The organism is Angustibacter peucedani (assembly GCF_054779595.1).
In genome coordinates, this window is record NZ_BAAGXY010000005.1 from 1 (window position 1) to 57,424 (window position 57,424).

The window sequence follows — 57,424 nt, forward strand, 5'->3', positions numbered from 1 at the left end:
CCCGGCCGCCGCCACGACCGCGGTGCAGGTGGCCGGGCGCGTCGTCGCGCGGGCCGGGCGGGCGCTCGGCCTCGCGACCGGGGTGCCGGCGGTCTTCACCGCTCCCCCGCTCGCGGCCTTCGCGGCCGACCCGGCGGCAGCGCTCGCGACGCGCTCGGCGGCGATCGTGTCCGAGGGCTTGGCGCTCGTGGTCGACGCCGTCGAGGCCGCGCTGGGCACGTCCCCCGACCGGCTGGTGGAGTCCTCCGGCGGCCGCGTCGCCCTGACCCTCGGACCGGTCGACCGCCGGGTGGTGCTGGGCTGGGCGCCCGGCACCGGCACGGTCGACGTCGCGGTGCAGGTGGCGTCGCTGCCCGGCGTGGGCAGCGCGGGAGCCACCGTGCGGGTGGGGTCGGGCGGGGTGGAGCTCGTCGACGTCCGGGTCGGGCCGGCCGAGGTGGCCCTCGAGGGCGTGACGCTGGCGCCGTTCGCGCGGGTGGCGGCAGGGTCGAGCCTGCCGTCGCCGACCGTGGACGTCGGGCTCGGCGCGGGTGGCGACCTGCGGCTGCTGGTGCGCTTCGCGGCCGACGGCGTGCACCTGCTGCAGGCCACCGGGCCGCTCGACGTCCCGACGACGTCCGACGCGGCCGAGGACGTCGCCCGGGCGGTGGTCGCGGTGCTGCTCGACGTCGCCGGCGGCGTGGTGCTCTCGGTGCAGGCCGTGCGCGACGCGCTCGCGCAGCCGGTGCTCGGCGCGCCCGTCAGCGACCTGCTGGACGGCGTGCTCGTCGCCACGGGCCCGCTGCGCCTGGCTCCCGGTCTGGCCTCCGACGTCACCGACCCGATGGCGCTGCTGCGCCGGCTGGCGGTGCTGGTCGGCAACGTCGCCGACGCGATGACCACGCCTCTGGTCATTGCGGGCACGCTGTCGGTGCGGGTCACCAAGGGCGGCAGCGGCGGTGACACGCTCGGCCTGACGCTCGCCGTCGTCGGCGACGAGTGGGTGCTGAACCCCGGCAGCGCCGACGTCCAGGTCGGGCTCGTCACCGACGCGTCGTGGATCAGCCCCGCCGTGCCCGCGGGCATCACGGTGGAGGCGGTGCGGCTGCCGGCGACCGGCCCGATCGCGTTCGCGCCCGGGCTCGTCGTGGGTGGCGTCGGCGTGAAGTTCTCGCGCGGCTCGGGCCCGCTGCTGGACTCCGTCGTGACGATCGACGCCGTGTCGCTGCTCGGCTTCGGCGTCGTCCGGGCTGGCACCTCGGGTGGCGTCGACCTCGGCGGCGGGGCACGGGTCGAGCTCGCCGGCCTGGCGATCCCGCTGGGCGGCGCGAGCGGCGGCGACAACGCCGTGGCGCAGGGCGTCATGCCGTCGGGCGGCAGCGGCAGCGACGGGCCCAAGCCGCGGTTCAGCCCGGCGCTGGCGGTGCAGAAACCGCCGGGCGGCGGCGTCAAGGTCAGCTTCAGCGCGGGCTCGGGCGGTGGCCCGTGGTGGCTGTCGATCCAGCGCGAGTTCGGACCGATCTACCTCGAGCAGGTGGGGCTGGCGGTCGCCCAGGACGGCAGCACGATCCAGAGCATCGGCGTCCTGGTCGACGGCAAGGTCTCGCTGTTCGGGCTGTCGGCCTCGGTCGACGACCTCTCGATCACCTACCGGGTCGAGGGCACCGGCTCGCCGTTCGACCCCTCGCGCTGGAGCGTGGACGTCGCGGGGTTCGCGATCACGGCCGACACCGGCGGGCTCACCCTGGCCGGCGGGCTGCGCAAGTTCACGCCCGCCGAGGGCGGCAGCGAGTACCTCGGCATGCTGCTGGCCCGGCTGGGCGTCTACGGCATCACCGTGTACGGCGGCTTCGGGCAGGTCGGCCCGCCCGGCGACCAGTACAGCGCGCTGTTCCTCTTCGGCGCGGTCAACGGGCCCATCGGCGGGCCGCCCGCGTTCTTCGTCACCGGCATCGGCGGTGGCTTCGGCGCCAACCGCGGGCTGGTCGTCCCGTCCGACCTCTCGCAGTTCGCGAGCTACCCGCTGATCAAGGCGCTGGACCCGGCGGCGCGCGCGGGCGACCCGTTCACCGAGCTGGCCCAGGCGCGCGGGTACTTCCCGGCGCGCCGCGGCGAGTTCTGGTTCGCGGCGGGCATCTCCTTCACCTCCTTCGCCCTGGTCGACGGCGTCGTCGTGGTGGCCGTCTCGTTCGGCGGTGGCTTCGAGCTGAACGTGCTGGGCCTGGCCCGCATGGCCCTGCCCCGACCGCAGCTGTGCCTGGTGAGCATCGAGCTGGCGCTCGTGGCCCGCGTGTCGACGCGCGAGGGCGTCGTCCTGGTGCAGGCGCAGCTCACCGACAACTCGTGGCTGATCGCGCCAGCGGTGCGGCTCACCGGCGGGTTCGCGTTCGCGGCGTGGTTCGCGGGGCCGAACCGCGGCCAGTTCGTCCTGACGCTGGGCGGCTACCACCCCGACTTCCACCGCGACGGCTACCCCGTCGTCCCGCGGCTCGGCCTGACCTGGTCGATCGGCGACCTCGTCACGGTCAGCGGCGGGTCGTACTTCGCGCTGACCTCCGAGGCCCTGATGGCGGGCATGAAGGTCGAGATCCACGCGCAGATCGGCCCGGCCTGGGCCCACCTGGTGTTCGGCGCCGACGGCATCGTCTTCTTCGACCCGTTCTGGCTGTCGGTCACGATCTACGCGTCGATCGACGCCGGCGTGACCATCGACCTGTGGTTCGCCACCATCACCATCTCGGTGCATCTCAGCGCCCGGCTGACCGTGACCGGCCCGCCGTTCCGCGCCGTCGCCCACTTCGAGGTCGGGCCGGTCGGGCTGACCTTCTCGATCGGACCGGACGACAACGAGCCGAAGCCGATCAGCTGGGCGGCGTTCGTCACCAAGTACCTCGAGGAGGCCGCAGCGGGGGTCGGTCGCGCGTTGACCACGGTCACCGGGGCCGGGGCGGTGCCGCCGAAGGGCGGCGCCACCAGCGGCGGCGAGGTGTCGCCCGACGGCCAGCCCGACCGCCCGTTCAAGGTCGTCGCCGAGTGGACCGCCACCGTCACCTCCACCGTGCCGGTGCGCGAGCTCGCGCACGCCGCGACGGTCGAGACCATCACCACCAGCCACAACCTGTGGGTCGCGCCGATGGGCCCGGACGGCGCGACGACGCCGCGCGTGACCCTGCGGGTGCGGCCGCGGCTCACCAGCGGGGCCGGCGCGGGCGGGCCGGACACCGCCGCCCTCGACCGGGTCGGCGGGCTGGGCGTCACCGCCCAGCGCGACGGCGCGTTCCCGGTCGGCGCCTGGGGCCCCGTGCAGGACAAGTCCAAGCCGGCCGTCCCCGCAGGCGAGGTCATCACCGCCGCCGACCGGGTCGAGCTCGTCGCGACCGCCCGCATCCCCGGCACGGGCCAGGGCGAGACGCCCCCGCCCGCGATCCCCTACCGCCAGGTCGAGACGGGTGCGCGCCGGGTGCTGCCGCTGCTGCCCGGCGGCCGCAGCGGCACGATCGACACGCTGGTCGACGGCTCGGCCGGCCTGCACGCCGCGCTCGTGGCGGCCCAGGACGCCAGCGCCCTGGACGACGCGCGGTTCGCCGAGCACCTGCTGACCTCCCGCGGCGGCCGCAGCGACCTGGACGTCTCGGCCTGGTCGGCGCAGCTGGCCGCACCGGTGCTGCTCGGCTCGCTCGGCGAGGGCCTCGGCGGACCCGCCCCGGCCGCCACCGTGCGCAGCACGAGCGTGCCACCCCGGCCCGACGTCGTCCTGATGGCCCCGCGCGTCCTCGCGGTGCTGGCGAGCGGCCAGGCGCGAGCGTCGGGAGCGCTCGCGGCCGGCCGCGCGGACGTCGTGGTGCGCGGCACGTCGGTGTCGGCCGACCTGCTGCGCGCGGTCGTCGACACCGTGGACGTCGCGCGCGTGCAGGCCCCGACCGCAGCCGCGACCGCCGACCGGCTCACCGCCGCGCTCCCGGCCCGGCTCGTCCACGCCACGTCCCAGGCCGTGGTCGGCAAGCGCACGGTCGTCGCGGCCGGCGCGCCGCCGGTGACGTCACCGCCCACGGTCGGCACGGCGGCGCTCGCGGCGCGGGCCGCCGGCCCGACCGCGCTCGACCGGCTCGAGCAGCGCACGAAGGAGCTGCTCGGCGGCAAGGGCCAGGTCGCGGACGGCGAGGTGCTGGTGCTCGAGCTGCCGGACGCCGACCGCGACACCTCGCCCGACGACCGGCCCCGGCTGCGCTGCCAGGACGGGCGCGTGCGCGTGGCGGTGCTCGCGGCGGCCGGGCAGACCGTCGCCGACGTCGAGCTCGGCGCGGGCGACGTGGTCGCGGCGCCGCCCGGTGCGCGGTCGGTCGTCGTGGTCGGCGGACCTCCGCCGGCGCCCGACGCCTCGCCGTGGACCGTCAGCGGCGGGTGGACGGCGACCCGTGCGCTGCCCAGCGCCACGGACGGCCTGCTGCTCGCCGACGGCTGCGTCGTCGACGTCCTCGACCGGGTGCCGGTGCGCGGCACCGACCCCGTCCGGGCAGCCTGGACGGCGCCGTCCGAGCTGATGGGGGCCGAGCGCGCGGTCGTGACGACGTTCGCGGTGCCCGGCCGCACCGACGACCGGCTGGCCGTGGCGGCGGTGGCGGTCGCCGTCACGGGCGCCGACGCCAGCGGCCTGGCCATCGGCCTCGGCGGGGCGCGGCAGAACGGCACGCCGCACGTCACGACGGACGCCTCCGGCGCCAGCGTGCTCGTCGTCCCGGTCGCTCCGACCGACGAGAACCGCGTCGTCACCGTGACGGTGGCGGCCGACCCCGAGGTGGCGACGCGCGACCTCGTCGGCCTGGTCGCGGTGGCCGGCAGCGCCGAGCAGCTGAAGGAGCACGGCGCCCAGGCCGCCGCGGACTGGCTCGCGCAGTCGGTGGCGCAGGGCGGCCTGGCGCACCTCGTCGACCCGCCCACCGTGCCCGGCCCGCACGTCTCGACCGTCGCCTGGGAGGTGCCCTGATGGCCGCCCTGCCCCCGCCGGGCACGTTCCGGCTCTACCCGTTCGCCCGCCCGCCCCTGCCGGCCGGGCCGTACACGCTGACGGGCGAGGTGAGCGGGCTGCCCGGCCCGGTCGAGACGATGCAGACGGCGTTCGACGTCACCGCCCCGCGGTACGCGCTGCCGCCCGACCAGGTGCTCTCGACCTTCCCGCCGGCCAGCGCGCGGGGGTCGTTCACCTCGCGCCTGCCGCAGGTCGTGCTGCGCCGTCGCACCCTGCCCTGGGAGCGGTCGACGAAGGCGGCGGACGGCACGCCGCTGGCCGGCCTCACGGACGCGCAGCTCGACGTGACGACGCCGCGTCCCTGGCTGGCGCTGGTGCTTGTGGCCGAGGGCGAGGGCAACCTGTTCGACGACGTCCCGGTGGCCTCGACCGTCACCAGCCCGCTGGTGCTCGGGGGCGACGCCGACGTCCCCAAGGGCACGTGCCTGGAGGTGCCCGAGAGCGTGGTGGCGAAGATCTTCCCCGCGCTCGAGGACCTGCCGATGCTCTGCCACGTGCGCGAGGTCGACCTGCGCGACACCGAGCTCGCGCTCGGCGACGACGACGGCTGGATGGCCGTCGTCCTGTGCAACCGGCTGCCGCAGGCCGGCACGAAGTACACCGCGTGCCTGGTCAACCTCGAGGGCCAGGACGGCGAGCTGCCCGTCGACCCGCCGGTCGCGCCCGAGTACGACGTCCGGGCGCAGGTCTTCGACGCGACGCTCGCCCAGTCGCTCCTGTCGTACGCGGGCGGCAGCACCGACGCCTCGGGGATGGGCCTGGTGCAGCACGCGAACCTGGTGCAGCAGAACGGTTTCGCGGCAGGAGCGCCCGCGACCGCGCCCGCGGCCTCGGCGGCGGACGCGCTCGACGCGACCCACGCGGTGCGCTTCCAGAGCGCGGCCTCCACCGGCGCCGGCTGGACGACGTCGCTGCAGTCGTCGAAGGCCAGCGCGGCGACGGAAGGCCTGCAGTACAAGGCGTTCGACGACCTGGCGGTCGTCGGCACCGGTGTCGGCTACGTCGTCCCGTGGCACCTGGTCGAGCGCACGGTGCGCTTCCCGGTACTGGTGAGCTGGTCGTTCACGTGCACCGACGCGGGTGACTTCCAGTCGCTCGCCATGGGCGTCAGCTCGCGGCTGCTGGGGCACGTGCCCCTCGGTCCCGAGACGCCGGACGGCGCGCCGCTGCCCGACGGCACGCCGCCGTACGGCGCGCCGACCGAGCCGCCCACAGCCCGGCCGCTGCCGCTGGTCGCGCCCACGGGTCACGTCGAGACCGCGCACGAGACCCGCCGCGGCGAGCAGACGACCGCGTGGTTCCGCGGGCCGCTCGTGCCCGACCCGGTGCAGCGGACGGCGAAGCGCGACGACGGCCGCTACCCGCTCGCCCACCACAGCGACCAGCTGCGCCGCGTCACGCCCGACGGCCGCGAGGACCTCACCTACGCCGCGGCCTACGAGATCGGACGGCTGCTCGCGCTGTCGCAGCCGAGCGTCGTCGCAGCGCTGGGCCGGTGGCGGCGCGAGCGCTTCTCGTCGGCGCTGACCGCGGCCGTGGCCGACCGGGTCGCGCAGGCCGCGCCGCCCGCGCTGGCCGCGCTGCTCGCGACCCCCGACCCCTACGTCGACAAGGTGACCGACCTCGACCTCGGCGACCTGCCCGGACCGCCCGTGCCCGACGACCCGCGCCGCGCGGCCGGTGCCGGACGACGGTTCGCCCGCGGCCTGCTCGCCGCCCTGGGCGACGCCCCCGAGGACGTCGCCCGGGCCGTGCCCGCGGCCCCGCCCGGGTTCGCGGTCGACGAGCCGGAGGCGCTCTTCGTCAAGGGTCGCGACCAGCGGCTGGCCCGCGGGTTCGCCCTCGACGTGGCGCTCGACGGCGACACGGCCCAGGTGGCACAACGGCTCTGGGCCGCTCCGGTCGCGACGGGCGAGCGCGACGTCGAGGTCGACCGCGCCACCGCTCGCACCGCGATGGAGGACCTCGCCGCCCAGCTGGTCGAGACCGCCACGGCCTTCGAGCGGCAGCGCGGCCGCTCGTTCCTGCGGAGGCAGCCATGAGCCAGTACGACCTGGTGGCGAGCAACCAGCTGCTGTCGACCGTGGTGTCGGTCGCCCTGGCGCAGATCTACGCCGAGACCACCCCGTCCGTCGTCGAGGACGCGCCCGACCCCGGCCCGCGTCGCGTGCCCCGCGACCTGCGGATCTGGCTGGCCCGGCTGCGGCTGCTCGAGGCCGTGCCGTTCAGCCACCTGGTGGCCGACACCAGCCTGCTGCCCGCCGAGTCGATCCGGTTCTTCCACGTCGACCGCGGCTGGACCGACGCGCTCGTCGAGGGCGCGCTGGGCGTGGGCACCGTGACGACGTCCGACCGCGCGGTGCTCGAGCAGATGTACCCCGTCGTGCGCGACGAGGTCGACGAGGCCGAGCGGCTGGTGCGGCTGCCGGGCTGGACCCGGGGCGCGGCGGTGCCGTCCGGCCCGGCCGGACCGGTCACCGGGTTCCTGCTGCGCTCGCGCATGGTGTCGGGCTGGCCCGGCCTCCACGTCCGCGCGTACGGCAAGGACAACCTGGCCGTGTCGCCGAAGGTGAAGGACAGGGACGTCGACGAGGGCGACGACGTGCGGCTGGCTCGCTTGCCGCTGCTGCGCATGGAGCGCCTCGCGCCGGCGGTGCTGCTCGTGCTGGTCGACGGCTTCCCCCAGGTCGTGCACCTCGAGGAGCCGCGCTCCGGCGTCCAGTACGGCATCGACCAGGAGCCGGTGCCCGGCGGTTACAAGGCCAAGGTGCCGCTGCGCGACGTCCGCACCGGCGACCGCGTCGAGCCCGAGAAGAGCGCCGACGTGCCGTTCCGCAAGGGCGCTCCCGGCGTCCTGCACCTCGCGACGCTCGCCCAGCGGTTCAAGGCCGGCGGCGACCCGACGCACGTCGGCACCGACGTCGACGCGGCCGAGTTCGGCATCCAGATGCTGCAGTTCCCGTGGCGCGCGGTGTTCGGCGACCAGACGCTGGCCGACCCGGACGCCGCGGTGATCGAGCTCGACGCGATGTTCCGGCCGAGCATCGCGTTCGCCGAGCTCGAGCAGCGCTTCGTGCAGGTGGACCCGTGAACGCCTACTCGCCGGAGGCGATGCAGAAGCTGCAGACCGCCGAGTCGTACAGCGTCGCGGGGCGGCTGGGCGTGGTCGAGGGCGTCCTGGAGACCTGGGACGGCGAGCTGCTGCGCGAGCCGCGCGTGTGCGTGCCGGTCGACGTCCAGGCGCTGGTGGTGCCCGAGGCCGACCCCGCGGGCAGCGAGGGCGTGCCGCTGGTCGGCGCCCTCTCCCCCGGCCGCGCCCCGCAGGACGGCGACGCCGCCCACGACACCGTCGCCGGGCCCGAGCCGTTCGCCGCCCCGACACCGCGCGAGCCGGGCGTGCACCTGCACTGGGCGCTGCCCGACTCGTTGCTGAGCGGCACGCTCGCCGACCCGACCGCCAGCGCGGTGGCCGGTGCGCCGTCGTCCGGACCCCGCCCGGACGGCGGCGGCTTGTCGCTCCCCCCGCTGCCCGACCGGTGGCTCGTGCTGCGCCTGGCCGCCGCGGCCCAAGGCCCGGTGGCGGTGCAGACCGGCTGGGTGCTGGACGCCGGCACCGGCCGCGCGTGGCCGCTGCCCGCGTGGACCGGGGACGTCACCGCGGCCGGCTTCGACGAGGTGGCCGGGACGGCCGTCGTGCCGCCGGAGGGCCTGACAGGCACCGCCGGCGGCACCCTCACCTGGACCGCCGGGTACGACGCCGCGTCGCGCCGGTTCGCGTTCCACGACCCGCTCACCGACCTCGCGCAGGACCCCACCCTCGGCGGGTCTCTGCCCGGCGGCCCCGAGGGCGGCCGCGCCACCTACGTGGTCGTGGGCTGGTGGTCGCGGGGCGACCTCGACCCGCTGGACGAGGTGCGGGGCAGCGCAGCGCTCGACCGCCGGCTCACCGCGCTGGGCTGGTACCGCGACCCGCTGCCACCGGCGTCGTCGTCCTCGGCCGACCCGTACGTCGCCGTGCCCACGCTGCCCGGCACCACCGGCAAGGTCGCGCTGGACGACGTCGGGCTGATGACCGCCGTCCGGTACGGCACGGCGTCCTCCACGATCGGGACGGCGACCGCGCTGGCGTTCGCGCCCGGACTGCTCGGTGGCGCGAGCCTCGGCCGGTACGACGCGGTGCTCGACGGTCCGGTGCGGTACGTGCCGCCGGCCAAGCCCCCGCGACCCGAGGCGTCGACGCTGCTGCACGGCGCCGTCGTCGGCGTCCCGGTGAGCAAGGACGGTCTGGTCGAGCGGGTCACCGCCGCCGACCTGCGGCCGCCTGCCGGCCGGGCCGAGCTGGCGCTGGGCGAGCACCTCTACGACGCGGTCGCCGCGCTCACGGCCCGCAGCGCCGCGGCCCGCCTGGGCGTCACCGGCGCCGAGGACCTCGCGGTCGTCGAGCGCCTGGTGACGGCATTCGTCCAGCACGCGCTGCAGCGGGTCACGGATCCCGGTGGCGCGGCCGAGATCGACGCCGACGTGCACGCCGAGGGCTTCGCGACCGTGGCGTCCGGCGAGCCGCCGCTGACCGACCGGCTGGTCGACGGCAAGGTCGCGGTGCCCGGCCGCGGACGACGGGTCGGGCACGTGTCGGAGACGCTCGGCCACCACACGGTGACGATGACGCAGGGCTACACGAAAGCCGTTGCGGCGCAGACGCTCGTGGCCACCGAGGGCGTGGCGGCGACGGCAGAGCGCGCGTCCGCCCGCACCCTCGACGCGCTGCCGACGGCCACCATGCGACCGACCGGCGCGGGCTTCGCGGCCGCCGTCGGCGGGGCGCGCGCGGCGAAGGCCGGGACGTCGACCACCGCCTCGATCTCGTCACCGGCCGCGGCGTCGGTGGCGGCCGCAGCGGCACCGCGCGTGCGCACCGAGGACCGCCCGTCACCGCCCCGCTACGTGCCGTCCGACCCCTACCTCGCGGTGCGCGGTGCCGGGCGCTCGCTGCGCCACGGCGGGGACGGCGCGTGGAGCTCGCAGGGCAAGCTGCTGGTGCGCCACGCCAGCCAGCTGGTGCCCGACTACCACGGGGTGCTGCCGGGCAGCGCCGTGCTGGCCGCCCTGCCCTCGGGTGCCGTGCCGGCCGAGGCGAGCGCGCTCGCCCGCGAGGCACTGCTGCTGTCGCCCCACCTGACCGCGTGGCTGGCCCGGCGCGCGGCCGAGCGGTCGGGAGCGTCGTCCGACGCGGTGCTCTCGGCCTACGCCGGCCGCTTGCAGGCCGAGATGCTGCTGCGCTTCGACAGCAGCGGCGCCTACTCGACGCGGGCCGGCACCGCGGCGGTGTCCGACCCGGTCGTCGACGCCGTCTGGCGCCCGGGCGACGTCGACGCCGACGCGGCGCGGATCTCGGCGTCGCTGCGCGAGCACTCCTTGGCCGCGGGCGTCGAGCCGAGCCCGGTCGGCATCACGGCGTGGGCGCAGCCGTGGGCGCCGCAGTGGCTGGAGTTCGAGGTCGAGGTGGCGTCCACGGGCGTCTCGCCGGCGACCACCGAGGGCTGGCGGCTCGCGACCACCGACCTGCTGCCGAGCGAGGGGTCGGACCCGTCGTCCGCACCGGTCGTGCGCACCTGCGTGGCCCGCGTGCCGCTCACCACCGGCTCGGCGAACGCCGTCGGCGGCGCGGTGCAGGAGTACCTGGCCGACGAGGCCAAGCGCGACACCAAGGGCGTCGGCGAGGTCGACGGCACGATGGCTTCGCGGCTGTCGGTGCTCGCTCAGGTGGCCGGCTCACCCGACCTGCTCGGCGCGGTGCTGGACGGCGTGCGCCAGCGCGTGCTGGGACTGCCGGCCCGTGCGGTGCAGGGCAAGGCGGCGGACGGCACGGCGCTGCCCCAGGTGCCGGACGACGTGCCGGTGCTGCTGCTGGCCGGGCAGCTGCGCGTGACGCGCGCCCGCCTGGTCGACGCCTTCGGCCGGGTGCTCGACCTGGACGCCACCACGGCCGCGGTGCCCTCGCGGCTGACGGTCGACGGATCGCCCGGAGCGGTGCGACGAGCGCCGCGCTTCGCCGCCCCCGCACGGGTGCGGCTGCGCCTGGTCGACGCGGCCACCACCAGCCCCGAGGGGGCGGTCGACGCCCGGGTCGACGAGGCCGACGCCACGGGCATGGTCAACCCGGTCGCCGGGTTCCTGCTGCCCGACCACGTCGACGAGTCGTTCGAGGTGTTCGCCACCGACGGCACGCCGCTGGGCGAGCTGCTGGTGAGCGGGGCAGCCGGCCCGGACGGCGGCGGCGTGGTCTGGGAGCCGGCGCCCGGGCGACCGGTGCCGGTGGACGCCCCGCCGGCGACCGGGCTGGGACCGCAGCAGGCGGTGCTCGCCGCGGTGGCGTCCGGCCTGGTCGCCGCCGACGCGAGCGCGCGGGGCGGACGGCGCGCCGACCCGGACGACGACTCGGCCCTCTCGGCGCTGCTGCGCGCGGTCGACACGACGTTGTGGACCGTCGACCCGGTGGCCGCGGCGGGCTCGGCCGAGCTGGCCGCGATCGTGGGACGGCCGATCGCCGTCGTCCGCGCCGTGGTCGAGGTCGACGTCGCCGACGACCTGCTCGCGCTGGCGCTGGACGACACCGACGGCCCGGCCGGCCGCGGTCCGCGCGGGCGCGAGTACGCCGCGCTCGCCGGCGTCGAGGTGCCCGTGCGGCTGGGCGAGATCACCCGCCCGGACGACGGCCTGCTGGCCTGGTTCGTCGACGACGACCACTCGCGCGTGCACCTGGTCGACGCCGCGGTCGCCGACCTGGCGCGCGAGGCCGGACCGGGCCGCGGGCACCTGGTGACGTACGGGCAGACGCCGGTCGAGCCCGCGGTGCAGCCGATCACCCACCCCTACGTCGACCCGCACAGCGAGCTGGTGCTGCGGCCGGGTGTGCCGCGGCTGCTGACGCTGCTCATGGCGCCCGGTGCCGCGGTGCACCTGACGAGCGGGTTCGTGCCGCGCAGCCGGGTGGCGCTGCAGCGTTCGTGGTTCGCAGCCGGGCTCGACCGCCTGGTGCCGAGCATCCGGGTCGGTCCGGTGCTCGTCGACCCGGGCGATGTCCGGCTGCCCCTGGTGGCGGCGCTCGGCGAGCACCAGGTGCTGACCACGCGCGAAGGGCCGCTGGGCTGGCGGGACGACGCGATCCTGGCCGCCGGCTCGTCCGCCCTGCTGCCCGACCGGGCCACGGTGCTGCGCGAGGGCTGGGTGCGCGTCGACCCCGATCCCGAGCCGGCGCCGGACGACGGCGGTGCGTCGTGAGCGACCGGTACACCTGGGCCGTCGACGGCAAGCGCGGCCGCACCGGCTCGTCGGGCGAGCGGACGTCATGGCTCGTCGGCCGGTCGGCGCCGCCCGAGTCGGCCGCCCCGCCCGCACCTCCGGGCGGGGGCGGCGGCGGAGGCGGCGGAGGCGGCGGAGGGGGCGGCGGAGGAGGCGGCGGAGGCGGTGGCGGAGGAGGCGGCGGCGGAGGAGGCGGCGGGGTCGCGGCTCCCTTGGCCAGCGCCGACGGGCTGTGGCAGCCGGTCGGCCCGATCACGAGCGTCCGCGGCGTGGTCGACTCCGACGTCCGCGTCACCGGGCGGGTCAACGGCCTGGCGGTCTCGCCCGACGGCCAACGGGTGTACGCCGTCAGCGGGCTGGGCGGCGTCTGGTACTCGGGTGACGCGGGCGCGCGGTGGGAACCGGTCGGCGCCTGGCGCACGACGACCGACCGCAGCACGCTCGCGCCGTCGTCCCACACGTTGTCGGGCGGGGCGATCCACGTGCGCTTCGTCACCGGGGTCGGCGACGACGAGGTCTGGGTCGGCACCGGCGAGCCGGTGCCGCCGTGGGCGCGCGACTCGGGCGTCAGCGGCGGGTACGGCGGCGTCGGCGTGCTGCACAAGGTGGGGCCGGTGCAGGCCGCGCGCACCGCGCCGCTCGGCGACCCGTGGGACCCGGCGCAGGCCGTGCCCCGGCCGGCGTCCGGGGCTGACCCGGCGTACACCGGGCTGCGCGGTCAGGGCGTCTTCACGTTCGCGGTCGACCCCACCGACGCGCGGCACCTGTTCGCCGCGACGACCGCCGGCCTGCACGAGCACCGGTCGGGCGTGCCGGCGGGCACCGACCCGTGGCGGCTCATCACGGTGGCGGCCTGGGAGGCCGTGGCCGCGGGCCTGTCGGCGACCGCGTTCGTCACGGACGTCGCGTGGACGCCGGCCACGGGCGCGCACGGCCACCGGCTCTGGGCCTGCCTGGTCGACGCGACCACCGGCGGAACGGACCTCTACTGCAGCACGGCCGGAGCGGCGTTCGTCCGGGTCCCGCTGCCCGGGCTGAACGCCGCCGCCACGCGGCTGGTGCTGGCCGCGCAGCCCGCGCACCCCGACGTCCTGTACGTGCTGGGCAGCGGCCCGGCGCTGTGGCGCGTCGACGGGACGACGACCCCGCCGACCGCGCAGGTCGTGGCCAACCTGCCGGGCCGGCTGTTCGGCACGGCGGCTCCCCCGCAGGACTCGTCGTTCTACAACATCGGCGCGGCGCTCGACCCGACGAACAACGCGCTCGTCACGATCGGCGGCGGCGCGGTGGGCAGCCCGATCGACCTCGCGACCATCGGGGCGACGAGCCCGTCGTGGGCCGCGGCGCTCTACACGGTCACCGTGTCGGCCACGGGCGCCCCGCCGCCGGCTGCGCCGTTCCAGACCAGCTACGTCGCGGGCGACGCCAACGATCCCACCTGGGTCGGCTCGGAGGTGCACGCCGACGTCCACGCCGTGGTCCGGCAGACCGTCGGCGCCGCCACCCACGTGTGGGTGGGGTGCGACGGCGGGCCGTTCCGGTCGACCCGGGGTGGGGTGCTCGGGACGTTCGTCGCGCGCGGCAACGGCATGGTCGTCACCGAGCCGGGCTTCCTCGCCAACCACCCGACGTCCCCCGGGGTGGTGCTGGCGGGCATGCAGGACAACGGTCCGCAGCTGCGCATCGGCAGCGGCGTGTGGCGGCAGGTCACGCGGTTCGGTGACGGCGGCGGGGTGGCCTTCGACCCCGGCGCACCAGGACGGTTCGCGGCGCAGTGGGTGCGCTCGACGTGGGCCGACGACTCGGGCAGCCGGCTGACGCCGACGCACCGGCTCGCGACCGGCGTGGCCAGCGCCTACGCCCTGGAGGACGGCCAGTCGCGCTTCTACTGCAACGCCGCCGTGGTGCGGACGAGCCCGGCCGCCCCCGCGACGCCCGAGACGCGGCTGGCTGTCGGCACCGACCGCGTCTGGTACTCGACCCGATGGGGCCGCAGCCACTGGGACGGCGCCTTCTTCCGCCGCAGCTGGGTCACCCTGCCGAGCGCCACCGATCCGCGAGCGAGCGACAACGCGACCCCGGCGGCGCTGACCACCGACCAGCTCGCGCCGGGCATCGCGCCCTGGGGCTCGACGCAGTTCTTCCCCGGCGTGCGCGCGCTGCGCTGGCGCGACGACAACCGTTTGATCGCGTTGACCCGGGGCAGCCTGCACCAGCTCACGCACCCCGGCGGGCCGGGTGCGTGGGCCGCGGCCGTCGTGGCGACCCGCACCGCGGTGCCGGTCGCCGGGGTGCCGGCGGTCGTGCCGGCGCCCGCGGCGGGGCCGGGACTGCCGGGCTTCGGGGAGTACAACGACGTGGGGGTGCACGACCCCGCGACGGGCAGCTGCTACCTGGCCACCAGCCACCCGCTCGACCCGGTCTGGTGGTGGGACGGCGTCGGCACCTGCCACCCCACCACGCTCGGCACGCTGCCGAAGGGCACCCGAGCCCCGGCGTACGCGATCGCCGTCGACCCGGCGAACCGCAACGTCGTCTACGCCGGGACGACGATCGGCGTGTGGCGCGGCGTCATGACGCCCGGGGTCGGCGCCGCCCCACCCACGTGGGACTGGACCGCGTTCACCAACGGCCTGCCCGAGGCCGCGGCGCAGGACCTCGCGATCGCGGTCTACCCGCGGCCGGGCGGGCAGCCTCCCCTGCGGCTGCTGCGGGTGGCGATGCAGGCGCGCGGGACGTTCGAGGTCGACCTCGACGCGCCGGCGGCACCGCAGACGTTCGTGCGCGTGCACCCGTTCGACACCCGCCGGGTGCTGCCCTCGCCGACGGGCAACCCGATGTTCACGGCTGGGGCACCGCGCCGCTCGTGGTCGCTGGACTGGGCGCAGGAGCGCAACCGCGACCACCGCACGGGCGGCGGGCTGCCGCGCGCCCACCCGGACGGCACGCCGGTCGCGTCGTTCACCTGGCACTCCAGCCCGGACGTCGTGCTGCGGCCGACGCCGGTGTCGGGCGGCGGTGTCGCCCTGCCGGCGCCGGCGGACCTGCCCTGGACGGGTCAACCGGACGACCGGTTCGCGCTGTGGTCGCTGCAGACCGCGGTGCGGGCGCTCGACCCGACGGTCTTCCCCGACGCGCCGCACGTCGTCCCCGACGGCCGGTGGTCCGACTGGTGGATCCGCCGGCTGCGCACGATCCGCACGACGATGGGGCTGGCCAACCCGGCGGCGGCCACCCAGGTGACCGTCGACGCCGGGTTGTGGAACGACGCGCGCGTGCAGGCCGCGATGTGGGCCGTGCCGTGGGCGGACGGCGGACCGAACGAGGCCGACCTGCTCGAGCGCGTGGTGGGCATGGCGACGCCCCGACCCGGCGGGCCGTCGGCGGCCGCGGTGCGCACCGCGAGCGGCGCCGTGAGCCGGGGGCGCTGGCAGGTCGACGTCTGCGTGCACCACCGCGGCCTGGCCGCCGCGGCGGCGAGCGACACGGCGGTGGTGCTGCTGCGCACCGTGATGCCCGGGACGCCGGGCGACTGGGCGACGGTGGCCGCACCGTCCGTGGCCGGGCTCGCGGCCGCGCTGGACGACCTGCCCGCCGACACGTCGGGCGGTGCGGCGCCGAACGCGCTGCCCGGGTACGCCCCGCCCGCGGGGTGGGCCTTCGTCGACGCCGCCCGCCCGGCGCGGCGGCCGTCGTCCGCGACGTCGGTGTGGTCGCCGTCCGTGGTGACGTTCGACGCCGACTTCAGCGCCGACCCGGCGCTGCGCGACGTCCTCGTGCTGGCTCTCGTGCACCACCGCAGCGAGGCCGTCACCCTGGCCGCGGGCGGGTTGCGGGACGCCGTGCTCGGCTCGTCGCACGCGGCCGCGCGCACGCTGCGGGTGACGTAGCGCCGGCTCAGCCGAGGACCTCGCGCGCCACCTTCTGCGGCACGACCATGCGCCAGGCCTCGAGCACCAGCTCGCGGGTCTCGTCCGGGTCGAGCGCCGCCGTGCGCGCCTCGACCCAGTGGAAGCGCAGGTCGGACCCGCGCGGCAGGAAGAACACGTCGGGGCGCTCGGCGACGAGGGCGGCGCGCTCGTCCTTCGGGAAGGCGAAGCCCATCTCGGTCTCGTCCTGGCTGAACGCGACGTAGACCAGCGAGCCGACGCGGAACTTCACCCGGTCGCGCACGAGCACCTCGGTGCTGCGCGGCAGACCGGCCAGCACCGCCCGGACGTCGTCGACGGTGACCACGAGGCTCATCCTGGCCCACCGCACCGACAACGCTCGTACGGTGGACGCGTGACCGACCTCGAGCGCTTCGTCCGGGCCCAGGACGACCACGCCACCTACGCGCACGCCCTCGACGAGCTGCGCGCCGGGCGCAAGACCAGCCACTGGATGTGGTTCGTGCTGCCGCAGCTGCAGGGTCTGGGCCGGTCCGACACCGCGCGCTACTACGGCGTGCAGGGACGGCTCGAGGCCGAGGCGTACCTCGCCCACCCGGTGCTCGGCGCGCGGCTGCTGGAGTGCGCCGAGGCGCTGCTCGCGCTCGACCAGCGCGACCCGGTGCGCGTGCTCGGCGCCGTCGACGCCATGAAGCTGCGCTCGTCGATGACCTTGTTCGAGGCGGTGTCGGACGACGTGCCCGCCTTCGCAGCGGTGCTCGACCAGTACTTCGCCGGCGAGCGCGACGACGCGACGCTCGCGCTCCTCGAGGGCTGACGAAATCGGCTGGTTCGTCCGCGCCGGCTCGGCCTAGGGTGCGCGGCATGCCGACCCCCCGCGTGGACCCGCCGATCGCCGACCCCGAGGTGAGCACCCTGCGGGGCTTCCTCGACTACCACCGCGACACGTTGCGGATGAAGACCGACGGCCTGGACGCCGCCGGGCTCGCCGCGGTGCACCCGCCCTCGACGTTGACGCTCGGCGGGCTGCTGAAGCACGCCGCCCTCAACGACGACTGGTGGTTCTGCCGGGTGCTCGAGGGACGCGAGACCGAGCCGGACTGGGTGCCGGCGGGCGCGTTCGAGCAGGACGAGGACTGGGAGCTGTCGTCGGCCCGCGACGACAGCCCCGAGGAGCTGCGGCGCATCTTCGACACGTCGCGCGCGGGCGCCGACGCGGCGATCGACCGCGCGCTGGCCAAGGACGGGCTCGACACGCTGTCGGTCGTGACCAGCCCGTCGCGCGGCGGTCAGGCCTTCACCCTGCGCTGGGTGCTGCTGCACATGATCGAGGAGTACGCGCGGCACAACGGCCACGCCGACCTGCTGCGCGAGGCCGTCGACGGCACCGTCGGCGAGTGACCGCCGGGCCGATCACGCGAGGTCGGCGCGACTCATGCCGGCGGCGTGGCCGGGCGGCCACTGCACCAGCTCGACCCGGTAGCCGTCGGGGTCGTTGAGCCAGCTGGTGAGGAACGTCTCGGTGCCGTCGGGCGAGGTCGGCGCCTCGGCCTCGACGCCCCGCGCGGCGAGCCGGGCCACGACCTCGCGCAGGTCCTGGACCTGGACGACGAGGTGGTTGATGCCCGTCGGCCGCACCGGCTCGGCGTCCGGGTCGTGCACGAGCTCGAGGCTGACGAACTCGTCGTCCGGGAGCTGCAGCATGGTCAGGCTGCCGAACGCGGTCTCGGGGACCGTGCCGAGCACCTCGTAGCCGAGGGCGCCGTAGAAGGCGAGCGAGCGGTCGAGGTCGGTGACGCGCAGGCCGACGTGCAGCGTCCTCACGCGGACGCCCCGGGGTCCGGCTTCGCCACCGGGAAGAGCAGGTGCGTCACGCGGTCGCCCTGGATGCAGGTCGTCGGGTCGGCCAGCAGGACGTCGTCCGCCGCGGTGTCGCCGAAGTAGCGCCGCCCTCGGCCCATCACCACCGGGACGAGGTCGACGGCCGCGGCGTCCAGCAGGCCGGCGTCCAGGCACTGGCCGGCGATGGTGCCGGCGGCGACGCCGACGACGCGGTCGCCGGCGATCTCCTGCGCCTTCGCCACCGCGGCCTCGATGCCCTCGGTCACGAAGTGCAGCGAGGCGTCCGGGTGCTCGTCGACCCACTGCTGCGGCACCTCGTGCGTCAGGACGACGACCGGGACGCCCATGGTGTGCGTGCCGCCCCACCCGTCGGTGACGTCGAACAGCGTGCGGCCGACCACGATGCACCCGACGCTGTCGACCCACTGCTTCCAGTGGTCCGCGCTCGCGGGCGAGACGTGGAACGTGATCCGGTCGTCGACCGTGGGCAGTTCGACGGACCCGTTCTGCAACCAGTCGAAGAGCCGGCCGATGGTGTTGTCGTCCTTGGCGATGTAGCCGTCCAGCGACATCGACGCCGATGCGATGACCTGCCCCATGGTGGTTCTCCTCCGTCAGCCGTTGCGGTTCACCAGGGCAGACCGGCAGGGTGAACCGAACTCATCGGTGACGGGGCCGTCGCAGTGGTTCGAGAGGGAGGGACGCGTGAGTGCATTCACCTGGCTGCCCGCGAACGAGGCGACCACCGACGACGTCGAGGCGGTGTTCGACACCGGCGGCGCGCGCAAGTGCCGCTGCCAGGCGCTGAAGGTGCCGGGGTGGATCTGGCGCGACACCACCCAGGCCGAGCGCGACGCCGCGCTGGTCGAGCAGACCGCCTGCGGCACAACCGGTCCGACGTCCGGCCTGATCGGGTACGTGGACGGCGAGGCGGCCGGCTGGGTGGCCGTCGAACCGCGCGAGAACTACCCGCGGCTGTGGAGCCGCAAGCAGCCGTGGATGCGCATGGACCCCGAGCTCGAGGGCGTCTGGTCGGTCACCTGCTTCGTCGTGCGCAAGGGTTTCCGCCGCGAAGGGCTGACCTACGAGCTGGCCCGGGCCAGCGCGGAGTTCGGCGAGCAGGTCGGGGCGCGGGTGCTGGAGGGCTACCCGATCGAGCCGCCGCCGGGCAAGACGGTGATCTGGGACGAGGCGTCGGTCGGGCTGCTGCAGGTCTTCCTGGAAGCGGGGTACGAGGTCGTCGCCTCCCCCACCCTGCGCCGCCGCGTCGTCCGGCGGGAGGTCGTCCCGGCGTCCAGCTGACGGCACGCGCCCCGAGACCAGATCACGAGGGGGTGGGGGCTCGGCGGGTGAGGAGCGTGACGGCTCCGCCGGCGACGAGACCGACGAGCGTCAGGACGCCGACCGAGGCCGCCGTCGCCGTCCAGCCACCGCGGTGCCACGCGGTGCCGACCAGCGCGCCGAACAGGCTGGAGCCCGCGTAGTACGCCAGCACGTACAGCGCCGACGCCGTGGCCGCGGGCGGCCGCGCCACCGCCGGCGCCCAGCCCGACGCCACGGCGTGCGCGGCGAAGAAGCCCGCGGTGAAGAGCACCAACCCCACCACCACGAGCACCAGCTGGTCGGGCAACGTGAGCGCCAGCCCGACCAGCATCAGCGCCCCGCCGGCGGCCAGCGCCACCGGGCGACCCGACCGCGCCGCCAGCCGCCCGGCCAGCGCGGACGACGCGGACCCGGCCAGGTAGGCCAGGAACACCAGCCCGACGGTCGCCGGCTGCAACGAGAACGGCTCCCCCGCCAGCCGGAACGTCAGGTAGTTGTAGACCGCGACGAAGCCGCCCATCAGCGCGAACGGCACCACGAGCAGGGCGAGCAGCGCCGGGTCGCGCAGGTGCACCAGCACAGCGCGCCCGGCGGACGACGGCCCGGCCGACCCGTCGTCGTCCATCACGGGCTCGGGCAGCAGCCGCCAGAAGACGGCCGTCGCCACCAGCGCCCCGACCGCGAGGACGCCGAGCGCCCAGCGCCAGTCGGCGACGTCCGCGACCGCCGCGGTCAGCACCCGTCCGCTCACCCCGCCAAGCGAGTTGCCCGCGACGTACAGGCCCATCGCGGGAGCCAGCCCGTCGGCGTGCACCTGGGCACCGACGTGCCCCATCGCCGTGGCGACGACGCCCGCCAGCACCAGACCGGTCGCACCGCGCAGCGCGACGAGCACCCCGGCGGACGGCGCCACCGCAGTCGCCGCGGTCAGCACCACGGCTGCCACCAACGAGACACGCATCGTCACGACCCGCCCGAACCGTTGCGCCACAGCGGAAGCAGGCAGCACGGCGAGGGCGAGCGCTCCGGTCGCGGCCGACACGCTGAGGCTCGCGACCGTGGGGGTGACGTCGAACGTCTCGGTGAGCTGCGGCAGCACCGCCTGCGTGCCGTACAGCAGCCCGAACGCCGCGAGCCCCGCCACCGCCATCGCACCGTTGAGCCGGCGGAAGCCGCTCGTGCCCGGGCGGTGCAAGGCGTGGTCGGCGGCGGTCATCGCCGTCCATCATCCCCGGTCGACACCGTTCACGCGGTTCGGGGACCTACGTCCCAGGTGCACCCACCTCGGCGGCGGCAGGGTCGGAGGTGCCGAAGAACGGCAACGGAACCGGGGCGACGAGCCCCCGCAGCACAGGAGCAGACCATGCGACGCAGGACCCTCGACGCCCTCCTCACGACCGGCGGTGCCGTGGTCACCGTCGTCCTGGCGGTGGCGGCCGTGCTGCTGTTCTGGGCCGGCAGCTTCGCCAAGGACAGCGTCTCCCAGCAGCTCTCGGACCAGCGCATCACGATGCCCTCGGGCGCCGCCATCGACGACCCGCTCATCAAGCCGTACCTGCAGCAGTACGCGGGCCAGGAGATGACCACCGGCGCCCAGGCCAAGGCGTACGCAGATCACTACATCCTCGTGCACATGAACAAGGCCGGCGGCGGCCAGACGTACGAGGAGGTCAGCGGGAAGTACATCGCGATGTCGAAGGACACCTCCGCCGACCCGGCCGAGGTCAAGGCGCTCGGCGACCTGCGCCAGACGCTCTTCATGGGCAACACCTTGCGCGGCCTGCTGCTCAACGCCTACGCGTTCGGCACGTTGGCCACGATCGCGCTGTGGGCCGCCGTCGCGAGCGCGGTCGCCGCGCTGCTGATGCTGGTGCTCACCGCACTCGGTTACCGGCACCTGCGCCACGTGCCGGCCGAGCAGGAGGTGCGGCTGGGCGGCGCCGCGCCCTCCCCCGCCATCGCCTGACCGCAGCACGCAGCAGGACGACGCAGCAGGACGACGAGGGCCCCGACCGCGCGGTCGGGGCCTTCGTCGTGCGCCCTAGTTGAGCTTGCGGGTGCCCTCGGGCAGGGCGCCGCCCGCGAGCACGCCCTCGGCCAGCCGAGCGAGCGCGGTGAGCGCGACGTTCTGGCTCCACGGCCCGAACGACACGCGCGCGACGCCGAGCTGCTGCATCGTGGTCAGCGGCAGCGAGCCCGGCACGCCGATCAGGTTGACCTTCTGCGGCCCCAGAGCGTCGACGAGCGCGCGCACCTGCGCCTCGTCGAGCAGCCCCGGGACGAAGAACGTGGACGCCCCCGCGTCGAGGTAGGCGCGCCCGCGTTCGACCGCGTCGGCGAGGACGTCGGCCGGGTCCTTGTCGCCGGCCTTGAGGAACGCGTCGGTGCGGGCGTTCAGCACGAACGGCACCCCGGCCTGCTCCCCCGCGGCGACGGCGGCCTCGACCGCCCGCACGGCGTCGGGCAGAGGCTTGAGCTGGTCCTCGAGGTTGGCGCCCACGACGCCGACGTCGATCGCCCGGCGCACGGTCTCGCCCGCGTCGCCGTAGCCGGCCTCGAGGTCGGCGGTGACGGGCAGGTCGACGGCGGCGGCGATACGCCCGACGGCGGCGACCATCTCGTCGCGCGGGATCACCTCGCCGTCCGGGTAGCCGTGCGACGCGGCGATCGAGTGGCTCGCGGTGGCGAGCGCCTTCGTGCCAGGGGTGCCGGCGACGACGGTGGCGGTGATGACGTCCCAGACGTTGACGACGACCAGGAGCTCGGGGTCGGCGTGCAGGCGCTGGAGCTCGGCGGCCTTCTCGGCGGTGGTGGGCATGGCGCGAACCTACCCGCGGTGACCGACACTGGTGGCATGACGCGTACCCCGCCGCTCGTCGTCCGCTCCGCAGCCTCGACCGTCGCGGCGGTCGCCGTCGTCGGGGCCGCCACGCTCGTCGGCACCCCGACGACCCGGCCGGACGTCGTCCCCGCCGCGGCGACCACCTCGAGCGCCCAGACGGTGCTGGCCCGCATGACGCTGGCGCAGCGGGTCGGGCAGCTCTTCATGGTCGGAGCCCCGGCCACCGGCCCGGTCGGCACCACGGCCGCCCAGATCACGAAGTACCACGTCGGCAACGTGATGCTCACCGGCCGCTCGTCCGCCGGCACCGCGGCGACGAAGCGCCTGACCACCTCGCTCAAGGCCCGCGCCACGTCGTCCGCGACCCACGGGGTGCCGCTGTTCGTCGCCACCGACCAGGAGGGCGGGAAGGTCCAGGTGCTCAGCGGCCCGGGCTTCTCGACGATCCCGAGCGCGCTGCACCAGGGCGGGTGGTGGCCCTCGACCGTGCGCGCGAAGGCCGAGACCTGGGGCCGCCAGCTGCGGGCAGCCGGCGTCAACACCGACCTCGCCCCCGTGCTCGACACCGTGCCGAGCGCGGCCTTCGCGCCGAAGAACGCGCCGATCGGCTACTACCAGCGCGAGTTCGGGTACACGACGGCGCGCGTCAGCACCCGCGGCGGCGCGTTCGCCCAGGGCCTGCGCGACGCGCACGTCGCCGCCACCGTCAAGCACTTCCCGGGCCTGGGCCGGGTCACCGCCAACACCGACACGCACGCGGGCGTCACCGACCGGACGACGACCCGCCACGACGCGTACGTCGGGCCCTTCGCCGACGCGGTCGCGGCCGGCGTCCCGTTCGTCATGACGTCGAGCGCGGTCTACAGCCGGATCGACCCCGACCGTCCGGCCGCCTTCTCGCGCACGGTCGTCACCGGCATGCTGCGCGGCGACCTGGGCTTCCGCGGTGTCGTCATCAGCGACGACCTGGGGCACGCGGTGCAGGTCGCCAGCTGGACGCCGGGCGGTCGCGCCATCAGCTTCGTGCGCGCCGGTGGCGACATGGTGCTCACGGTCGACCCGGCGACCCTGCCCGCCATGTACGACGCGGTCTACCAGCTGGCGAGGACCAGCCCGGCCTTCCGGCAGCAGGTGGACTCGGCCGCGCTGCGCGTGCTGGAGACCAAGGTGCGGGTCGGGGTGGGGCTGGGCTCGGCGAACGGCTGAGCAACCTGGCCCCGGAGACGACAAGACCCCAGGTCCGGACCGGGCCTGGGGTCGAGCTGGTGGGCGATACTGGGTTCGAACCAGTGACCTCTTCCGTGTCAAGGAAGCGCGCTACCACTGCGCCAATCGCCCGAGGTGGAGACGGGATTCGAACCCGTGTACACGGCTTTGCAGGCCGTTGCCTCGCCTCTCGGCCACTCCACCGGGTCTCAGCGGGATCTCCCGTGAGGCGTCGAGACCGAGCACTGCTGAGCTACTGAGCCTCCGAGCGGACGACGGGATTCGAACCCGCGACCCTCACCTTGGCAAGGTGATGCTCTACCAACTGAGCCACGTCCGCGTGCTCCGGGCTGCTCGCCCGGCGCGCAAGAAACAGTATCTGATGCCCGACGCGGGAGTCCAACCGGCTCCTTCAGCGCGGTCGACGCGTCTCCTTGGACGCCCGGCGGTACTCCATCGTGCGCTGCTTCCACACCGCGAGCTCGGCCTGGCGCAGCCGCGCGTCGACCCGCCGGGCCTGGTAGGCGGCCTCGCGCTGGAGCTTGTGCCAGCTGGCCAGCCGGCGCTCGGCGAGCTCGCCGGACTCGATCGCCGCCTGGACGGCGCACCCCGGCTCGCTGTCGTGGGCGCAGTCCGAGAACCGGCAGTGCCGAGCCAGCTCGTCGACGTCCGAGAAGACCTCCGCGAGCCCCTCGGTGCCCTGCAGCCCGACGCTGCGCAGGCCGGGGGTGTCGATGACGGCCCCGCCGTCCGGGCCGAGGTGCAGCTCGCGGGTGACGGTGGTGTGCCGGCCCTTCTGCACCGCGCCGAGCTCCTGGGTGCGCATGACCTCGCGGCCCAGCAGCGCGTTGAGCAGCGTGGACTTGCCGACGCCGGAGGCGCCGAGCAGCGCGATCGTGGCGCCGCCGTCGAGCAGCTCGCGCAGGTCGTCGAGCCCCTCGCCGCGCTGCGCGACCGTGACGTCGACCGGGCAGCCGACGGCCACCTGCTCGCCGATCTCGGCGGCGAGCTCGTGGGCGTCGGTGCCGAGGTCGCCCTTGGTGAGCACGAGCCGCGGCTGCGCCCCGCTCTCCCAGGCGAGGGCCATGAAGCGCTCGATCCGGCCGAGGTCGGGGTCGGGGTAGAGCGCCTCGACCACGGCCACGGCGTCGACGTTGGCGGCCAGCACCTGGCCCGAGGAGTTCCCGCTCACCTGCGCGCGGACGACGCTCGTACGGCGCGGCAGCACGGCCTCGACGGTGTGGTTGCCGTCCGGCCAGGCCTGCACGCGCACCCAGTCGCCGGTGCTGGGCACGGCCTGGGGGTCGCCGGCGACGGCGGCGACGACGTCCGCGCCCCAGGTGGCGCGCACGGTGCCGGACGCCGCGAGCACGTCGCAGGCGCCGCGGTCGGTGCGGGTGACGCGCGCGGGGAAGGGCGGCGTCCCCACCGAGACGGTCGGGGCGGCGTCGAACGCCGCGCGCCACGCGTCGTCGAAGCCGAGGGAGAGGAGCAGGTCGGCGGCCGCGAGGTGCGGGCGCGGCGACAGGGGGTCAGCAGACATCCGTGGGGCCTTCCGGGCGGGCCCGCGCCGTCGTCCTTCGAAGGACGGTCAGCGGCGCCGGGCCGAGGGCGCCCCGAGGTGGCTCGGGACGAGGGTCGAGGGTCGGTGGACACGCATCCGGGTCACACCTCCTGGTCGTCGACCGCTGCCGGCCCGGTCGGACCGACGAGCACGAGGCTAGGCGCGCCGTCCGCCCGCCGTCACCTGGTTTTCGGCGTGACCGGGCCGGGGTCCTGCCCGGTGACCGCGCGCTCCGGGTCGCCCGGCTGCTCGTCGGGGTGCGGCGCGCTGACCCGGATCTCGTCCGCGAGCTCCTCGCGGTTGGCGTCCAGCAGCGCCGCGGAGCCGACCATCGAGTCGTCGCGCTCGCGCACGGGCGTGAGCGGACGACGGCGCCGCTCGAGGCGGGCCAGCGGCGAGCGCGAGCGGCCCTTGATCGGCCACAGCTCGCGGCTGGCCGCGTTGAGCGCGGCGCCGATCAGCACCGCGATCGCGAGGAAGTACAGCCAGATCAGGACGACGATCGTGGCCGCGAGCGGGCCGTAGATCGAGGTGCCGCCGACCGAGGCGCCGATCACCTTGCGGACCACGAACGAGGCGAGCACCCAGATCACGAGCGTCAGCACGCCGCCGGGCACGTCGCGGCGCCACGAGTCCCGACGCGGGGTGGCCACGTGGTAGAGCGACGCCAGGCCGCCCACCGTGATGATCGAGACGACCGGCCAGTACAGCGCGAGCAGGAAGTCGACCCGCGGCGGCAGCATGTCGTCGAGCAGCGACGGGCCCAGCAGCACCAGCGGGAGCACGAGCGCGCCCAGCACGACCGCGGCCGTGTAGAGGGTGAACGACAGGGCGCGGGTGCGCACGATGCCCCGCTCGCCGCCCTGGCCGTACATGATCGAGATGGTGTCGATGAAGACGTTCAGCACGCGCGAGCCCGACCACAGCGACAGCACGAAGGCGATGGAGATGATGTCGAGGCGGCCGCGGCCCAGCACGTCGGTGATGGTCGGGGCGATCTGGCTCGACACCGTCTCGGCCGTGAAGATGCGCTGCGCGAACTCCTGGATCTGGTCGCTGACCCGGTCGACGGTGTCGGGGCCGAGCGCGTTGCCGAGGTAGCCGACGCCGCCGACCAGCCCCAGCACGAGGGGCGGCAGCGAGAGCAGGGCGAAGAAGCCGGCCTCGGACGCCAGGCCGGTGACGCGGTAGCGCAGGCAGACCGAGACCGTCTCGCGCGTCAGCGCCCACAGGGCCAGCAGGAAGCGGGATCGGCGCAGGGCCCCGAGGCGCGCCAGCACCCCGGGGGCGCCGGACGTCCCACTGCTCACCCGCTCCACGGTAGCCGTGCTGCTCGGACGACGAGCGCCGACACGGCCTACCGTGGCGCCATGACGGCTGAGGGCAGGACGCACGAGGTCACCAACCAGGTGCCGCCGCACGTGGGCCACGACGTCTTCGGCGACGACGTGGCGCTGGTCGAGGCCGTCCGCCGCCACGGCGCGAGCCACGCGCTCGACGACCTGCACGAGCTGGGGCGGCTCGCCGGCACGGCCCACGCGCAGCACCTCGGCGAGCTGGCCAACACCGTCGAGCCGCAGATGCGCACCCACGACCCGCGCGGCGTCCGGGTCGACGAGGTCGAGTTCCACCCCGCCTGGCACGAGCTGATGACCACCGCCCTCTCGTACGGCCTGGCCGGAGCACCGTGGACGGCGGCAGCGCGCACGGGCGCGCACGTGGCCCGGGCGGCGGGCTTCCTGGTCTGGTCGCAGGTCGAGGCGGGGCACGGCTGCCCGGTGTCGATGACGTACGCGTCGGTGCCGGCGGTCCGTTCCGACCCGGCCGTCGCCGCGGTCTGGGAGCCGCGGCTGACCTCACGGGCCTACGAGCCCGGGCTGCGTCCGGCGTCCGGCAAGGCCGGTTCGGTGGCGGGCATGGGCATGACCGAGAAGCAGGGCGGCAGCGACGTCCGGGCGAACACGACCCAGGCGGTGGCGACGCCGGGCGGCCCGCTCGAGGGCGGCGACACCTACCGGCTGACCGGGCACAAGTGGTTCTGCTCGGCTCCGATGAGCGACGTCTTCCTCGTGCTGGCGCAGGCCCCGGGCGGGCTGACGTGCTTCGTCGTCCCGCGCGTGCTGGACGACGGCACCCGCAACGCGTGGGCGATCCAGCGGCTCAAGGACAAGCTCGGCAACCGCAGCAACGCCTCGGCCGAGGTCGAGCTGGACGGCACCTGGGGCGTGCGGCTCGGCGACGAAGGCGCCGGCGTGCGGACGATCCTGGCGATGGTGGCTGCGACGCGGCTGGACTGCGTGCTCGGCTCGGCCGCGACGATGCGCCAGGCGCTGTCCCGCGCGCACCACCACGCGCGGCACCGGCGGGCATTCGGCGCGTCGCTCGTCGACCAGCCGCTGATGCGCTCGGTGCTGGCCGACCTGGCGCTGGAGTCCGAGGCCGCCACCGTGCTGGGGCTGCGGCTGGCCGCCGCGGTCGACGAGGGCGACACGGCGTTCGGCCGGCTCGCGGTGGCGCTGGGCAAGTTCTGGGTGTGCAAACGGACGTCGCCCATGGTCGTCGAGGCGCTGGAGTGCCTGGGCGGCAACGGGTACGTGGAGGAGAACGGCCTGGCCCGGCTGTACCGCGAGGCGCCGCTGAACTCGATCTGGGAGGGGTCGGGCAACGTCAACGCCCTCGACGTGCTGCGAGCGCTCGGGCGCGAACCGGCGTCCGTCGAGGCGGTGCTGGCCGAGATCCACGCCGCCGACGGGGCCGACGCGGCCTTCGACCGGGCGGTGCAGCAGCTGGAGCAGGAGCTGGTCGCCACGCCCGGGGACGAGCAGGTCGCGGGAGCGCGGTGGGTGGTCGAGCGGCTCGCCACCGCCCTGCAGGGCTCGCTGCTGCTGCGGCACTCCCCCGCCGCCGTGGCCGACGCGTTCGTGCGCACGCGGGTGCTGGGCGAGGGCGGCCGGACGTTCGGCGCGCTGCCCGGCGGCGTGGACGTGGACGCCGTCCTGTCGCGGGTCGCCCCGTAGGGCACAATCGGTCGTCGGCTCGCGCCAGGGCGCGGGCCGGCCAGTCCTGGCGACGACGCGGTCGTCCCCGCTCCGCGACGGAAGAGCCTCATGCGAACTTGGCCCGGCAAGCCCTACCCGCTCGGTGCGACCTTCGACGGGACCGGCGTGAACTTCGCGCTGTTCTCCGAGGTCGCCGAGCGCGTCGAGCTGTGCCTCGTCGACGACGCGGGCGCCGAGACGCGCGTCGAGGTCAACGAGAACGACGGCTTCGTCTGGCACGTCTTCGTGCCCGGCATCCAGCCCGGCCAGCGGTACGGGTACCGCGTGCACGGACCGTACGACCCGAAGTCCGGACGACGCTGCAACCCCGCCAAGCTGCTGCTCGACCCGTACGCCAAGGCGATCGACGGCCAGGTCGACGGCGACGAGTCGCTCTTCTCCTACCGGTTCGCCGACGCCGACGCGAACGGCTCGGCGCCGATCAACGACACCGACAGCCTCGGCCACACCATGCTCTCGGTCGTCGTGAACCCGTTCTTCGACTGGGGCCAGGACCGCGCTCCCGGCCACGAGTACCACGAGAGCGTGATCTACGAGGCGCACGTCAAGGGCCTCACCGAGCTGCACCCGGACATCCCCGAGGACATCCGCGGCACGTACGCGGGCATCGCCCACCCGGCGACGGTCGAGCACCTGACCTCGCTGGGCGTCACGGCGCTCGAGCTGATGCCGGTGCACCAGTACGTGCAGGACTCGCACCTGATCACCCAGGGCCTGTCGAACTACTGGGGCTACAACACGATCGGGTTCCTCGCGCCGCACAACGCGTACGCGGCGTACGGCACGCGCGGCCAGCAGGTCACCGAGTTCAAGGCGATGGTCAAGGCGCTGCACGAGGCCGACATCGAGGTGATCCTGGACGTCGTCTACAACCACACGGCCGAGGGCAACCAGATGGGCCCGACGCTGGCGTTCCGCGGCATCGACAACGCGGCCTACTACCGGCTGGTCGACAAGGACCTCGCGCACTACTACGACACCACCGGCACCGGCAACAGCCTGCTGATGCGGCACCCCCACGTGCTGCAGCTGATCATGGACTCGTTGCGCTACTGGGTCACCGAGATGCACGTCGACGGCTTCCGCTTCGACCTCGCGTCCTCGCTGGCCCGGCAGTTCCACGAGGTCGACCGGCTCTCGGCCTTCTTCGACCTGGTGCAGCAGGACCCCGTGGTCAGCCAGGTCAAGCTCATCGCCGAGCCGTGGGACGTCGGCGACGGCGGCTACCAGGTCGGCAACTTCCCGCCGCTGTGGACCGAGTGGAACGGCAAGTTCCGCGACACCGTGCGCGACTTCTGGCGGGGCGAGACCTCCACCCTGGGCGAGTTCGCCTCGCGGCTCACGGGGTCGAGCGACCTCTACGAGCACTCGGGCCGCAAGCCCATCGCCTCGATCAACTTCGTCACGGCGCACGACGGCTTCACGTTGCGAGACCTGGTGTCGTACAACGAGAAGCACAACGAGGCGAACGGCGAGGGCAACAACGACGGCGAGAGCCACAACCGCTCGTGGAACTGCGGGGTCGAGGGCCCGACCGACGACCCCGAGATCTCCGCGCTGCGGTTGCGGCAGCAGCGCAACCTGCTGACGACGCTGCTGCTGTCGCAGGGCGTGCCGATGGTGGCGCACGGCGACGAGCTCGGGCGCACGCAGCGCGGCAACAACAACGTGTACTGCCAGGACAACGACACCGCCTGGGTCAGCTGGGACCTCGACGACGACCAGCGCGAGCTGCTCGAGTTCACCCGAAGGCTGGTGCGGCTGCGCACCGAGCACCCGGTCTTCCGCCGTCGCCGCTTCTTCGCCGGCAGCGCCGACCACGGCGGCGAGAGCGAGCTGGGCGACATCGCCTGGTTCACGCCGACCGGCCAGCACATGGACGACGAGAGCTGGCGCAACGGGTACGCGAAGTCGCTGATGGTCTTCCTCAACGGCGCGGCCATCCCCGAGCCCGACCGGCGCGGGACCCCGATCGTCGACGACTCGTTCCTGCTGGTCATCAACGCGCACAGCGAGCCGATCGACTTCACGCTGCCGCCCGAGGGCTACGGCCCGGCGTGGTCGGTCGAGCTCGACACCGCCGACCCGGCCAAGCGCCCCGAGCCGCCCGACGCGACGGGCGAGCCGGCGGCGCCGGGGCTGGAGCCGCTGAGCGAGCTGCCCGTGGCGCCGCGCAGCGTCGTCGTCCTGCGGTGCCCGCGCCCGGCGTCGTCGTGACCGAGGACGCCGGCCCGTCGCCCGCGCCGCCGGCCGGCGAGCGGGTGGTGCCGACGTCCACCTACCGCCTGCAGGTGCACGGGGCGTTCGGCTTCGACGACGCAGCCGAGCAGGCCTCCTACCTCGCCGACCTCGGGGTCTCGCACGCCTACCTGTCGCCGGTGCTGCAGCCGGCGCCGGGTTCGCAGCACGGCTACGACGTCGTCGACCACGCGCGGCTGAACGACGAGGCGGGAGGGCAGCCGGCCTTCGACCGGCTGTCGGCGGCGCTGCGCGAGGCCGGGCTGGGGGCGGTGGCGGACGTCGTCCCGAACCACATGGCCGTGCCCGTGCCGGCGTCGCTCAACACCCAGCTGTGGTCGGTGCTGCGCGACGGACCGGGGTCGCCGTTCGCGACCTGGTTCGACGTCGACTGGACCGTGCCCGACCGCGCGGTGCTCATGCCGGTGCTCGGTGCGCGCATCGGCCAGGTGCTCGAGGCCGGCGAGCTGACGCTGCAGGACGGCGGCGGGCCGGGTCGCGACGAGCGCGTGCTGCGCTACTACGACCACGAGTTCCCGCTGCGCCCCGGGACGGCCGAGCTGCCGCTCGACCAGCTCGTCGACCGGCAGTGGTACCGGCTGGCGCACTGGCGCGTCGCCGACGAGGAGCTCAACTACCGGCGGTTCTTCGACGTCGACACCCTCGCCGCCGTGCGGGTCGAGCGGCCCGAGGTCTTCGAGGCCACCCACCGGCTGCTGCTCGACCTGGTGCGGTCGGGAGCGCTCGACGGGCTGCGCATCGACCACCCCGACGGCCTGGCCGACCCCGCCGGGTACCTGGCACGCCTGGCCGACGCGACGGACGACGCGTGGGTCGTCGTCGAGAAGATCCTCGAGGGCGCCGAGCAGCTCCCGGCGGACTGGCGCTGCGCCGGCACCACCGGCTACGACACGCTGTGGCGCGTCGGCGGGCTGTTCGTCGACCCGGCCGGCGCCGCTCCCCTCCAGGCGCTGCTGACCGAGCTGACCGGCGACTCCGAGACGCTCGGGGCCGTCGTCGACACCGCGAAGCGTGAGGTCGTCGCGCAGGGGCAGTACGCCGAGGTGCACCGGCTCGTCGACCTGCTGGCCGGCATCTGCCACGACGACGTCCGGATGCGCGACCACACCCGGCGGGCGCTGCAGGACGCGGTCACCGAGCTGCTGGTGGCGATGGACCGCTACCGCGCCTACGTCGTGCGCGGCGAGCCGGCGCCGCCGGAGTCGGTGGCCGTGGTGCACGCCGCGGCCGACCGGGCCCGCGCTCACCTGCCCGAGCACGAGCACGACACGCTCGACCTGGTGCGCGACCTGGTGCTGGGCCTCGGGCCGGACCCCGTGGGGCACGACCCGCGGCGCGGCGAGCTGGTGGTGCGGTTCCAGCAGACCTGCGGGCCGGTGATGGCCAAGGGCATCGAGGACACCGCGTTCTACCGGTGGTTCCGGCTGGCCGGGCTCAACGAGGTCGGCGGCGACCCCGCGCACGTGGGCGTCGCGCCGGAGGAGCTGCACGCGTTCCTCGCACGGCTGCACGAGAGCTGGCCCTCGACCATGACGACGCTGTCGACGCACGACACCAAGCGCTCGGAGGACGTGCGGGCCCGGCTCGCGGTGCTCTCGGAGCGGCCGGCGGACTGGGCGGCCCTGGTGCGGCGGCTGGTCGAGGCCGCCACGCCGTACCGCGACCCGGCGCTGGACCCGGCCACCGAGTACCTCGTGTGGCAGACGCTGGTCGGCACGTGGTCGTCGTCCGGGGCGATCGGGCCGGCGCGGCTGCACGGCTACCTCGAGAAGGCCGTGCGCGAGGCCAAGCTGCACACCAGCTGGACGGCGCCGGACGACGTCTACGAGGGAGGGCTGCGACGGTTCGTCGACGGCGTGCTGGCCGACCCCGCGGTGCTCGAGGAGCTGGCGACGTGGGACGCGTCGACGCGCGACGCCGTGCGGGCCGGGCTGCTGGGGCAGAAGCTGGTCCAGCTCGTGGCGCCGGGCGTGCCGGACGTCTACCAGGGCACCGAGCTGGTCGACCTCTCGCTTGTCGACCCCGACAACCGTCGTCCGGTCGACTACGCGGCGCGGTCGGCTCGGCTGGCGCGGCTCGACGCCGGGTCGGTGCCGGCGGACCTGGACGACGAGAAGCTGCTCGTGGTGTCGCGCGCGCTGCGGCTGCGGCGGTCGCAGCCGGACTGGTTCGTCGGACCGGGGTCGACGTACCAGCCGGTGGCCACCACGACGGGGAACGCGGTGGCGATCGGGCGCGGTGACGCGGACGGCGTGGCCCTGGTGGCGGTGGCGACGCGGCTGGCGACCTCGCTGGAGGCGTACGGCGGCTGGGGCGAGCACACGGTGTCGCTGCCGGAAGGGCGCTGGCGCGACGTGCTAACGGGTGTCGAGGTCGAGGGCGGCGCCGTGCCGCTGGGCGCGCTGCTGGGCCAGCTCCCCGTCGCCCTCCTCACCCGCCCCTAGCTCCCCCACTTGTGAAGGGTTTCCAACCCTTGGAGCACGGCTGAGGGGTTGGGAACCCTTCACAAGTGCTCGAACCTGTGGACGACGGCAGCGATCGGACGACGACTCGCACCAGAGTGGGCGGATGCCCAGGAGTCCCGACGCCCCGGCTGCGCTGCTGATGGGCCCGTTCACGGTGGCCGAGGCGCGCCGACACGGCGTCACCCAGCGCATGCTGCAAGGCGCCGCCTGGCACTCGCTGACCCGAGGTGTGCACTGCCACCGCACGCTCGTCGTCGACGACCATGTGCGCGTCTCGGCCCTGCGGCTCGCGCTGCCCGACCACGCCGTCGCGACGGGCTTGCTGGCGGCGTGGGCCTTGGGTGCCTGGCGACCCGCACATGGCCGGCCGCTCCCCCTCGATTGGGCGGTCCTGCGGGAGGAGCACCGACCTCGGGGGCCAGCCGCGAGGTCCCACCGTCTGGTCATCGGGGCCGCGGACGTCGTCGAGAGGAACGGTCTGCTCTGCACGTCGCCGCAGCGGACGCTCTTCGACATCATGCGCCGCGCGTGCCTGGTCGAGGCGGTGGTGGCGGCTGATGCCTTCGCAGGACGTGGGCTCGTCGACCTGCCACACGTGTACGGCTACGTGGACGGCCATCGTCGCTGGCCGGGTGTCGAGCTGGTGCGCCGTCGGCTGGAGCACGCCACCCGTCACGCGCGCTCGCCGGGCGAGACGCGGCTGAGGATGGTCGCGGTCCTCGGCGGCCTTCCCGAGCCGTACGTCAACGTGCCGATGTACCGCGGGGAAGAGCTGCTGGCCGTGCCCGACCTGCTCCTCGAAGGTCGGCGCTGGGCGGTTGCCGAGTACGACGGGCAGCACCACGAGCACGAAGAGCAGCACGTCCGCGACCTGCGTCGCGAGAACCGGCTGTCGGTGGTGGCGGGGGTACCGGTGCTCCGGTTCGACCGGCACTCCCTGTCCCGCCACGCCTTGCGAGAGAAGGTCCTGGCCGAGCTGGCGGCGGCGATCGACGTCCGGCCAGCCGGCGGTCTGCGGCCGCTGTGGTTCGCCGACCCGCGACGACCCCTCCGCTGGTGACGCGACTTGTGAAGGGTTTGCAACGCCTCAGAGGGCCTTGAAGGGTTGGAAACCCTTCACAAGTGGGGACGAGCGGTCAGGTGGCGGCGAGGCGGGCCTGCTCGGTCGCGACGTCGAAGTCGGCCGGCGGCCACTGCGGGTCGAGCCGCTCCAGGTGCTCGAGCAGCAGCTGCTGCACGGCCCACCGCGCGTACCACTTGCGGTCCGCCGGGACGACGAACCACGGCGCCACGTCGGACGAGCACCGGGTCAGCGCCACCTGGTAGGCCTCCTGGTACGCCGGCCAGTGCTGCCGCTCGTCGACGTCCCCGGGGTTGTACTTCCAGTACTTGTCGGGGCGGGCCAGCCGCTCGGCCAACCGCTCCTTCTGCTCCTCCGGGGAGACGTGCAGCATGACCTTCACGACCGTCGTGCCCTTCTCGACCAGCTCGGCCTCGAAGTCGTCGATGATCTGGTAGCGCTGCGACCAGATCGCCTCGGGCACCAGCTCGTGCACCCGCACGACCAGCACGTCCTCGTAGTGCGAGCGGTCGAAGACGCCGATCTCGCCGGCGTGCGGCAGCGCGTTGCGGATCCGCCAGAGGAAGCCCTTCTCGCGCTCCTCCTCCGTCGGAGCCTTGAAGGCCGTGTGCCGGATGCCCTGGGGGTCGACCGCGCCCACGACGTGCCGCATGATGCCGCCCTTGCCGGACGTGTCCATGCCCTGGACGACGAGCAGCAGCGAGCGCGTGCCCCCGCCCTTGCTCTCGGCGAACAGCCGCTCCTGCAGCTGCGAGAGCCGTTCGACGCCAGCCGCCAGCGCGGCCTTCCCGGCCCGTTTGTCTCCGGCGAAACCGGGCGTGCCCCGCGGGTCGACGTCCGAGAGCTGGAAGCCCTCGCCCACGCGCAGCAGCTCGTCGACGCGGGGGTCGGTGCGCTGGATCTCCTCCTCGACGGCGCGCTCGGCGTCGGTCAGCCGCGCGCGCAGCTTCGCGGCCTGCTTGACCGCCTTGGACGGGGGTTCGACCTTCTTGCCACGGGCCATCGGCCGATCATGGCAGCGCCGCCCTGGTTGGGCCAGGGACGGCCCGCTGTGACAGGCTCGACGCCATGCACCGCTTCGCCGTCTGGGCACCCGGCGCCCGGCAGGTCGACCTCGTGACCGGCCCCGACGACGACCCGACGACCACGGCGATGGTGCGCAGCGAGGGCGGCTGGTGGCGGGACGACGGCCCCTGGGCCGAGCACGGCACGCGCTACGGGTTCTGCGTCGACGGCGGCCCGCTGACCCCCGACCCGCGCAGCGCGTGGCAGCCCGAGGGCGTCCACGGCGCGAGCCGCGTCTTCGACCCGGAGCGCTACGCCTGGCGCGACGAGGGGTGGCGCGGTCCGCGCGGCGGTCACGGGGTGCTCGGCGGCGTGGTCTACGAGCTGCACGTCGGCACCTTCACCGACCAGGGCACGCTCGACGCCGCCACGGACCGGCTCGACCACCTCGTCGAGCTCGGCGTGGACGTCGTCGAGCTGATGCCCGTCGCCGCGTTCGAGGGCCGCTGGGGCTGGGGCTACGACGGGGTGCACCCCTACGCGGTGCACGAGCCGTACGGCGGCCCAGAAGCGTTACAGCGCTTCGTCGACGCGTGCCACCGGCGTGGGCTCGGCGTCTGCCTCGACGTCGTCTACAACCACCTGGGTCCGAGCGGGAACTACCTGTCGCGGTTCGGGCCGTACTTCACCGACGACCACCCGACGCCGTGGGGCCAGGGGCTCAACCTCGACGGCGAGGGCCGCACCGCGGTGCGGCGCTGGGTCGTCGACAACGCGCTGCGCTGGTTCCGCGACTTCCACGTCGACGCGCTGCGCCTGGACGCCGTGCACGAGCTGCGCGACGACTCCCCCACGCACGTCCTCGCGCAGCTGTCGGACGAGACGCGGATGCTCGCCCACGCGCTGGAGCGCCCGCTCGCGCTGGTCGCGGAGTCCGACCTGAACGACCCCCGGACGGTGGAGCCGACGTCCGACGACGGCGGGCTGGGCATGGACGCCCAGTGGAGCGACGACCTGCACCACGCGCTGCACGCCGCGCTGACCGGCGAGCAGCAGGGCTACTACGGCGACTTCGGCTCGCTGCCGGTGCTGCGCCAGACCTTGACCCGGGTGTTCCGCCACGACGGCTCGTGGTCGAGCTTCCGCGGCAGCGACTGGGGGCGTCCGGTCGACCCCGCGCGGTACGACGGACGGCGCTTCCTCGGCTACCTGCAGACGCACGACCAAGTGGGCAACCGCGCGCTCGGCGACCGGATCGGTGCGCTGCTCACGCCCGGTCAGCAGGCGATCGGCGCGGCGCTCGTGATGACGTCCGCCTTCACGCCGATGGTCTTCATGGGCGAGGAGTGGGCGGCGTCGACGCCCTGGCAGTACTTCACCGACTTCGAGGCGCCCGAGCTGGCGGCGGCCGTGCGCGACGGACGCCGGGCCGAGTTCGCCTCGCACGGCTGGGCCGCCGAGGCCGTTCCCGACCCGCAGGACCCCGCGACCCGCGACCGCTCCGTGCTGCGCTGGGACGAGCGCCGGCACGGTGACCACGTCCGCATGCTCGATTGGTACCACGCGCTGATCTCGTTGCGGCGCAAGGTGTCTCGCCTCACCGACGGGCGCCTCCAGGACGTCGAGGTCGACCTCGACGAGGCGGCCGGTTGGCTGGTCGTCCGGCGCGGCGACCTGCGGGTCGTCGCGAACCTCGCCGAGCACCCCCAGACGGTCGCGCTCGACGCCGAGCCGATCGACGTCCTGCTCGCCTGGGACCCCGCGGCCACCACGCTGCACGACGCAGCCGTCGAGGTCGGCCCGCACGGCGCGGCCGTCGTCCGCGTCGCCGCCTGACCCGCCCTCGGCCGACCGGGGTCGGTTCGCACGATTAGTCCGCGCGGACGTCGGGTGGCGGGCTACCGTGTGCCGGCGCCGGTGCGTGGCGCCCCCAGGGGGAGGTCCTCGTGCGTCGTCGTCCGATCGCGCTGCTCGCTGCCGCGGCCGCCGCTGCCGCGGTGCTGGCCAGCCCGGCTCAAGCGTCCGCGGCGGCGCCGATCTTCACGTCGGCCACCTCGGCCCCTGGCCACCCCGAGCTGCTGGTCGCGACGCTCACCGCCGGTGTCGAGGTGGCCTCGGTGACCGCGACGATCACGACGCCGGACGGCGACGAGCCGGTCGTGCTGGAGCGGCAGGGAACGTCGCAGACCTGGCAGAGCGCACCGGTGCAGCTCGCCTCGCTCGGGCGGTTCCCCACCACCGTGGTGGCCACGCCCGTCGACGCGGGTGGCATGCCCGCCACCACGAGCTTCACCCTGCGCTACCTCGAGCAGCCCGTCGTCGACGAGCACCAGCTCACGGCACCGGCGGCCGTCACGTTCGACGACCACACGGCCTCGGCATCGGGCCGGTTGCTCGTGCGCGACCCCCGGACGGGAGCCACGGCTCCAGCCGTCGGCGAGCGCGTCGAGCTCTGGCGCAGCGGCGCTGCCGACCCGACGCCGTCGACCGTGACCGGGGGCGACGGGCGATACGCGCTGTCGCTCGACCTGGCGACCGAGGACGTCGGCAGGACCGGCAACGCCTCGTTCCACCTCTACTGGATGCCGACGACCGACCCGGATGTCGACATGCCCGACGCGGAGCTGCTGGAGTACTACTTCCCGCTCGTGAGGCGATCCACGGCGCGCATCGTGCTCGACCAGCACTCGCCCGTCGACTACCCGGCCAAGGCACCGGTCAGCGGTCAGCTGCAGCGCTGGACCGGGAGCGCGTGGATCCCGACGAGCGGTCCGCAGATCCGGGTCACGACCTGGGACGACCAGCAGCTCCTCGCCGCGACGGACGCTGAAGGCCGGTTCTCGCTGCTCGTTCCCAACCGCGGTCGTGAGCGGGTGGAGACGATGGTCGCGCTGCGCTCCGGCGACGGCAGCGTGCTCCTGCAGCCCGTCGGCGCCACGAACACCCCCGCGTACCAGGCGGTGGCCGTGTACGCGCTGCTGCCGGTGCGCGACCGGACGTCGATCACGCTCGCCACGCGCGACGTCGGTGCCAACTCGACGATCCGGATCGCGGGGCGGCTGACCAACCTGGGACCGGGCGAGAACGACCGCACCGCCATCTCGACCCAGCGTCTGTACCTGGAGCAGTCGTCGAACGGCAAGACCGGGTGGCACAGCCTCGGGTACCTGCTGACGGACAAGTGGTCCAGGGCAGGGTCCTTCGACGAGCAGGCGTTCCTCGAGCACCCCTCCGGCTACCTGCGCCTGAGCTTCCGCGGCAACGCGACCTTGCGCCCCGTGTACAGCAAGGTGCTGCACGTCCACCGGGTCGACACCCGCGTCGTGCACCTGGATGCCACCCCCGAGCCGGTGCGCAAGGGCGCGGCCGTGGTGGTGCGGGGCACGGTCCAGCGACTGTCGGGCGGGACCACCTGGGTGCACCTGGGCAGCGGGCAGGAGGTGCAGGTCTTCTTCCGCGCCAAGGGCAGCAACCGCTACAGCTACCAGGGCTCGACCCGTACGACCTCGTCCGGGTCGTTCCGCTTCAACGGCAGGGCGCGCAGCGACGGCTACTGGACCGCGGTCTGGTTCACGCGCTCGAGCACCTACATCAACGCGTACGGCGCGGACGACTACGTCGACGTCCGGTAGTCACCGGCCGAGCGCGCGAGCGCCGTCAGCCGCGACAGCGAGCGCAGGTACTTCTTGCGGTACCCGCCCTCGAGCAGCTCCGGCGGGAACAGCGCGTCGAGCGGCTCGCCGCTGACGACGACCGGCACGTCGCGGTCGTAGAGCCGGTCGGCCAGGACGACGAGCCGCAGCGCGACGTTCTGGTCGGCCACAGGGTGCACGCCGGTCAGCGCCACGCCCTCGACGTCGTCGACGAGCGCGCCGTAGCGGCTGGGGTGCACGGCCGCCAGGTGGGCGCTCAGCTGGTCGAGGTCGTCGCACGTCGCCGACGCCGTGCGCTCGGCCCAGGCCCGCGCGGCGTCGTCCGGCCACGGCGGCGGCGCCTCGGGCAGCCCGCGGTGGCGGTAGTCCTCGCCGTCGACCCGCACCACCTCGAAGTGCGCCGACAGCGCCTGGATCTCGCGCAGGAAGTCGTCGGCCGCGAACCGCCCCTCCCCCAGCGCGTCGGGCAGCGTGTTGGACGTCGCCGCCAGCCGCACGCCGGCCGCGGCCAACCGTCCGAGCAGGGTCGACATGAGCACCGTGTCGCCGGGGTCGTCGAGCTCGAACTCGTCGATGCACACCAGCGTGCGGGTCGACAGCGCCTCGACCGCCTCGGCGAACCCCAGGGCGCCGACCAGGTGGGTGAAGCCGACGAAGGTGCCGTAGGCCTTGGGCCCCGGCACCGCGTGCCACAGCGAGGCCAGCAGGTGGGTCTTGCCGACGCCGAAGCCGCCGTCCAGGTAGACACCGGTCGGGCCGGTCGGCTCGGACCGGCGCCGCAGCAACCCGCGGCGGGCCGGCTGCCCGACCCCCTCGGCGAACGCCCGCAGGGTGGCGACCGCGGCCGCCTGCGACGGCTCGGCCGGGTCGGGCCGGTAGGTCTCGAACCGCACGTCGTCGAACCGCGGGGGCGGGACGAGCTCGTCGAGCAGCCGCTGCCGGTCGGGACGTGGGTCTCGGTCGACGAGGCGGCGCGGCACGGCGTCGACCCTAGCCGCACCTCGGCGACGGGGATGCCAGACTCGGCGCCGTGCAGCACCTCGACGACCTGGCCGACGACGAGCTGGCCGACCTCTACGCCTACCCGCCGTCGTCCGGGCTGGGCGGTCCGGGTGGGCTCGGCGGTGCGGGCGACCCCGAGGGCGCGGTGGTGCGCGCCAACTTCGTCGCGACGCTCGACGGCTCGGCCACCGGCGACGACGGGCGTTCGGGCAGCATCAACGACCCGGCCGACCACCGGGTGTTCGACCTGCTGCGTGCATTGAGCGACGTGGTGCTGGTCGGGGCCGGCACGGCGCGCGACGAGGGCTACGGACGGGTCCGGACGCCGGACCGCTGGGTCGCGCTGCGCACCGCGCTCGGCCTGGCCGACCACCCCGCGCTGGCCGTGGTGACCCGGTCGCTGGACGTCCCCGAGGCGCTGCTCGAGCCGGCGGACGGCGCCGGCGAGCTGCTGGTCGTCTCGACCCAGGACGCCGACCCGGCCCGGCTGGGGCAGCTGCGCGAGCGGCTCGGCGACGAGCGGCTCCTGCTCGCCGGTCGCGGCAGCGTCGACCTCGCCCACGTGGTCGAGCGGCTGGCGGGCTCGGGTCGTCGCCGGGTGCTCGCCGAGGGCGGCCCGCAGCTGATGAACGACCTGGTGCGCGCCGGGGTGCTCGACGAGCTGTGCCTGACCGTGGCGCCGCTGCTCGTCGGCGGTGACGGCCCGCGGATCGGCCGCGGCGCACCGGTGCACGAGCGGATGCGGCTGGCGCACGCGCTGGTGTCGGACGGCCCCCTGCTCACCCGGTGGACGCGGGCCTGACCGGCTCTCCCGGCTGCCGAGCCAGCTGCTCGCGCACGAAGCGCGTCACCACGCGGTCCCACCGCTCGGGATCGGTGTTCCACTCCTTGGTGTGCCGCCCGGCGCGCCACGGCTCGACCCGGACGAGGTCCGGCCGGGCCCGCCCGAGCGCGAGCGAGGGGCCGTTGGGGACGAACTCGTCGGCGTCGCTGTGGATCAGCAGGATCGGCAGCCGCAGCTCGGCCGCGCGGCTCACCCAGTCCAGCCGGCGCAGGTCGAGCGGGTGCTCGAGGCCGACCAGCCGACGTCCCCACGGGTGGCGCAGCAGCGTGTGGCCGATCCGGGCGACCCGCGTCGGCACCCGGTTGACGCGCGACTGGTGGTCGAGGACGGCGTGCCAGTCGACGACCGGTGCGTCCAGCACGACGGCCAGCACCCGGTCGGCGATCCACGACCGCGTCGCGGCCTGCAGCACCACCGCACCGCCCATGGACCAGCCGACCAGCACGACCTGCTCGGCCCCGTGCCCCACGGCCCACAGCACCGCGGCCTCGACGTCGCGCCACTCGCTGTCGCCGAGGTGGTAGCGCCCGCTCGGGTCGCCGGGGGCGTCGAGGTCGTTGCGGTACGAGGGCACCAGCACCGGCAGTCCCATGGCGTGCAGCGGCGGCACCGCGCGCAGGCACTCCTCGCGCGTCGCCCCGCGGCCGTGCACGAGCACCGCCCAGGTGCGCCCGTCGGCGAGCGGCCCTGTCGCGGCGGCCGCACCCGGCACCGGCTCCGGCGGCGGCACGTACCAGGCCGGCATCGGGCCGAGGTCGGTGTCGACGGCCACGTCGTGGTGCGCGAGGCCGAGGCTCTGGCTCGGCGGGCCGGCGTAGTAGTACTGGTTCCACCGCGCCGGACCGGCCTGCAGCGTGCCGCTGTCGACCGCCTCCAGGCGGCGCACGACGAGGTCGTCGTCGAGGTGCAGCACCTCGCCGAGCCGGGCGTGGCCGCGGCGCTCGTCCCACCACAGGCCGTAGCGGCCCTCGACCTCGGTCTCGTCCGTGCGCAGCAGGGTGACGGTCGGCGGCGTGGCCTGCAGGTCGACGTCGACCACCCGGACGTCGTCGGGCTTGACGTGGTCGGGCGTGACGACCTTGCGCGTGAAGTACGTGGCCACGGCACCCGCACCTGCCACCGCGACGCCGGCCAGCACCGCGGCCGCCCCCGAGGCCTGCGCGACCCGGCGCGCCGACGTCCGTGCGGTCATGGACGGCCTCCCGCGCGGCGGCGCACGCCGAGCGCCCACAGCACGAGCGGCACCTGCAGCGGCAGCCGCGCGAGCGTGCCCGCGCGGTAGGCCGTGCTGGCCCGCTCGGAGCGCACCGCCGTCACCGCCATCTGCACGTTGCCGGGGAAGACGCCGACGAACAACCCGGCCGACGCGAGCGCCGCGAGCGGCCGGGTGCGCCGGCTCAGCAGCCCTGCGGCACAGGCGATCTCGGCCACGCCCGAGCCGTAGACCCACGGCAGCGGCTCGCCCAGCTGCCGCGGCACGATCGCCGCGAACGGCTTCGGCGCGACGAGGTGCAGCAGGCCCATGGCGCCCAGCAGGCCGGCCAACGGCCTCCAGCCCGGCGCGCTCACGCGCCACCCCCCGCGCCCAGCACGTCGGCGAGGTCGAAGCCGACCGGCTCCTCGAGCTGCTCGTACGTGCACGAGCGCGGGTCGCGGTCGGGGCGCCAGCGCACGAACTGGCCGGTGTGCCGCAACCGCACGCCCTCCATGTGGTCGTAGCGCACCTCGACGACGAGCTCGGGGCGCAGCGGCACGAACGAGAGGTCCTTGCCCGCGGCCCACCGGCTGCCCTCGGCGTTGCGCGGCGTGCGGGTGCCCTCCTCCTGCTTCGCCCACGCCCAGGGGTGCTCGTCGAACGTCGTCACCAGCGGCTGCAGCTCGGCGAACAGCTCCTTGCGGCGGGCCATCGGGAAGGCCCCGATCACGCCGATGCTCGCCAGGACGCCCTCGGCGTCGTAGAGCCCGAGCAGCAGCGAGCCGATCGCGTCCGGTCCGCTCTTGTGCACCCGGTAGCCGGCCACGACGCAGTCGGCGGTGCGCTCGTGCTTGACCTTCACCATCGTGCGCTTGTCGGGCTGGTACGGCTGGTCGAGCGGCTTGGCCACCAGCCCGTCGAGCCCGGCCCCCTCGAACTGCTCGAACCACTGCTGCGCGACCTCGGGGTCGGTGGTCGCCGGCGTCAGGTGGATCGGCGGCCCGGCCGTGGCGAGCGCCTCGACCAGCGCCGCCCGGCGCTCGGCGAACGGCCGGCCGGTCAGGTCGTCGTCGCCCAGCGCGAGCAGGTCGAACGCGACGAAGCTGGCCGGCGTCTGCTCGGCGAGCAGCCGCACCCGGCTGTCGGCCGGGTGGATGCGCTGCTGCAGCGCCTCGAAGTCCAGCCGGTCGCCGCCCTCCCCCACCAGCACGATCTCGCCGTCGACGACGCAGCGCTCGGGCAGGTGCGCCTTCACCGCCTCGACGACCTCGGGGAAGTACCGGGTCATCGGCTTCTCGTTGCGGCTGCCGATCTCGACCTCGTCGCCGTCGCGGAAGATGATCGAGCGGAACCCGTCCCACTTGGGCTCGTAGCTCATGCCGTCGGGGATCCCCTTGAGCGGCTTGGCCAGCATCGGGGGCACGGGCGGCATCACCGGCAGCTTCATGCGGCCATTCAAACCCACCGCACCGACGTCCGGCAGGTCGACGTGCCAGGATCGGTGCCGACCGCAGCGCAGAGCGCCAGCCGAGCACCAAGGAGCCGACGTGCCCGACCTCATCGTGATCCTCACCGAGCAGGCGCTGGACGCCGGCGACGCCGCGAGGATCACCGCGCTGCACGACGACGAGCAGCTGCGCTACCACGTGCTGGTGCCGGCCGACACCGAGCGCAACCTGCTGGTGGACGTCGTCGACCACCTCAGCCTGCTCGAGCTGCGCCAGGCGCTGGACGCCGTCCGCGGCCGCGAGCCGTCCGACGACCAGGCGCGCGCGACGGCGACCCAGGCACTCAGCGCGTCGCTGGAGTCGTTGCGCGGCAACGGGATCGAGGCCGACGGCGAGGTCACGCAGGACGACCCGCTGCCCGCCGTCCGGGAGGCCGTCGACGGCCTCGGCGCCCGCGAGGTCGTCGTGGTGACCCGGCCGCACGCCGTCGAGGACACCTTCCACCGCGACTGGGCCAGCCGCGCCCGCGACGAGCTCGGCGTGCCCGTGCTGCACGTGTACGCCGGGACGACGTTCCTGGGCTGAGCGCCGTGCACGCGCCGCGCGGCGGGCTGGTCGACCTGCACGTGCACTTCATGCCCGACCGGGTGCTGCGCAAGGTCTGGGCGTACTTCGACGCGGCCCGCGAGCACTACGGCACCGACTGGCCCGTGCACTACCGCGGCACCGAGGCCGAGCGGCTCGAGACCCTGCAGGCGCTCGGCGTCACCACGTTCGCGCCGCTGGTCTACGCCCACAAGCCCGGCATGGCGCGGTGGCTCACCGAGTGGGCGGTCGACTTCGGACGACGGACGCCGGGTGCCGTGCCGACCGCCACGATCTACCCCGAGCCGGACGTCGCGACCTACCTGACGGCGGCGCTCGACGCGGGTGCGCGCTGCGCCAAGGTGCACGTCCAGGTGGGCGGCTTCGACCCGCGCGACCCCCTGCTCTCCCCTGCCTGGGGCCTGCTCGCCGACGCCGCGGTGCCGGTCGTCGTCCACTGCGGTGACGGCCCGGTCCCCGGTCGGCACACCGGGCTCGACGTCTTCGCCGAGGTGCTGCGGGCCTACCCCCGGCTGGTGGCGGTGCTGGCGCACGCCGGCATGCCGGACTTCGACGGCGCCCTGCGGCTGATGGCGCAGCACCCGCGGTTGCACCTCGACACCACGATGGTCGGCACGGCCTTCAGCGAGCGGATGGCGCCGCTGCCGCGCGACTGGGCGGCCCGCCTGGTCGACGTCGCCGACCGCGTGGCGCTGGGCACCGACTTCCCGAACATCCCGTACCCGTACGAGGAGCAGCTCGAGGCGGTCGAGCGGTGGGCGGCGGACGACGAGCGCCTCGGCGAGCCGTTCCTGCAGGCCGTGCTGCACGACACCCCGGCCCGGCTGCTCGGCCTGCCCGCCGACGGCGCCCCGTGACCGCAGCGACCGGCAGGATGGGCGCGTGATCGCCGACCTCTGGCCCACCTTCGGGCTCGTCCTCACCACCCCGCGCCTGGCACTGCACCTGCCGTCGGACGACGAGCTGCAGGCCCTCGCCCGCCTGACCGCCGACGGGGTCCACGGGGCCGACGAGCGGCCGTTCCTCACCCCGTGGGCCGAGGGCACGCCGGCCGAGCGCGCGGACGTGGTGCTGCGCTCGCACTGGGACGGCCTCGCCTCCTGGGCGCCGGACGACTGGCGCCTCGGCCTCGGCGTCTTCACCCGCGAGGGCGCGACGGCGATCGGTGTCGTGACCCTGCGCGCACGGGACTTCCGCGTGCGGCGAGAGGTCGTGACGTCGTCCTGGCTCGGGCTCGCCCACCAGGGCCAGGGGTACGGCACCGAGGCCCGGACCGCCCTGCTGGCCCTCGCGTTCGACCACCTCGGCGCCACCGACGCCACCACCGAGGTGTTCCAGGACAACCACCGCTCGCAGGGCGTCTCGCGCCGGCTCGGCTACCAGCCGGACGGCGTCTCGCGCGACCGCCGGGGTGAGGAGGTGCTGGTCAGCGACCGCCTGCGGCTGACGGCCGACCGCTGGCGCTCGAGCGCGGCCGACCGCGTGCCGGTGCAGGTCGAGGGCCTGCCCCCCGCAGCCGCGGCGTTCGGCATCGCCGCGCCCTAGTCCTCCCAGTTGGCAGCGACCTTGCGCGACGGCTGCACGCGCGGCGGCTCGCCCGGCATCTTCGGGTAGTCCGGCGGGAAGGCCAGCTCGCCCAGCCCGCGCTCCGCGACGTCGGCGTCCCACAGCGCGGCCGCCGCGTCGAGCGAGCCGACCGCGTCGGCCATGCCCTCCCACGCGTCGCCGCGCCGGGCCACCAGGTCGGGCACCGAGCGCACCGTCAGCGTGGTGGGGTCGACGTCGTCCAGCTCGTCCCACGTCAACGGCGTCGAGACCGGTGCGTGCGGGAGCGGGCGCGGGCTGTACGCCGCGGCGATGGTGCGGTCGCGGTTCGTCTGGTTGTAGTCGATGAAGACCCGCTCGCCACGCTCCTCCTTCCACCACTCCATCGTCAGCAGGTCGGGGTCGCGACGCACCAGCTCGCGCCCGATGCCGATCACCGCGTGCCGGACGTCGAGGAACTCGCGGTCGGGCGTGATCCGGGCGAACACGTGCACGCCGCGGTTGCCGGAGGTCTTCACGAACGGCGTCAGCCCCAGCTCGGTCATTAGCTCGCGCAGCAGCTTCGCGGCCGTCACCGCGTCGGCGTACCCGCGCCCGGGCTGCGGGTCGAGGTCGATCCGCAGCTCGTCCGGCCGGTCGGTGTCGCCCGTGTGCACCGGCCACGGGTGGAACGTCACGGTGCTCATCTGCACCGCCCACACCGCGCCTGCCGGCTCGTCGATGACCAGCTGGTCGTGGCTGCGCCCGCTCGGGTAGGTCACCGGCACGGCCCGCACCCACGACGGCACGCCCTTGGGCGGGTTCTTGGAGTAGAACATCTCGCCGTCGACGCCCCCGCGGAACCGCTGGAGCGTCACGGGCCGGTCGCCGATGTGCCGCAGCAGCGCCGGCCCCACGGCGACCACGAAGTCGGCCAGCTCGCGCTTGGTGACCCCGGCCTCGGGGAAGACCACGCGGTCGGGGTTCGACAGGCGCACCTGCCGGACGCCGTCCGGTCCCTCGACCTCCAGCACGTCCGCTGCGCTCGCCATGGGCCGACCGTACGGCAGGTCGTCACCCGTTCGTCACCTGCCGGAGCCTGTTGCGTGTCGGTCTGGGCTGGTAGAAACCCGTTCGTCCCTTTCTTCGAGGAGCTCACCCATGCCCCAGCACCACCCCCGCCGGCTGATCGCCGGCCCCCTCGCCCTGGCTCTCGCCGGCACCGCCGCCGTGGCCCTGGCCCCTTCCGCCCAGGCCGTGTCGACGTCCGTCGTGATCAGCCAGGTCTACGGCGGCGGCGGCAACGCCGGCGCCACGTACACGAACGACTTCGTGCAGCTCTTCAACGCCGCGAGCACGCCGGTCGACCTCAGCGGCTGGACCGTCAAGTACTTCTCCGCCACCAGCACCGGCTCGGCCGCCAGCACCACGACGCTGTCCGGCAGCATCGCGCCGCACCGCAGCTACCTGGTGCAGATGGCCGCGGGCACGGGCGGCACCACGCCGCTGCCGACGCCCGACGCCACCGGCGGGGCGGCCATGAGCGGCACCGCGGGCCGGGTCGAGATCGCCGACGGCTCGGCCACGCTGGTCGACCGCGTGGGCTTCGGGACGACGGCCACGACGTTCGAGGGCAGCGGGCCGGCCCCGGCGCCGTCCAACACCACCTCGGTCGTGCGCATCGCGCCCTGCACCGACACCGACAACAACGCGGGCGACTTCACGACCCAGACCCCCGCCCCCGAGAACTCCGCGACCACCGACCCGGCGTGCGCCACCACCCCGCCGCCGCCCGAGCCGAGCACGATCGCCGAGATCCAGGGCGCCGCGCACCGCTCGCCGCTGGCCGGCACGCACGTCACCGGCGTCGAGGGCGTCGTCACCGCCAAGGGCCCCAAGGGCTACTGGATGCAGTCGACCACCCCGGACGACGACGTCGCGACCAGCGAGGGCCTCTACGTCTTCACCAGCTCGGCCCCGACCGTGTCCGTCGGTGACGCCGTCACCGTGGCGGCCACCGTCACCGAGTTCCGGCCGGGCAGCGCCACGGGCCCGGGTCTGTCGACCACCGAGCTGACCGGCGCGACCACCACGGTCGCCTCCAGCGGCAACGCGCTGCCGGCTCCCGTCGTGCTGGGCGTCGACCGCGTCGCCCCGGCGCAGAACGTCAAGACCGGAGAGCCGGGCAACGTCGAGGCCGACGGCGTGCCGTTCTCGCCGAGCACCGACGCGCTCGACTTCGACGAGTCGCTCGAGGGGATGCGGGTCGCGGTCTCCGCGCCGCGCGCCGTGGGCCCGACCAACACCTTCTTCGGCGAGACGCCGATCATCCCGGGCAACAGCGCCGACGTGATCCGCTCACCCCGCGGCGGCGTCGTCTACTCCGGCTACGACCACCCCAACGCCGCGCGGCTGATCATGGACGACCAGCTGCTGGCCAAGGGCTCGGTCACCCCGATGAACGTCGGCGACCGCATCACGGGCAACGCCGTCGGCGTCGTCGACTACGACTTCAGCAACTTCCACCTCAACCTCACCGAGGTCCCGGCCGTGCGCCGCCTCGGCCTGCAGCGCGAGGTGACCGCGAAGCCGAAGAACAACCAGCTCGCCGTCGCGACGTTCAACGTCGAGAACCTCGCCCCGCAGGACCCGCAGACCAAGTTCGACCGGCTCGCGGGCCAGATCGTCACCAACCTGCAGGCGCCCGACCTGATCGCCGTCGAGGAGATCCAGGACAACACCGGTGCCACGGACGACGGCACCGTCGCGAGCGACCTCACCGTGGCCAAGCTGGTCGACGCGATCCATGCGGCCGGCGGTCCCCGCTACCGCTCGGCCTGGATCGACCCGCAGAACGACACGGACGGCGGCCAGCCGGGCGGCAACATCCGGCAGGTCTTCCTGTACCGCACCGACCGCGGGCTCGGCTTCACCCAGCGCGCGGGCGGCGACGCCACCACGCCCGTCCGCGTGCTCGACACCGGCGGCCCGGTGCGCCTGTCGGCCAGCCCCGGCCGGATCGACCCGGGCAACGCGGCCTGGGACGACTCGCGCAAGCCGCTGGTCGGCCAGTTCACGTGGGACGGCCAGACGCTGTTCGTCATCGCCAACCACTTCGCCTCCAAGGGCGGTGACGACCCGGTGCTGGGCCGTTGGCAGCCGCCGACGCGGTACAGCGAGGAGAAGCGCCACGCCCAGGCCGAGGCCGTGCACGACTTCGTGCGCGACCTGCAGCAGGCGGATTCGTCGTCCAAGATCGTCGTCCTCGGCGACATCAACGACTTCGAGTTCTCCCAGACGGCCGACACGCTGGTGGGGTCGATCAACGCGCTGGTCGACCTGCCCCGCACGCTGCCCCGGGGCGAGCGGTACACCTACGTGTTCGACGGCAACAGCCAGGTGCTCGACCACATCCTGGTGAGCCGCTCGCTGGCGACGGCCAAGAACGGCGACCAGCTGTTCGAGTACGACGCGGTGCACACCAACTCCGAGTTCTTCGACCAGGACAGCGACCACGACCCGCAGGTCGTGCGCCTGAAGGTCAAGAAGTAGGACGCGCGACGACGGGCCGACCGGGAACTGACCCGGTCGGCCCGTTGTTGTGCCTGGTGTGAAGCTCCCCTGGAAAGGACGTGCGATGCAGCCCACCGGCCGCACCTACGAGGTGACCAAGGACGACGCCACCTGGCGCGAGCAGCTGGACCCGAAGGAGTTCCACGTGCTGCGCGAGGCCGGCACCGAGGCGCCCTTCGTCGGCGAGTACACCGACACCACCACCGAGGGCGTCTACGCCTGCCGGGCCTGCGGGGCCGAGCTGTTCCGCAGCGACACCAAGTTCGCGTCGCACTGCGGGTGGCCCTCGTTCTACAGCCCGCTCGCCGAGGACCGGGTCGAGTACGTCGAGGACTCCACCCTCGGCATGAAGCGGGTCGAGGTGCGCTGCGGCACCTGCGGCTCGCACCTCGGGCACGTGTTCGAGGGCGAGGGGTACGACACCCCCACCGACCAGCGCTACTGCATCAACAGCATCAGCCTGACGCTGCAGCCCAAGGTCTGACCGGCGCGCCCACGACCGGACGGCCGCCTGCCCCTCAGGGCAGGCGGTCGACCAGGTCGGCCAGCGGCACGCGCGGGCCGGTGTAGAACGGCACCTCCTCGCGCACGTGACGGCGGGCCTCGGTGGCCCGCAGGTCGCGCATGAGGTCGACGATGCGGTGCAGCTCGTCGGCCTCGAAGGCCAGGATCCACTCGTAGTCGCCGAGCGCGAAGGACGAGACCGTGTTGGCCCGGACGTCCGGGTACCCGCGCGCGGCCTTGCCGTGGTCGGCGAGCATCGTGCGGCGCTCGTCGTCCGGCAGCAGGTACCAGTCGTAGGAGCGCACGAACGGGTAGACGCACAGGTACCCGCGCGGCTCCTCCCCCGCCATGAACGCCGGCACGTGGCTCTTGTTGAACTCCGCCGGCCGGTGCAGCGCGACCTGCGACCAGACCGGCACCAGGTGCCGGCCGAGCTCGGTGCGCCGCAGCCGCTGGTAGGCCGCCTGCACGGTCTCGACGGACGGCGCGTGCCACCACACCATGACGTCGGCGTCGGCGCGCAGGCCGGCCACGTCGTAGAAGCCGCGCACCACCAGGTCGTCGCCCGCCAGGTCCTTCAGCAGCTGCTCGACCTCGGCGACCAGGCCCTCGCGGTCGGCGCCGAGCCCGTCGCGCACCGCGAACACCGACCACATCGCGTACCGCACGACCTGGTTGATCTCGCGCGCCTTGACCCGTCCGCCCGTCTCGCTCATGGGTCCATCATCGCGCGCCGCGCCGTCCACGGACCGCCCGGGGGTCAGCCGCCGCGCACCGCCAGGTCGGCGATCACCGCGCTGGCGGCCCGCCGTCCCGAGGCCACGCAGGCCGGGATCCCGACCCCCTCGTAGGCGGCCCCGGCGAGCGCCAGCCCGGGGTGGCGCTCGACGTCCGCGAGCGCCCGCGCCACGCGGTCGAGGTGGCCCACGGCGTACTGCGGCAGGCCGCCGCCCCAGCGGGTGACCTGGACCTCGAGCGGGTCGGACAGCGTGACGCCCGGCAGCTCGCGCAGGTCGGCCAGGACGCGCCGGGCGACCTCGTCGTCGGGGAGCTGCAGGTCCTCGATGCCGCCGTGCCGGCCGACGGAGGCCCGCACCACGACGCGGTCGGTCGCGGCGTCGTCCACCCAGCCCCACTTGGTCGAGGAGAAGGTCGCGGCCTTGGCGTACCGGCCGTCGACCGGCGGCACGAGCACGCCCGAGCCGGTCAGCCCGGTGGCGGTCGTGCGGTCGAGGACGAAGGTCACCAGCGCGACGCTGGCGTGCTCGACCTCGCCGAGGGCGCGGGCGGCCGCCGGAGCGACGTCCCGCAGCAGGCGGGCCGTCGGCGCCGCCGGCGTCGCGAGCACCACGGCGTCGGCGTCGAGCACCACCTCGTCGGTGGTCGGCCCGGTGACGAGCCGCCAGCCGGACGACGTCCGGGCGAGCGAGCGCACGGTCGTGCCGGTGCGGACGCGGCCACCGCGCTCGCGCACGGCCGCGGCGGCCGCGAGGGGCAGGCGCCCGACGCCGCCGCGCACCCCGGCGAAGACCGGCCCTTGCGTGGAGGTGCCCCGCTCGGCGGCGCCGCGCGCGGTCTCCACGAGCGAGCGCCCGCGCACCGCGGCGTCCCACAGGGCCGGCACCGTGGCGCGCAGCGACAGCGCGGCGGCGCGCCCGGCGTAGACGCCGCCGAGCAACGGCTCGACCAGCCGGTCGACCACACCCGCGCCGACACGACGGGCCACGAGGTCCGCCACGGCCACGTCGTCCGCCTCGACCGGCGCCCACACCTGCTCGGGCTCGCGGGACACGGCAGCCAGCCCGTCGTCGTCCAGCAGGCCGGCCAGGCCGGTGGTGGACGACGGCACGCCCATGAGCGTCCCGGCGGGCAGCGGGTGCAGGTCTCCCGCGCTCCAGAGCGCGGCGCCCACCGGCCGCGGGGTCACGAGGTCGTCGGCCAGCCCCACCTCGCGGGCCAGCTCGAGCGCCTCGGGCCGGCGGGCGAGCAGCGACTCCGCGCCCAGGTCGACCGTGACGCCGCCGACCTCGCCGACGACCAGCTTGCCGCCCACCCGGGGTGCGGCGTCCAGGACGACGACCTCGAGGTCGGCCGCGGCGACAGGGTCGTGCTGCACGAGCTCCCAGGCGGCAGCCAGGCCCGCGATGCCGGCCCCGACCACCACGACGCGCATGCCGTCGAGGTTCGCAGACCGTGACCGGATCGAGATCGACGGGGTGGAACGCGCCGTCCGGCGGGCGGCGTCCGACCCCCGACAGCGCAGATCCGGTGGACGGAGGAGCCATGACCAGGACCACGACCAGGGTGGGGACGGCGGCCGGAGCGGTGCTCGCGCTCGTGCTGCTCGCCGGCTGCGGCGGAGGGGGCAGCAGCGACACCGCGTCGTCCGGCGCGGCGGTCGAGCGCGGGGTGGCCGGGCCGTCCCAGCCCGGCGACAGCGGTGGGGTGGTGGTCGAGAAGTCCGCCGGGGACTCCGCCGGCGGCAGCAGCGCCGTCGGTGCCGACGGCGGGAACGGTTCGGACGGTGCGGTCGACGGGGGCCGGGTCGACGCCGCGGCCCCGGCCGTCACCGACCAGCGGGTGATCCGCACGGCCGACATGGCGGTGCGCACGAAGGACGTCACGGCCGCCGCGGCGCGCGTGCGGACGGTCGCCGAGGCGGCCAAGGGGTTCGTCGCCGACGAGAAGACGACCAGCAGCCCGCCGGAGCCGGGGCTCCCCGAGCCCGAGCAGCGCCAGGGGTACAGCGAGTCGGTGCTGACCCTGCGGGTGCCGACGACCGCGCTCGACCGGGTGATGGGCCAGGTCGCCGAGACCGGCACGGTGCTCAGCCGCAACCAGTCCAGCGAGGACGTCAGCTCGACCTACGTCGACGTCCGCAGCCGGGTGTCGTCGCAGACCGCGAGCGTCGAGCGGGTGCGGGCGCTGCTGGCCCGGGCCGCCAACCTCGGCCAGGTCGTGCAGATCGAGAGCGAGCTCTCGCGCCGCGAGGCCGACCTCGAGTCGCTGCAGGCCCAGTTGAAGTCGCTGGAGGACCGCACCGCGCTGTCGACCCTGACCGTGAGCCTGACCCCGCCGACCGTCGTCCAGCCGACGCCGCCCGCCGAGCAGGACGGCTTCCTGGCCGGGCTGGAGGGCGGGTGGTCGGCGCTGGTCGCCGCCCTCACCGTGCTGCTGACCGTGCTCGGCGCGCTGCTGCCCTTCGCGGTGGTCGCCGCGCTGGTGGGCGTGCCTGCCTACCGCTGGTGGCGGCGGCACCGCGCCTCGGCGGGTCCCGGCACGGCCGCCGCCCCGGTGGCGCCGCAGCCTCAGCCCGCTCCCTGAACCAGCTCGACGACGCGGGCCAGCACGTCCGGGTCCGCACCCGGCGGGACGCCGTGCCCCAGGTTGAACACGTGACCCGGGGTGCGGCGTCCGGCCTCGACCGTCGCGAGCACCCGGCGCTCGAGCACCGGCGCCGGCGCGAACAGCAGCGCGGGGTCGAGGTTGCCCTGCACGGCACGGTCGGGCCCGATGCGGCGCGACGCCTCGTCGAGCGGCACCCGGAAGTCGACGCCGACGACGTCCGCGCCGGCCTCGCCCATCGCGGGCAGCAGCTCACCGGTGCCGACGCCGAAGTGGATGCGCGGCACCCCGAGGTCGGCGACCGCCGCCAGGGCCGCTGCCGAGTGCGGCTGCACCAGCTCGACGTAGTCGGCCAGGGGCAGCGCGCCGACCCAGGAGTCGAACAGCTGCACGGCGCTCGCCCCGGCCTCGACCTGCACCCGCAGGAACGCGCCCGCGATCGCGGCCAGGCGGCCGGCCAGCGCGTGCCACAGCTCGGGGTCTCCGTACATCAGCGCCTTGGTGCGCTCGTGGTTCTTCGACGGCCCGCCCTCGACCAGGTAGGACGCCAGCGTGTACGGCGCCCCGGCGAAGCCGATCAGCGGCGTCGGGCCGAGCTCGGCGACGAGCATCCGCACGGCGTCCGTGACGTACGGGACGTCGGCCGGCGTGAGCTCCGGGAGCCGGTCGAGGTCCGCGGCGGTGCGGAACGGCTCGGCCACCACCGGGCCCACGCCCGGGACGATGTCGAGGTCGACGCCGATCGCCTTGAGCGGCACCACGATGTCGCTGTAGAAGATCGCCGCGTCGACGCCGTAGCGCCGCACCGGCTGCAACGTGATCTCGGTGACGAGCTCGGGGCGCGCGCAGGAGTCCAGCATCGAGATGCCCTCGCGCACCCGGCGGTACTCCGGCAGCGAGCGCCCGGCCTGGCGCATGAACCACACCGGCGTGCGGTCGGCGCGCTCGCGGCGGCAGGCCCGCAGGAACGGCGAGCCGGCGAGCGTCGCGGGCACGGGCGAGGGGGCGGTCGTCACGGCGTCCATGCTCGCACGCGGCAGCAGTCGGACCGTGCGCCGCTCAGCCGGCCCGGCCGAGCGCGACGAGGGCCACGCCGGCCAGGGCGCCCACCACGCCGACGAGCTGCACCCGGCTGAGCCGCTCGTGCAGCACCACCCGGGCGAGCACCACCGTGACCACCGGGTAGAGCGAGCCGAGCAGCGCGGTGATCGACAGGAACCCGCGCTGGGAGGCCAGGGCGAACAGCACGTTGGCGCCGACGTCCCCGACGCCGACGACCGCGAGCAGGGGCAGGTCGCGCGCGCCGATCCCGCCGACCCCGCGCACCACGAGCGCGACGACCGCGAACACCAGCACGCTGGTGGCGCGCATGCCGGTGAGGGTCATGACGGCGTCGCTGCGCGCGCCCCGCTCGATGAGCACGAGGGCCAGGCCGAACCCCACGCCGGCCAGCGCGGCCAGCGCCACCGGTCGGGCCCCCGCTCCCCCGCGCAGCTCGGGACCGCTCGCCAGCACGGCGCCGGCGAGCGCCACCACCAGCCCGGCCGTGGTCACCGCGCCGGGCCGCTCGCCCTGCACGACGCCGATCGCGACGGGCACCACCGCGCCCAGCGCGGCGATGGGCGACACCACGCCCATCGTGCCGGCGCCCAGCGCGGCGTAGAAGCACACCAGGCCCGACGTGCCGGCCAGGCCGGCCAGCACCGACCAGACCACCCAGGTGGTCGGTCCGTGCCACGCCCCGGTCGCCAGCGCGAGCACCCCGATCGCGACCAGGCCGCACGCCTGCGAGACCGCCACGACGGCCACCGCCGGACGACGGCGCGAGGCGAGGCCGCCGAGGAAGTCCGAGCTCCCCCAGACGACGCTCGACAGCAGGGCGAGGACGACGGCCACCAGCGCAGGCTAGCCACGCGGCGTGCCTGCTCCCGGTGCGGGTCGGTGCGACGTACGCTCCCCCCATGGTCGCCAGGGGCATGCCCGACGACGCCCCGGAGCCGTTCCAGCGGGCGCTCGCCGCGCTGAAGGCCGCGCCCGTGCGGCCGGACGTCGTGCTGACCGAGGCCCCCTCGCCCGGCCGCATCGCCCCCTACTCGGTGGCCCTCACCGCGGACGTCGTCGACCGGCGTCCGGACGGCGAGGCCGAGGAGCTGGCCACCGGCCGGTTCGTGCTGCTGCACGACCCCGCGGCACCCGAGCCGTGGGGGGGCACCTTCCGCGCCGTCACCTTCGTGCGGGCCGACCTCGAGCCCGAGATGGGCTCGGACCCGCTGCTCGGCGAGGTGGGCTGGTCGTGGCTGCTCGAGTCGCTGCACCACCGCGGCACCGGGTTCGTCAGCGAGGGCGGCACGGTCACGCGGGTGGTGTCCGAGAGCTTCGCCGCGCTGTCCGACCGGCCCTCCGGCGTCGAGATCGAGATCCGCGCGTCGTGGACGCCGACGGACGACGACCTGGGCCCGCACCTGCTCGCCTGGACCGACCTGCTGTGCACCGTCGCGGGGCTGCCGCCGCTGCCCGAGGGCGTCACGGCCCTCCCCGCCCGTCGCCGCTGACCCGGCGTCCGGCGCAAGCAGTTCGCGCGATCAGGTCAAGCCTGGGCCATCGCCTGCCGATGCTTCCCGTGCAGGACAGGAGCGGGCCGACCGGTTCGTCCGAGTCGTCGGTGTTGTGAACGAGGAGGCAGGCGTGGCTGCGGTGGCCGAGCGCGTTGCTGGTGTGCCCCTGTCGCGACCGGGACGGTTCGCGGCGCTCGTCGTCATCGGCCCCCAGGGACCGCGCGAGTCCGTCAGCCGGATGATGCGCAGCCTCGGGGCGCGCGAGGTCGTCCAGGCCGGCACGGTCGAGGAGGCCCGCCGTCGGGCCCGCCTGCTGGGCCCGCACGCCGTCTGCATCACCGACGTCTCGCTGCCCGACGGCTCCGGCGTCGCGCTGCTGCGCGACCTCAAGGCCATCGGCTGGCAGCGCGGGGTCGTCATCTCGACCCTGGACGACGCGTACACCGTGCGCGGCGCCCTGACCGCCGGCGTCCGGTGCTTCCTGGTGTCCGGCCGTCCCGCCGGCTCCGGCGCCCCCGTCGGCAGCGGCGGCCTGGCCGAGCAGCTGTCCGAGCGCGAGATCGAGGTGCTCCAGCACGTCGCGAACGGCCGCTCCAACAAGGAGATCGGCGCCTCGCTGGGCCTGTCGGCCCTCACGGTCAAGAGCCACCTGGCGCGCATCGCGCGCAAGGTCGGCACGGGCGACCGGGCCGAGATGGTCATGCTGTCGCTGCGCGCCGGCGTCATCCACTAGCCCGCGCGCGGCGGTCGGCCTGCGCCGACCGCGTACGGTGGCCCCGTGACCGAGGCCGAACCCACCCCGCTCGTCGAGCCGCGGGACGGCGTTCCCGACGTCGTCGTCGAGGAGCGCGACCTGCTGCGCGCGGCCGAGGCCCTCGCCTCCGGCACCGGCCCCGTCGCCGTCGACGCCGAGCGCGCGTCGGGCTACCGGTACGGCCAGGCGGCCTTCCTGGTGCAGCTGCGGCGCGAGGGCGCGGGCACCTGGTTGGTCGACCCGGTGGCCTGCCCCGACCTGTCCCCGCTCGGCGACGCGCTCGCGGACGTCGAGTGGGTGCTGCACGCCGCGACGCAGGACCTGCCGTGCCTGGCCGAGGTCGGCATGCGCCCCTCGCGGCTGTTCGACACCGAGCTCGGCGCCCGGCTGGCCGGGCTGCCGCGGGTCGGGCTCGGCGCCGTCGTCGCCGAGCTGCTGGGGCTGGCCCTGGCCAAGGAGCACTCCGCGGTCGACTGGTCGACGCGGCCGCTGCCCGAGTCGTGGCTGCGCTACGCCGCGCTGGACGTCGAGGTGCTCGTCGACCTGCGCGACGCCGTGGCTGCGCTGCTCGAGGAGCAGGGCAAGCTCGGCTGGGCGCAGCAGGAGTTCGCCGCGATCGTCGAGGCCCCGGCGGCCACCCCGCGCGTCGACCCCTGGCGCCGCACCAGCGGCACCCACAAGCTGCGCAGCCGCCGCCAGCTGGCCATGCTGCGCGAGCTCTGGACCACCCGCGACGCCCTCGCCCGCCAGCGCGACGTCTCCCCCGGCCGGGTGCTGCCCGACGCCGCGCTCGTCGCCGCGGTGAGCGCGTCGCCCACGACGATGGACGAGCTCGTCGTCGTCCCCGGCTTCACCGGCCCGTCGGCGCGCCGCCACGGCAGCCGGTGGCTCGAGGCCCTCTTGCGCGGGCGCAAGACGCCGGAGGAGCAGCTGCCCCTGCACTCGCTGCCGAGCGACGGCCCGCCGCCTCCCCGGGCCTGGGCCGACCGCGACCCGGACGCCGCGGCCCGGCTGGCGCACGCCCGCGCCGCGATCGCCGAGCTGTCCGAGAAGCTCGCCGTGCCGGTCGAGAACCTCATGACGCCCGACACCGTGCGCCGCGTGCTCTGGGAGCCGCCGGACGACCTGGACGCCCGGCTGGTCGAGCTGCGCGCCCGGCCGTGGCAGGTCGAGCTGGTCGGCCCGCTGCTGCGCGAGGCCATGGCCGAGACCGCGGCGAGCAAGGCCGCGCGCGACGCCGCCTCCGCCCCGGCGAGCACCGACGAGGCCGGCAGCGACGAGGCCGCCAGCTAGTCCTCGACGACGTGCCGGCGGTAGCGCTCGCGCGCGTCCTGCCAGCAGCGGTGGTCCATCCCGACCGGCGACCGCGACCCCGGCGCCGGGGCGCCGTCCGTGCGCAGGCACTCGACGGCGTCCCAGCCCATGCGGAGCGCGTGGTGGGTGTTGTCGTGCACGAAGAGCCCGAGCCGGCCGAACGTCGTGACGTGCGCGAGCCGCTCGCTCCAGGCGTCGAGCCCGGCCAGCCGCTCGGCGTACCCCTTGCGGTACACCGGGTACACGCGCCGCACGCGGCGCACC

The 57,424-nt window shown here is 75.1% G+C and carries 44 protein-coding genes and 3 tRNA genes (1 of these 47 cut by a window edge); 26 read left to right on the forward strand and 21 right to left on the reverse strand.

The window, feature by feature from the left end; translation table 11 throughout:
* The 5 genes from ACYVJ4_RS01865 to ACYVJ4_RS01885 form a co-directional block, all read left to right on the forward strand.
* Positions 1-4,963 (forward strand): DUF6603 domain-containing protein (locus ACYVJ4_RS01865; RefSeq protein WP_460458409.1); only part of this gene is annotated, 4,963 nt, incomplete at its 5' end.
* Complete coding sequence (locus ACYVJ4_RS01870; protein WP_460458410.1) at positions 4,963-7,047, forward strand: hypothetical protein; 2,085 nt, start codon at positions 4,963-4,965, stop codon at positions 7,045-7,047. The genes ACYVJ4_RS01865 and ACYVJ4_RS01870, both read left to right, overlap by 1 nt.
* On the forward strand, positions 7,044-8,096 hold the full coding sequence (locus ACYVJ4_RS01875; RefSeq protein ID WP_460458411.1) for a hypothetical protein: 1,053 nt from the start codon (positions 7,044-7,046) through the stop codon (positions 8,094-8,096). The genes ACYVJ4_RS01870 and ACYVJ4_RS01875 overlap by 4 nt, the downstream gene beginning before the upstream one ends.
* The gene (locus ACYVJ4_RS01880; protein ID WP_460458412.1) at positions 8,093-12,286 is read left to right on the forward strand and encodes a hypothetical protein; all 4,194 of its coding nucleotides are present in this window, start codon (positions 8,093-8,095) and stop codon (positions 12,284-12,286) included. Before ACYVJ4_RS01875 ends, ACYVJ4_RS01880 begins: the two co-directional genes overlap by 4 nt.
* A 233-nt stretch (positions 12,287-12,519) precedes the next feature.
* Positions 12,520-16,197, forward strand: a complete 3,678-nt coding sequence (locus ACYVJ4_RS01885) for a hypothetical protein (RefSeq protein WP_460458413.1) — start codon at positions 12,520-12,522, stop codon at positions 16,195-16,197.
* Between the two features lie 7 nt (positions 16,198-16,204).
* Here the strand turns inward: ACYVJ4_RS01885 and ACYVJ4_RS01890 are convergent, their stop codons facing one another.
* Positions 16,205-16,543 (reverse strand): MmcQ/YjbR family DNA-binding protein, encoded by a 339-nt coding sequence (locus tag ACYVJ4_RS01890; protein ID WP_460458414.1) that lies wholly within the window; start codon positions 16,541-16,543, stop codon positions 16,205-16,207.
* A gap of 48 nt (positions 16,544-16,591) precedes the next feature.
* On the opposite strand from ACYVJ4_RS01890, the gene ACYVJ4_RS01895 reads away from it, so the two are divergent.
* Positions 16,592-17,014, forward strand: a complete 423-nt coding sequence (locus ACYVJ4_RS01895) for a DUF1810 domain-containing protein (protein ID WP_460458415.1) — start codon at positions 16,592-16,594, stop codon at positions 17,012-17,014.
* A gap of 47 nt (positions 17,015-17,061) precedes the next feature.
* Positions 17,062-17,598, forward strand: a complete 537-nt coding sequence (locus ACYVJ4_RS01900; protein WP_460458416.1) for a DinB family protein — start codon at positions 17,062-17,064, stop codon at positions 17,596-17,598.
* Positions 17,599-17,610: 12 nt separating this feature from the next.
* Here ACYVJ4_RS01900 and ACYVJ4_RS01905 read toward each other — a convergent pair whose 3' ends face one another.
* Together ACYVJ4_RS01905 and ACYVJ4_RS01910 are read right to left on the reverse strand one after the other, a co-directional pair.
* Complete coding sequence (locus tag ACYVJ4_RS01905) at positions 17,611-18,021, reverse strand: VOC family protein (protein ID WP_460458417.1); 411 nt, start codon at positions 18,019-18,021, stop codon at positions 17,611-17,613.
* Positions 18,018-18,638: a dihydrofolate reductase family protein gene (locus ACYVJ4_RS01910; protein WP_460458418.1), complete on the reverse strand. Its 621-nt coding sequence runs from the start codon at positions 18,636-18,638 to the stop codon at positions 18,018-18,020. Before ACYVJ4_RS01910 ends, ACYVJ4_RS01905 begins: the two co-directional genes overlap by 4 nt.
* Positions 18,639-18,744: 106 nt before the next feature.
* On the opposite strand from ACYVJ4_RS01910, the gene ACYVJ4_RS01915 reads away from it, so the two are divergent.
* Positions 18,745-19,341 carry a GNAT family protein gene (locus ACYVJ4_RS01915; protein ID WP_460458419.1) on the forward strand — a complete coding sequence of 199 codons (597 nt, stop codon included), beginning with the start codon at positions 18,745-18,747 and terminating at the stop codon, positions 19,339-19,341.
* 22 nt (positions 19,342-19,363) lie between these two features.
* On the opposite strand, the gene ACYVJ4_RS01920 is transcribed toward ACYVJ4_RS01915, so the two are convergent.
* Positions 19,364-20,578 carry an MFS transporter gene (locus ACYVJ4_RS01920; RefSeq protein ID WP_460458420.1) on the reverse strand — a complete coding sequence of 405 codons (1,215 nt, stop codon included), beginning with the start codon at positions 20,576-20,578 and terminating at the stop codon, positions 19,364-19,366.
* Between the two features lie 147 nt (positions 20,579-20,725).
* Here ACYVJ4_RS01920 and ACYVJ4_RS01925 point away from each other — a divergent pair, with 147 nt between their 5' ends.
* Positions 20,726-21,328 (forward strand): hypothetical protein, encoded by a 603-nt coding sequence (locus ACYVJ4_RS01925; RefSeq protein ID WP_460458421.1) that lies wholly within the window; start codon positions 20,726-20,728, stop codon positions 21,326-21,328.
* Positions 21,329-21,403: 75 nt separating this feature from the next.
* Here the strand turns inward: ACYVJ4_RS01925 and ACYVJ4_RS01930 are convergent, their stop codons facing one another.
* Positions 21,404-22,180 (reverse strand): isocitrate lyase/PEP mutase family protein, encoded by a 777-nt coding sequence (locus ACYVJ4_RS01930; protein WP_460458422.1) that lies wholly within the window; start codon positions 22,178-22,180, stop codon positions 21,404-21,406.
* Positions 22,181-22,216: 36 nt separating this feature from the next.
* Between ACYVJ4_RS01930 and ACYVJ4_RS01935 the strand changes: the two genes are divergently transcribed.
* The gene (locus tag ACYVJ4_RS01935) at positions 22,217-23,410 is read left to right on the forward strand and encodes a glycoside hydrolase family 3 N-terminal domain-containing protein (protein WP_460458423.1); all 1,194 of its coding nucleotides are present in this window, start codon (positions 22,217-22,219) and stop codon (positions 23,408-23,410) included.
* 57 nt (positions 23,411-23,467) lie between these two features.
* Here the strand turns inward: ACYVJ4_RS01935 and ACYVJ4_RS01940 are convergent.
* The 5 genes from ACYVJ4_RS01940 to ACYVJ4_RS01960 form a co-directional block, all read right to left on the reverse strand.
* A tRNA-Val gene (locus ACYVJ4_RS01940) sits at positions 23,468-23,542 on the reverse strand.
* Between the two features lies 1 nt (position 23,543).
* Positions 23,544-23,614, reverse strand: a tRNA-Cys gene (locus tag ACYVJ4_RS01945).
* Between the two features lie 63 nt (positions 23,615-23,677).
* A tRNA-Gly gene (locus tag ACYVJ4_RS01950) sits at positions 23,678-23,750 on the reverse strand.
* Positions 23,751-23,822: 72 nt separating this feature from the next.
* Positions 23,823-24,953: a ribosome small subunit-dependent GTPase A gene (gene rsgA, locus ACYVJ4_RS01955; RefSeq protein WP_460458424.1), complete on the reverse strand. Its 1,131-nt coding sequence runs from the start codon at positions 24,951-24,953 to the stop codon at positions 23,823-23,825.
* 200 nt (positions 24,954-25,153) lie between these two features.
* Entirely contained in the window at positions 25,154-26,284 is a 1,131-nt protein-coding gene (locus ACYVJ4_RS01960; RefSeq protein ID WP_460458425.1) for a YihY/virulence factor BrkB family protein, read from the reverse strand.
* A gap of 60 nt (positions 26,285-26,344) precedes the next feature.
* Here ACYVJ4_RS01960 and ACYVJ4_RS01965 point away from each other — a divergent pair, with 60 nt between their 5' ends.
* From ACYVJ4_RS01965 to ACYVJ4_RS01980, 4 genes are all read left to right on the forward strand, one after another.
* Positions 26,345-27,991, forward strand: a complete 1,647-nt coding sequence (locus ACYVJ4_RS01965; RefSeq protein ID WP_460458426.1) for an acyl-CoA dehydrogenase family protein — start codon at positions 26,345-26,347, stop codon at positions 27,989-27,991.
* Between the two features lie 90 nt (positions 27,992-28,081).
* Positions 28,082-30,250, forward strand: a complete 2,169-nt coding sequence (gene glgX, locus ACYVJ4_RS01970) for a glycogen debranching protein GlgX (RefSeq protein ID WP_460458427.1) — start codon at positions 28,082-28,084, stop codon at positions 30,248-30,250.
* Positions 30,226-32,736 (forward strand): malto-oligosyltrehalose synthase, encoded by a 2,511-nt coding sequence (gene treY / locus ACYVJ4_RS01975; protein WP_460458428.1) that lies wholly within the window; start codon positions 30,226-30,228, stop codon positions 32,734-32,736. The genes glgX and treY overlap by 25 nt, the downstream gene beginning before the upstream one ends.
* Positions 32,737-32,860: 124 nt before the next feature.
* Positions 32,861-33,817, forward strand: a complete 957-nt coding sequence (locus ACYVJ4_RS01980) for a hypothetical protein (protein WP_460458429.1) — start codon at positions 32,861-32,863, stop codon at positions 33,815-33,817.
* Positions 33,818-33,893: 76 nt separating this feature from the next.
* Here ACYVJ4_RS01980 and ACYVJ4_RS01985 read toward each other — a convergent pair whose 3' ends face one another.
* Positions 33,894-34,841: a polyphosphate kinase 2 family protein gene (locus tag ACYVJ4_RS01985; RefSeq protein ID WP_460458430.1), complete on the reverse strand. Its 948-nt coding sequence runs from the start codon at positions 34,839-34,841 to the stop codon at positions 33,894-33,896.
* Between the two features lie 65 nt (positions 34,842-34,906).
* On the opposite strand from ACYVJ4_RS01985, the gene treZ reads away from it, so the two are divergent.
* Positions 34,907-36,679: a malto-oligosyltrehalose trehalohydrolase gene (gene treZ / locus ACYVJ4_RS01990; protein WP_460458431.1), complete on the forward strand. Its 1,773-nt coding sequence runs from the start codon at positions 34,907-34,909 to the stop codon at positions 36,677-36,679.
* A gap of 110 nt (positions 36,680-36,789) precedes the next feature.
* Positions 36,790-38,475, forward strand: coding sequence for a hypothetical protein (locus tag ACYVJ4_RS01995; protein WP_460458432.1), 1,686 nt, complete (start codon positions 36,790-36,792; stop codon positions 38,473-38,475).
* Here the strand turns inward: ACYVJ4_RS01995 and zapE are convergent.
* The gene (gene zapE, locus ACYVJ4_RS02000; protein WP_460458433.1) at positions 38,457-39,476 is read right to left on the reverse strand and encodes a cell division protein ZapE; all 1,020 of its coding nucleotides are present in this window, start codon (positions 39,474-39,476) and stop codon (positions 38,457-38,459) included. The two genes, ACYVJ4_RS01995 and zapE, sit on opposite strands and share 19 nt — an antisense overlap.
* Before the next feature lie 50 nt (positions 39,477-39,526).
* Between zapE and ACYVJ4_RS02005 the strand changes: the two genes are divergently transcribed.
* Entirely contained in the window at positions 39,527-40,300 is a 774-nt protein-coding gene (locus tag ACYVJ4_RS02005; RefSeq protein WP_460458434.1) for a dihydrofolate reductase family protein, read from the forward strand.
* On the opposite strand, the gene ACYVJ4_RS02010 is transcribed toward ACYVJ4_RS02005, so the two are convergent.
* The 3 genes from ACYVJ4_RS02010 to ACYVJ4_RS02020 are packed head-to-tail and all read right to left on the reverse strand — an operon-like array spanning position 40,278 to position 42,984.
* On the reverse strand, positions 40,278-41,534 hold the full coding sequence (locus tag ACYVJ4_RS02010; RefSeq protein ID WP_460458435.1) for an alpha/beta hydrolase: 1,257 nt from the start codon (positions 41,532-41,534) through the stop codon (positions 40,278-40,280). The genes ACYVJ4_RS02005 and ACYVJ4_RS02010 overlap by 23 nt on opposite strands.
* Complete coding sequence (locus ACYVJ4_RS02015; RefSeq protein ID WP_460458455.1) at positions 41,531-41,866, reverse strand: DoxX family protein; 336 nt, start codon at positions 41,864-41,866, stop codon at positions 41,531-41,533. The genes ACYVJ4_RS02010 and ACYVJ4_RS02015 overlap by 4 nt, the downstream gene beginning before the upstream one ends.
* Before the next feature lie 41 nt (positions 41,867-41,907).
* Positions 41,908-42,984, reverse strand: a complete 1,077-nt coding sequence (locus ACYVJ4_RS02020) for an ATP-dependent DNA ligase (RefSeq protein WP_460458436.1) — start codon at positions 42,982-42,984, stop codon at positions 41,908-41,910.
* A 100-nt stretch (positions 42,985-43,084) separates the two neighbouring features.
* Here ACYVJ4_RS02020 and ACYVJ4_RS02025 point away from each other — a divergent pair, with 100 nt between their 5' ends.
* From ACYVJ4_RS02025 to ACYVJ4_RS02035, 3 genes are read left to right on the forward strand one after another with little or no spacing between them, the layout of a single operon-like run.
* Positions 43,085-43,570 carry a hypothetical protein gene (locus tag ACYVJ4_RS02025; RefSeq protein ID WP_460458437.1) on the forward strand — a complete coding sequence of 162 codons (486 nt, stop codon included), beginning with the start codon at positions 43,085-43,087 and terminating at the stop codon, positions 43,568-43,570.
* Positions 43,571-43,575: 5 nt separating this feature from the next.
* Positions 43,576-44,448: an amidohydrolase family protein gene (locus ACYVJ4_RS02030; RefSeq protein WP_460458438.1), complete on the forward strand. Its 873-nt coding sequence runs from the start codon at positions 43,576-43,578 to the stop codon at positions 44,446-44,448.
* 25 nt (positions 44,449-44,473) lie between these two features.
* Positions 44,474-45,136, forward strand: a complete 663-nt coding sequence (locus tag ACYVJ4_RS02035; RefSeq protein WP_460458439.1) for a GNAT family N-acetyltransferase — start codon at positions 44,474-44,476, stop codon at positions 45,134-45,136.
* On the opposite strand, the gene ligD is transcribed toward ACYVJ4_RS02035, so the two are convergent.
* Positions 45,133-46,167, reverse strand: coding sequence for a non-homologous end-joining DNA ligase (ligD, locus tag ACYVJ4_RS02040; protein WP_460458440.1), 1,035 nt, complete (start codon positions 46,165-46,167; stop codon positions 45,133-45,135). The genes ACYVJ4_RS02035 and ligD overlap by 4 nt on opposite strands.
* 109 nt (positions 46,168-46,276) lie before the next feature.
* Between ligD and ACYVJ4_RS02045 the strand changes: the two genes are divergently transcribed.
* Both ACYVJ4_RS02045 and msrB read left to right on the forward strand, forming a co-directional pair.
* The gene (locus ACYVJ4_RS02045) at positions 46,277-48,667 is read left to right on the forward strand and encodes a lamin tail domain-containing protein (protein WP_460458441.1); all 2,391 of its coding nucleotides are present in this window, start codon (positions 46,277-46,279) and stop codon (positions 48,665-48,667) included.
* Positions 48,668-48,752: 85 nt separating this feature from the next.
* Positions 48,753-49,172 carry a peptide-methionine (R)-S-oxide reductase MsrB gene (gene msrB, locus ACYVJ4_RS02050; RefSeq protein ID WP_460458442.1) on the forward strand — a complete coding sequence of 140 codons (420 nt, stop codon included), beginning with the start codon at positions 48,753-48,755 and terminating at the stop codon, positions 49,170-49,172.
* Positions 49,173-49,206: 34 nt separating this feature from the next.
* Here msrB and hemQ read toward each other — a convergent pair whose 3' ends face one another.
* A complete protein-coding gene (gene hemQ, locus ACYVJ4_RS02055) occupies positions 49,207-49,908 on the reverse strand; it encodes a hydrogen peroxide-dependent heme synthase (RefSeq protein ID WP_460458443.1) in 702 nt (233 codons plus the stop codon).
* A gap of 44 nt (positions 49,909-49,952) precedes the next feature.
* The gene (gene hemG, locus ACYVJ4_RS02060) at positions 49,953-51,365 is read right to left on the reverse strand and encodes a protoporphyrinogen oxidase (RefSeq protein WP_460458444.1); all 1,413 of its coding nucleotides are present in this window, start codon (positions 51,363-51,365) and stop codon (positions 49,953-49,955) included.
* 110 nt (positions 51,366-51,475) lie between these two features.
* Between hemG and ACYVJ4_RS02065 the strand changes: the two genes are divergently transcribed.
* Positions 51,476-52,516 (forward strand): DUF4349 domain-containing protein, encoded by a 1,041-nt coding sequence (locus tag ACYVJ4_RS02065; protein WP_460458445.1) that lies wholly within the window; start codon positions 51,476-51,478, stop codon positions 52,514-52,516.
* Here ACYVJ4_RS02065 and hemE read toward each other — a convergent pair.
* Both hemE and ACYVJ4_RS02075 read right to left on the reverse strand, forming a co-directional pair.
* Entirely contained in the window at positions 52,501-53,562 is a 1,062-nt protein-coding gene (gene hemE / locus ACYVJ4_RS02070) for a uroporphyrinogen decarboxylase (RefSeq protein WP_460458446.1), read from the reverse strand. The genes ACYVJ4_RS02065 and hemE overlap by 16 nt on opposite strands.
* A 34-nt stretch (positions 53,563-53,596) precedes the next feature.
* The gene (locus ACYVJ4_RS02075; RefSeq protein ID WP_460458447.1) at positions 53,597-54,433 is read right to left on the reverse strand and encodes an EamA family transporter; all 837 of its coding nucleotides are present in this window, start codon (positions 54,431-54,433) and stop codon (positions 53,597-53,599) included.
* A 65-nt stretch (positions 54,434-54,498) separates the two neighbouring features.
* Between ACYVJ4_RS02075 and ACYVJ4_RS02080 the strand changes: the two genes are divergently transcribed.
* The 3 genes from ACYVJ4_RS02080 to ACYVJ4_RS02090 all read left to right on the forward strand — a co-directional run bounded on the left by ACYVJ4_RS02080 (position 54,499) and on the right by ACYVJ4_RS02090 (position 57,139).
* A complete protein-coding gene (locus ACYVJ4_RS02080; protein ID WP_460458448.1) occupies positions 54,499-55,089 on the forward strand; it encodes a DUF3000 domain-containing protein in 591 nt (196 codons plus the stop codon).
* Positions 55,090-55,222: 133 nt separating this feature from the next.
* Complete coding sequence (locus tag ACYVJ4_RS02085) at positions 55,223-55,825, forward strand: response regulator transcription factor (protein ID WP_460458449.1); 603 nt, start codon at positions 55,223-55,225, stop codon at positions 55,823-55,825.
* A gap of 45 nt (positions 55,826-55,870) precedes the next feature.
* Complete coding sequence (locus ACYVJ4_RS02090) at positions 55,871-57,139, forward strand: HRDC domain-containing protein (RefSeq protein ID WP_460458450.1); 1,269 nt, start codon at positions 55,871-55,873, stop codon at positions 57,137-57,139.
* Here the strand turns inward: ACYVJ4_RS02090 and ACYVJ4_RS02095 are convergent.
* Positions 57,136-57,424, reverse strand: the 3' end of a protein-coding gene (locus tag ACYVJ4_RS02095) for a protoporphyrinogen/coproporphyrinogen oxidase (RefSeq protein WP_460458451.1). The gene runs 1,142 nt beyond the window's last position; 289 of the gene's 1,431 nt are visible here — the last part of the coding sequence; its start codon lies beyond the right edge, outside the window; its stop codon occupies positions 57,136-57,138. The genes ACYVJ4_RS02090 and ACYVJ4_RS02095 overlap by 4 nt on opposite strands.

What these genes read in the sequence shown, in the direction of transcription:
- ACYVJ4_RS01870 (WP_460458410.1), top strand. Translation starts at nt 4,963, where the DNA reads ATGGCCGCCCTGCCCCCGCCGGGCACGTTCCGGCTCTACCCGTTCGCC.
- ACYVJ4_RS01875 (WP_460458411.1), top strand. Translation starts at nt 7,044, where the DNA reads ATGAGCCAGTACGACCTGGTGGCGAGCAACCAGCTGCTGTCGACCGTG.
- ACYVJ4_RS01900 (WP_460458416.1), top strand. Translation starts at nt 17,062, where the DNA reads ATGCCGACCCCCCGCGTGGACCCGCCGATCGCCGACCCCGAGGTGAGC.
- ACYVJ4_RS01910 (WP_460458418.1), bottom strand. Translation starts at nt 18,638, where the DNA reads ATGGGGCAGGTCATCGCATCGGCGTCGATGTCGCTGGACGGCTACATC.
- ACYVJ4_RS01920 (WP_460458420.1), bottom strand. Translation starts at nt 20,578, where the DNA reads ATGACCGCCGCCGACCACGCCTTGCACCGCCCGGGCACGAGCGGCTTC.
- ACYVJ4_RS01925 (WP_460458421.1), top strand. Translation starts at nt 20,726, where the DNA reads ATGCGACGCAGGACCCTCGACGCCCTCCTCACGACCGGCGGTGCCGTG.
- ACYVJ4_RS01930 (WP_460458422.1), bottom strand. Translation starts at nt 22,180, where the DNA reads ATGCCCACCACCGCCGAGAAGGCCGCCGAGCTCCAGCGCCTGCACGCC.
- ACYVJ4_RS01935 (WP_460458423.1), top strand. Translation starts at nt 22,217, where the DNA reads ATGACGCGTACCCCGCCGCTCGTCGTCCGCTCCGCAGCCTCGACCGTC.
- rsgA (WP_460458424.1), bottom strand. Translation starts at nt 24,953, where the DNA reads ATGTCTGCTGACCCCCTGTCGCCGCGCCCGCACCTCGCGGCCGCCGAC.
- ACYVJ4_RS01965 (WP_460458426.1), top strand. Translation starts at nt 26,345, where the DNA reads ATGACGGCTGAGGGCAGGACGCACGAGGTCACCAACCAGGTGCCGCCG.
- glgX (WP_460458427.1), top strand. Translation starts at nt 28,082, where the DNA reads ATGCGAACTTGGCCCGGCAAGCCCTACCCGCTCGGTGCGACCTTCGAC.
- ACYVJ4_RS01980 (WP_460458429.1), top strand. Translation starts at nt 32,861, where the DNA reads ATGCCCAGGAGTCCCGACGCCCCGGCTGCGCTGCTGATGGGCCCGTTC.
- ACYVJ4_RS01985 (WP_460458430.1), bottom strand. Translation starts at nt 34,841, where the DNA reads ATGGCCCGTGGCAAGAAGGTCGAACCCCCGTCCAAGGCGGTCAAGCAG.
- treZ (WP_460458431.1), top strand. Translation starts at nt 34,907, where the DNA reads ATGCACCGCTTCGCCGTCTGGGCACCCGGCGCCCGGCAGGTCGACCTC.
- ACYVJ4_RS02010 (WP_460458435.1), bottom strand. Translation starts at nt 41,534, where the DNA reads ATGACCGCACGGACGTCGGCGCGCCGGGTCGCGCAGGCCTCGGGGGCG.
- ACYVJ4_RS02015 (WP_460458455.1), bottom strand. Translation starts at nt 41,866, where the DNA reads ATGGGCCTGCTGCACCTCGTCGCGCCGAAGCCGTTCGCGGCGATCGTG.
- ACYVJ4_RS02020 (WP_460458436.1), bottom strand. Translation starts at nt 42,984, where the DNA reads ATGAAGCTGCCGGTGATGCCGCCCGTGCCCCCGATGCTGGCCAAGCCG.
- ligD (WP_460458440.1), bottom strand. Translation starts at nt 46,167, where the DNA reads ATGGCGAGCGCAGCGGACGTGCTGGAGGTCGAGGGACCGGACGGCGTC.
- ACYVJ4_RS02045 (WP_460458441.1), top strand. Translation starts at nt 46,277, where the DNA reads ATGCCCCAGCACCACCCCCGCCGGCTGATCGCCGGCCCCCTCGCCCTG.
- msrB (WP_460458442.1), top strand. Translation starts at nt 48,753, where the DNA reads ATGCAGCCCACCGGCCGCACCTACGAGGTGACCAAGGACGACGCCACC.
- hemQ (WP_460458443.1), bottom strand. Translation starts at nt 49,908, where the DNA reads ATGAGCGAGACGGGCGGACGGGTCAAGGCGCGCGAGATCAACCAGGTC.
- hemG (WP_460458444.1), bottom strand. Translation starts at nt 51,365, where the DNA reads ATGCGCGTCGTGGTGGTCGGGGCCGGCATCGCGGGCCTGGCTGCCGCC.
- ACYVJ4_RS02065 (WP_460458445.1), top strand. Translation starts at nt 51,476, where the DNA reads ATGACCAGGACCACGACCAGGGTGGGGACGGCGGCCGGAGCGGTGCTC.
- hemE (WP_460458446.1), bottom strand. Translation starts at nt 53,562, where the DNA reads ATGGACGCCGTGACGACCGCCCCCTCGCCCGTGCCCGCGACGCTCGCC.
- ACYVJ4_RS02080 (WP_460458448.1), top strand. Translation starts at nt 54,499, where the DNA reads ATGGTCGCCAGGGGCATGCCCGACGACGCCCCGGAGCCGTTCCAGCGG.